Annotated in this window: 53 protein-coding genes (2 of these 53 only partly in view); 30 read left to right on the forward strand and 23 right to left on the reverse strand. The window is 38.6% G+C overall.

Going from position 1 to position 57,671, the window contains the following annotated elements; translation table 11 throughout:
- Positions 1-532: the 5' portion of an NAD(P)H-dependent oxidoreductase gene (locus ACM46_RS02465; RefSeq protein WP_048505019.1), read on the reverse strand. 101 nt of this gene lie to the left of the window's left edge; 532 of the gene's 633 nt are visible here — the first part of the coding sequence; its start codon is at positions 530-532; its stop codon lies off the left edge, out of view.
- A gap of 223 nt (positions 533-755) precedes the next feature.
- On the opposite strand from ACM46_RS02465, the gene ACM46_RS02470 reads away from it, so the two are divergent.
- The gene (locus ACM46_RS02470) at positions 756-881 is read left to right on the forward strand and encodes a hypothetical protein (protein ID WP_048505020.1); all 126 of its coding nucleotides are present in this window, start codon (positions 756-758) and stop codon (positions 879-881) included.
- 36 nt (positions 882-917) lie between these two features.
- Here ACM46_RS02470 and ACM46_RS02475 read toward each other — a convergent pair whose 3' ends face one another.
- The 5 genes from ACM46_RS02475 to ACM46_RS02495 form a co-directional block, all read right to left on the reverse strand.
- Positions 918-2,138 carry a cysteine desulfurase gene (locus tag ACM46_RS02475; RefSeq protein ID WP_048505021.1) on the reverse strand — a complete coding sequence of 407 codons (1,221 nt, stop codon included), beginning with the start codon at positions 2,136-2,138 and terminating at the stop codon, positions 918-920.
- Between the two features lie 207 nt (positions 2,139-2,345).
- Positions 2,346-2,999, reverse strand: coding sequence for a 50S ribosomal protein L25/general stress protein Ctc (locus tag ACM46_RS02480; protein WP_048505022.1), 654 nt, complete (start codon positions 2,997-2,999; stop codon positions 2,346-2,348).
- Positions 3,000-3,054: 55 nt separating this feature from the next.
- The gene (locus ACM46_RS02485) at positions 3,055-3,993 is read right to left on the reverse strand and encodes a ribose-phosphate pyrophosphokinase (protein WP_048505023.1); all 939 of its coding nucleotides are present in this window, start codon (positions 3,991-3,993) and stop codon (positions 3,055-3,057) included.
- 85 nt (positions 3,994-4,078) lie between these two features.
- Positions 4,079-5,647 carry an SGNH/GDSL hydrolase family protein gene (locus ACM46_RS02490; protein WP_048505024.1) on the reverse strand — a complete coding sequence of 523 codons (1,569 nt, stop codon included), beginning with the start codon at positions 5,645-5,647 and terminating at the stop codon, positions 4,079-4,081.
- A gap of 10 nt (positions 5,648-5,657) precedes the next feature.
- Positions 5,658-6,896 (reverse strand): OmpP1/FadL family transporter, encoded by a 1,239-nt coding sequence (locus ACM46_RS02495; protein ID WP_048505025.1) that lies wholly within the window; start codon positions 6,894-6,896, stop codon positions 5,658-5,660.
- A gap of 278 nt (positions 6,897-7,174) precedes the next feature.
- Here ACM46_RS02495 and ACM46_RS02500 point away from each other — a divergent pair, with 278 nt between their 5' ends.
- The 7 genes from ACM46_RS02500 (at position 7,175) to ACM46_RS02530 (ending at position 17,035) form a co-directional block, all read left to right on the forward strand.
- Positions 7,175-8,587 carry a PSP1 domain-containing protein gene (locus tag ACM46_RS02500; protein WP_048505026.1) on the forward strand — a complete coding sequence of 471 codons (1,413 nt, stop codon included), beginning with the start codon at positions 7,175-7,177 and terminating at the stop codon, positions 8,585-8,587.
- Positions 8,580-9,044 (forward strand): gliding motility lipoprotein GldH, encoded by a 465-nt coding sequence (locus ACM46_RS02505; RefSeq protein WP_048505027.1) that lies wholly within the window; start codon positions 8,580-8,582, stop codon positions 9,042-9,044. The genes ACM46_RS02500 and ACM46_RS02505 overlap by 8 nt, the downstream gene beginning before the upstream one ends.
- Positions 9,045-9,050: 6 nt before the next feature.
- Complete coding sequence (locus tag ACM46_RS02510) at positions 9,051-11,429, forward strand: penicillin-binding protein 1A (protein ID WP_048505028.1); 2,379 nt, start codon at positions 9,051-9,053, stop codon at positions 11,427-11,429.
- A gap of 75 nt (positions 11,430-11,504) precedes the next feature.
- Entirely contained in the window at positions 11,505-13,046 is a 1,542-nt protein-coding gene (locus ACM46_RS02515; protein ID WP_048505029.1) for a protein adenylyltransferase SelO, read from the forward strand.
- 87 nt (positions 13,047-13,133) lie between these two features.
- Positions 13,134-14,468 carry a T9SS type A sorting domain-containing protein gene (locus ACM46_RS02520; protein ID WP_157859414.1) on the forward strand — a complete coding sequence of 445 codons (1,335 nt, stop codon included), beginning with the start codon at positions 13,134-13,136 and terminating at the stop codon, positions 14,466-14,468.
- Between the two features lie 365 nt (positions 14,469-14,833).
- A complete protein-coding gene (locus tag ACM46_RS02525; protein ID WP_048505031.1) occupies positions 14,834-15,682 on the forward strand; it encodes a T9SS type A sorting domain-containing protein in 849 nt (282 codons plus the stop codon).
- 75 nt (positions 15,683-15,757) lie between these two features.
- Complete coding sequence (locus ACM46_RS02530; protein WP_241485956.1) at positions 15,758-17,035, forward strand: DUF6080 domain-containing protein; 1,278 nt, start codon at positions 15,758-15,760, stop codon at positions 17,033-17,035.
- A 45-nt stretch (positions 17,036-17,080) separates the two neighbouring features.
- On the opposite strand, the gene ACM46_RS02535 is transcribed toward ACM46_RS02530, so the two are convergent.
- Complete coding sequence (locus ACM46_RS02535) at positions 17,081-17,629, reverse strand: SPOR domain-containing protein (RefSeq protein WP_048505032.1); 549 nt, start codon at positions 17,627-17,629, stop codon at positions 17,081-17,083.
- A 182-nt stretch (positions 17,630-17,811) separates the two neighbouring features.
- Between ACM46_RS02535 and ACM46_RS02540 the strand changes: the two genes are divergently transcribed.
- From ACM46_RS02540 to ACM46_RS02595, 12 genes are all read left to right on the forward strand, one after another.
- Complete coding sequence (locus ACM46_RS02540) at positions 17,812-19,173, forward strand: c-type cytochrome (RefSeq protein WP_048505033.1); 1,362 nt, start codon at positions 17,812-17,814, stop codon at positions 19,171-19,173.
- A gap of 23 nt (positions 19,174-19,196) precedes the next feature.
- Positions 19,197-22,262 (forward strand): TAT-variant-translocated molybdopterin oxidoreductase, encoded by a 3,066-nt coding sequence (locus ACM46_RS02545; protein WP_048505034.1) that lies wholly within the window; start codon positions 19,197-19,199, stop codon positions 22,260-22,262.
- 25 nt (positions 22,263-22,287) lie between these two features.
- Positions 22,288-23,685, forward strand: coding sequence for an NrfD/PsrC family molybdoenzyme membrane anchor subunit (gene nrfD / locus ACM46_RS02550; RefSeq protein ID WP_048505035.1), 1,398 nt, complete (start codon positions 22,288-22,290; stop codon positions 23,683-23,685).
- A complete protein-coding gene (locus tag ACM46_RS02555; RefSeq protein ID WP_048505036.1) occupies positions 23,672-24,193 on the forward strand; it encodes a DUF3341 domain-containing protein in 522 nt (173 codons plus the stop codon). Before nrfD ends, ACM46_RS02555 begins: the two co-directional genes overlap by 14 nt.
- 1 nt (position 24,194) lies before the next feature.
- Positions 24,195-24,896, forward strand: a complete 702-nt coding sequence (locus ACM46_RS02560; protein ID WP_048505037.1) for a c-type cytochrome — start codon at positions 24,195-24,197, stop codon at positions 24,894-24,896.
- 8 nt (positions 24,897-24,904) lie between these two features.
- Positions 24,905-26,236, forward strand: a complete 1,332-nt coding sequence (locus tag ACM46_RS02565) for a hypothetical protein (protein ID WP_048505038.1) — start codon at positions 24,905-24,907, stop codon at positions 26,234-26,236.
- A gap of 160 nt (positions 26,237-26,396) precedes the next feature.
- Positions 26,397-27,410 (forward strand): hypothetical protein, encoded by a 1,014-nt coding sequence (locus tag ACM46_RS02570; RefSeq protein WP_048505039.1) that lies wholly within the window; start codon positions 26,397-26,399, stop codon positions 27,408-27,410.
- A 286-nt stretch (positions 27,411-27,696) separates the two neighbouring features.
- Positions 27,697-28,896, forward strand: coding sequence for an NTF2-like N-terminal transpeptidase (locus tag ACM46_RS02575; protein ID WP_048505040.1), 1,200 nt, complete (start codon positions 27,697-27,699; stop codon positions 28,894-28,896).
- Positions 28,896-29,432: an adenine phosphoribosyltransferase gene (locus ACM46_RS02580; protein WP_048505041.1), complete on the forward strand. Its 537-nt coding sequence runs from the start codon at positions 28,896-28,898 to the stop codon at positions 29,430-29,432. Before ACM46_RS02575 ends, ACM46_RS02580 begins: the two co-directional genes overlap by 1 nt.
- Positions 29,433-29,648: 216 nt before the next feature.
- On the forward strand, positions 29,649-30,356 hold the full coding sequence (locus ACM46_RS02585; RefSeq protein WP_048505042.1) for a YfgM family protein: 708 nt from the start codon (positions 29,649-29,651) through the stop codon (positions 30,354-30,356).
- Between the two features lie 3 nt (positions 30,357-30,359).
- On the forward strand, positions 30,360-30,878 hold the full coding sequence (gene ribH, locus ACM46_RS02590; RefSeq protein WP_048505043.1) for a 6,7-dimethyl-8-ribityllumazine synthase: 519 nt from the start codon (positions 30,360-30,362) through the stop codon (positions 30,876-30,878).
- Positions 30,879-31,101: 223 nt separating this feature from the next.
- Positions 31,102-33,180, forward strand: coding sequence for an LTA synthase family protein (locus ACM46_RS02595; RefSeq protein WP_048505044.1), 2,079 nt, complete (start codon positions 31,102-31,104; stop codon positions 33,178-33,180).
- On the opposite strand, the gene ACM46_RS02600 is transcribed toward ACM46_RS02595, so the two are convergent.
- From ACM46_RS02600 to ACM46_RS02610, 3 genes are read right to left on the reverse strand one after another with little or no spacing between them, the layout of a single operon-like run.
- Positions 33,170-34,297, reverse strand: coding sequence for a glutathionylspermidine synthase family protein (locus ACM46_RS02600; RefSeq protein ID WP_173426461.1), 1,128 nt, complete (start codon positions 34,295-34,297; stop codon positions 33,170-33,172). The genes ACM46_RS02595 and ACM46_RS02600 overlap by 11 nt on opposite strands.
- A 3-nt stretch (positions 34,298-34,300) precedes the next feature.
- Positions 34,301-34,627 carry a hypothetical protein gene (locus ACM46_RS02605; RefSeq protein WP_048505045.1) on the reverse strand — a complete coding sequence of 109 codons (327 nt, stop codon included), beginning with the start codon at positions 34,625-34,627 and terminating at the stop codon, positions 34,301-34,303.
- Positions 34,627-34,947 carry a hypothetical protein gene (locus tag ACM46_RS02610; RefSeq protein ID WP_131707528.1) on the reverse strand — a complete coding sequence of 107 codons (321 nt, stop codon included), beginning with the start codon at positions 34,945-34,947 and terminating at the stop codon, positions 34,627-34,629. The genes ACM46_RS02605 and ACM46_RS02610 overlap by 1 nt, the downstream gene beginning before the upstream one ends.
- A 76-nt stretch (positions 34,948-35,023) precedes the next feature.
- On the opposite strand from ACM46_RS02610, the gene ypfJ reads away from it, so the two are divergent.
- Entirely contained in the window at positions 35,024-35,881 is an 858-nt protein-coding gene (gene ypfJ, locus ACM46_RS02615) for a KPN_02809 family neutral zinc metallopeptidase (RefSeq protein ID WP_048505047.1), read from the forward strand.
- 55 nt (positions 35,882-35,936) lie between these two features.
- Here the strand turns inward: ypfJ and ACM46_RS02620 are convergent, their stop codons facing one another.
- Both ACM46_RS02620 and ACM46_RS02625 read right to left on the reverse strand, forming a co-directional pair.
- Entirely contained in the window at positions 35,937-36,779 is an 843-nt protein-coding gene (locus tag ACM46_RS02620; protein WP_048505048.1) for a GLPGLI family protein, read from the reverse strand.
- An 11-nt stretch (positions 36,780-36,790) separates the two neighbouring features.
- Positions 36,791-37,708: a GLPGLI family protein gene (locus ACM46_RS02625; protein ID WP_048505049.1), complete on the reverse strand. Its 918-nt coding sequence runs from the start codon at positions 37,706-37,708 to the stop codon at positions 36,791-36,793.
- A gap of 212 nt (positions 37,709-37,920) precedes the next feature.
- Between ACM46_RS02625 and ACM46_RS02630 the strand changes: the two genes are divergently transcribed.
- From ACM46_RS02630 to sufD, 5 genes are all read left to right on the forward strand, one after another.
- Positions 37,921-38,250, forward strand: a complete 330-nt coding sequence (locus tag ACM46_RS02630; protein ID WP_048505050.1) for a HesB/IscA family protein — start codon at positions 37,921-37,923, stop codon at positions 38,248-38,250.
- An 82-nt stretch (positions 38,251-38,332) separates the two neighbouring features.
- Entirely contained in the window at positions 38,333-39,781 is a 1,449-nt protein-coding gene (gene sufB, locus ACM46_RS02635) for a Fe-S cluster assembly protein SufB (RefSeq protein WP_048505051.1), read from the forward strand.
- Between the two features lie 151 nt (positions 39,782-39,932).
- A complete protein-coding gene (locus ACM46_RS02640) occupies positions 39,933-40,325 on the forward strand; it encodes a GxxExxY protein (protein ID WP_048505052.1) in 393 nt (130 codons plus the stop codon).
- Positions 40,326-40,439: 114 nt separating this feature from the next.
- Positions 40,440-41,183, forward strand: coding sequence for a Fe-S cluster assembly ATPase SufC (gene sufC, locus ACM46_RS02645; RefSeq protein ID WP_048505053.1), 744 nt, complete (start codon positions 40,440-40,442; stop codon positions 41,181-41,183).
- 113 nt (positions 41,184-41,296) lie between these two features.
- Entirely contained in the window at positions 41,297-42,604 is a 1,308-nt protein-coding gene (gene sufD, locus ACM46_RS02650; RefSeq protein ID WP_173426470.1) for a Fe-S cluster assembly protein SufD, read from the forward strand.
- A gap of 203 nt (positions 42,605-42,807) precedes the next feature.
- On the opposite strand, the gene ACM46_RS02655 is transcribed toward sufD, so the two are convergent.
- Both ACM46_RS02655 and ACM46_RS02660 read right to left on the reverse strand, forming a co-directional pair.
- On the reverse strand, positions 42,808-43,728 hold the full coding sequence (locus tag ACM46_RS02655; RefSeq protein ID WP_083997318.1) for a DUF3078 domain-containing protein: 921 nt from the start codon (positions 43,726-43,728) through the stop codon (positions 42,808-42,810).
- A gap of 228 nt (positions 43,729-43,956) precedes the next feature.
- Positions 43,957-44,883: a DUF3078 domain-containing protein gene (locus tag ACM46_RS02660; RefSeq protein WP_048505054.1), complete on the reverse strand. Its 927-nt coding sequence runs from the start codon at positions 44,881-44,883 to the stop codon at positions 43,957-43,959.
- Between the two features lie 257 nt (positions 44,884-45,140).
- On the opposite strand from ACM46_RS02660, the gene ACM46_RS02665 reads away from it, so the two are divergent.
- The 4 genes from ACM46_RS02665 (at position 45,141) to ACM46_RS02680 (ending at position 49,188) form a co-directional block, all read left to right on the forward strand.
- Entirely contained in the window at positions 45,141-45,908 is a 768-nt protein-coding gene (locus tag ACM46_RS02665) for a rhomboid family intramembrane serine protease (protein ID WP_048505055.1), read from the forward strand.
- 125 nt (positions 45,909-46,033) lie between these two features.
- A complete protein-coding gene (gene dprA / locus ACM46_RS02670) occupies positions 46,034-47,143 on the forward strand; it encodes a DNA-processing protein DprA (protein ID WP_048505056.1) in 1,110 nt (369 codons plus the stop codon).
- Positions 47,144-47,333: 190 nt separating this feature from the next.
- Positions 47,334-48,692, forward strand: a complete 1,359-nt coding sequence (gdhA, locus tag ACM46_RS02675; RefSeq protein ID WP_048505057.1) for an NADP-specific glutamate dehydrogenase — start codon at positions 47,334-47,336, stop codon at positions 48,690-48,692.
- Positions 48,693-48,819: 127 nt separating this feature from the next.
- Positions 48,820-49,188 carry an iron chaperone gene (locus tag ACM46_RS02680; protein WP_048505578.1) on the forward strand — a complete coding sequence of 123 codons (369 nt, stop codon included), beginning with the start codon at positions 48,820-48,822 and terminating at the stop codon, positions 49,186-49,188.
- A gap of 41 nt (positions 49,189-49,229) precedes the next feature.
- Here the strand turns inward: ACM46_RS02680 and ACM46_RS02685 are convergent, their stop codons facing one another.
- The 9 genes from ACM46_RS02685 to ACM46_RS02725 form a co-directional block, all read right to left on the reverse strand.
- Positions 49,230-49,541 (reverse strand): hypothetical protein, encoded by a 312-nt coding sequence (locus tag ACM46_RS02685; RefSeq protein ID WP_048505058.1) that lies wholly within the window; start codon positions 49,539-49,541, stop codon positions 49,230-49,232.
- Between the two features lie 115 nt (positions 49,542-49,656).
- On the reverse strand, positions 49,657-50,145 hold the full coding sequence (locus ACM46_RS02690) for a YkgJ family cysteine cluster protein (RefSeq protein ID WP_048505059.1): 489 nt from the start codon (positions 50,143-50,145) through the stop codon (positions 49,657-49,659).
- Positions 50,146-51,117 (reverse strand): ion channel, encoded by a 972-nt coding sequence (locus ACM46_RS02695; protein ID WP_048505060.1) that lies wholly within the window; start codon positions 51,115-51,117, stop codon positions 50,146-50,148.
- A gap of 116 nt (positions 51,118-51,233) precedes the next feature.
- Positions 51,234-52,034 (reverse strand): CPBP family intramembrane glutamic endopeptidase, encoded by an 801-nt coding sequence (locus ACM46_RS02700; RefSeq protein ID WP_048505061.1) that lies wholly within the window; start codon positions 52,032-52,034, stop codon positions 51,234-51,236.
- Between the two features lie 43 nt (positions 52,035-52,077).
- On the reverse strand, positions 52,078-53,388 hold the full coding sequence (locus ACM46_RS02705; RefSeq protein ID WP_157859415.1) for a S41 family peptidase: 1,311 nt from the start codon (positions 53,386-53,388) through the stop codon (positions 52,078-52,080).
- Positions 53,389-53,461: 73 nt separating this feature from the next.
- Positions 53,462-54,148: a hypothetical protein gene (locus tag ACM46_RS02710; protein ID WP_048505063.1), complete on the reverse strand. Its 687-nt coding sequence runs from the start codon at positions 54,146-54,148 to the stop codon at positions 53,462-53,464.
- Complete coding sequence (locus ACM46_RS02715; RefSeq protein ID WP_048505064.1) at positions 54,148-54,561, reverse strand: DUF2141 domain-containing protein; 414 nt, start codon at positions 54,559-54,561, stop codon at positions 54,148-54,150. Before ACM46_RS02715 ends, ACM46_RS02710 begins: the two co-directional genes overlap by 1 nt.
- Before the next feature lie 45 nt (positions 54,562-54,606).
- Positions 54,607-56,802 (reverse strand): TonB-dependent receptor, encoded by a 2,196-nt coding sequence (locus ACM46_RS02720; protein ID WP_048505065.1) that lies wholly within the window; start codon positions 56,800-56,802, stop codon positions 54,607-54,609.
- Positions 56,803-56,804: 2 nt separating this feature from the next.
- Positions 56,805-57,671: the 3' portion of an LpxL/LpxP family acyltransferase gene (locus ACM46_RS02725; protein WP_048505066.1), read on the reverse strand. 183 nt of this gene lie beyond the right edge of the window; 867 of the gene's 1,050 nt are visible here — the last part of the coding sequence; the start codon falls outside the window, past its right edge — the gene reads right to left on this strand; the stop codon is at positions 56,805-56,807.

Below are 57,671 nucleotides of genomic sequence, written 5' to 3' on the forward strand. Positions count from 1 at the left end.
AAACGCTCTTCAGCCCTTTTTCTTTAAGGTTTAAGACTTCATCTACCGCCTCAGGGGAAAACCCTTCCATTGGTGTAGAATCTACTCCTTCAAATGCCGCAGCAATAATAGCTGCACTGAAAGAAATATAAGCTTGTTTTGCAGCATGGGTAAAGTTTTCTTCTGCCGATCTCTGAGGGTAAGTCCCTAAAAGCATCTGTCTGTAATTTTCCCAGCCTTCGTTTTTAAATCCTCTGATATCATTCGTAAGATCGAACATTTTATTGATTCTTTCTTCCGTATAATTATCCCAGGCAGCAAACACAAGAAGGTGCGAACAGTCTGTGATCTGAGGCTGGTTCCATGCATGAGGTTTAATCTGTTCTTTGATTTCCGGGTTGGAGATCACAATCACCTCAAAAGGCTGAAGCCCGCTGGACGTAGGTGCCAGTCTTGCAGCTTCCAATATTTTATCCACTTTCTCCTGTGGTACTTTCTGACCGTTCATTGCTTTAGTCGCAAATCTCCAGTTCAATTTTTCAATTAATTCCATTAAATTAAATTTATACTAAGCAAAATTACACCAAGAAGAGAAATGCACAGACATGAAAATTGCTATTTGAAAGATTGGCAAAGTCTATTATTTATAATGAATTTAAACAATATTATCAATTATATAAAAAAATAAATCCTTCAAAAAACTGAAGGATTTAAGAATATTGTATTTGTATTTTAATTATCTTTATCTCTGCCATTAACATTTTAAATCATTGAATATGAAAAAATTAAGCAAAGAAAAAATGAAAGAAATCATCGCGGGCGGTGAGATCTGTCTTGAATGTGCAATAGGATACGTTCAGGTCATTGTTGAAGGAAAATGCTATTGCATCCCTGAATACTAAGTTTAACGAAAAGCAGCAGTTGCTGCTTTTTGTATTTTAGCTAAGCATTCTTTGAGCCTTTTTCACTCCTTCCACAAGCAGATCAATTTCCTCGAAGGTGTTATAAACAGCAAAACTGGCTCTCACGGTTCCTGCTATATTAAAGAAATCCATGATAGGCTGCGTACAGTGATGGCCTGTTCTTACAGCAATACCCATTTTATCGAGAATCATTCCTACATCGGAAGAAATTCCCGTTCCTTCCAAATTAAAAGAAACAACACCTGTTCTTTTGGCTTTTTCACCGTATATCTTTATATTTTCCAGCTCCAAAAGCTGTCTCTGTGCATATTCCAGTAAAGCATTTTCATGATTCTGAATATTCTGTCTGCCGGTTTTTTCAATAAAATCTACAGCTGCTCCCAATGCAATATTTCCTCCTACATTAGGAGTGCCTGCTTCATATTTAAAAGGAAGTCCTGCATAAGTAGTTCCGTCGAAAGAACAGGTTGCAATCATCTCTCCACCTCCATGAAACGGCGGCAGTTCTTCTAAAATCGACTGTTTTCCATATAAGATCCCAGTTCCCATCGGTGCATACATTTTATGTCCGGAAAAGACAAAAAAATCACAGTCCATTTTCTGTACATCAATTTCAAAGTGAGGAGCAGACTGCGCCCCATCGATCACGATATAAGCATCTGACTTTTCTCTTGTTTTCGCAATGATCTCTTCTATAGGATTAACAATTCCCAATGCGTTTGAAACCTGGTTAACGGAAACGATTTTTGTTTTTTCACTTAAAAATTCATCCAGATAGTCTAACTGAAGTATTCCGTTTTCATCAATCGGGATTACTCTGAGCTTTGCTCCGGTTCTTTCACAAAGCAGCTGCCATGGAACGATATTGGAGTGATGCTCCAGATAAGAAATAATAATTTCATCATCTTTTTTAAGCTTCTGCGTTAAAATATAAGCGATGAGGTTCAGACCTTCTGTAGTTCCTTTGGTAAAAATAACTTCAAAATCATGCTCAGCATTAATGAATTTCTGAATCTTTCTTCTTGAAAGCTCCATTTCTTCGGTAGCAAGCTGGCTTAATGTATGGATTCCTCTGTGAACATTGGCATTAAGCTGCGTATAATATTCGTTCCAGATTTTCAAAACAGAATCCGGTTTCTGAGAGGTAGCTGCATTATCTAAGTAAACCAGAGGCTTACCATTCACTTCGCGGTTTAATATCGTAAACTGACTTCTTATTTCCTGAATGTCAAACATTTATTAAATTTTTAAATTAGATGGCTCTTATTTAGAACACTTCAAATTTACGGCTTTTTTCTGAGAATAGGGTTTATTGGTGAAGAAAGCGAAGATGGCTGAAAAGCAAATTAGTTTACCACCCTTTAAGCAGTTTTGCTTTTTAACCAAAATAAAAAACCTGCCAATACATTGACAGGTTTTATATGGTTGTAGAATAAACAAATATTATTCTGCAGATTTCTCTTCTGTTGTTGGAACATCAGGAGATTGTGTTGCCACTTCTTCTGCTGCCTCTTCATCTTCATCATCCATTGCTGCTGCACCACCTTTCATTGCATTTCTAGACATCTTAACAGCCACTACAACTGCATTGTCAGGGTGTACGAAAGAATATCCTTCAGCTTTGATTCCTCCTACATAGATTTTGTTACCAATTTTCAAAGGAGTAACATCTACAACTACCTCATCAGGTAAGTTTGCAGGAATAGCTTTTACTTTTAGTTTTCTGAAAGACTGACGTAAAACACCACCAGCTACAACACCTTTAGAACGTCCTGTAATTCTTACCGGAACTTCCATAATTACCGGCTTATCATCTGATAACTGGTAGAAGTCTACGTGTAAAATTTTGTCTGTAATCGGGTGGAACTGAATATCCTGAAGAACAGCAGGAATTGTTTTCCCGTCTAGCTCAATAGATACCGTGTGTGCTTCAGGAGTGTATACTAAACCTTTGAAAGCTCTCTCTTCTGCAGAGAAGTTTAAAGGTGCTTCACCTCCATAAACAACACAAGGAACTAATTCAGCATCACGTAAAGCTTTTGTCGACTTTTTGCCCACGCTTTCTCTTTTTGTACCTTGAATTGTAATAGATTTCATTTATAAAAATTTAAAAAATTGTTTTTGTTTAATTTTGCAAACCGCTAAAAATCAATTAAATAACAAACTTGCTGCTAATTGATTGATGCTCATGAACCATCTTCATAACGTCCGCAAATAATGGGGCGCAAGATAGCACTTTTATTTTACTTGACAAATTATTTTTAACAGGAATTGAGTCAGTTACAATAACTTCCAATAATTTAGAGTTCTCAATATTGTCGTAAGCTTTTCCGGAAAGAACTCCGTGAGTAGCCATTGCTCTTACAGATTTTGCTCCTTTTTCGACAAGGATTTCAGCAGCTTTACAAAGTGTACCCGCAGTATCGATCATATCATCAATAAGGATCACATTTTTACCTACTACATCTCCAATAAGGAACATTTCTTCTACAACATTTGCCTTCTTTCTTTCTTTGTAAGCAATTACTACTTCTGCCCCTAAATGTCCTGCATAGTTTTTTGCTCTTTTTGCACCTCCCATATCCGGAGAAGCAATTGTAAGATTATCTAAATTCAGAGATTTGATGTGATCTACGAAAATAGTAGAAGCATAAAGATGATCTACCGGAATTTCGAAGAATCCTTGAATCTGATCTGCGTGAAGATCCATCGTCATCACTCTCGTTGCCCCGGCAGCGGTTAATAGATTAGCAACCAATTTTGCACCTATCGGAGCTCTTGGCTTGTCTTTTCTGTCTTGTCTGGCAAGCCCGAAATAAGGGATTACCACAGTGATACTTTTTGCGGAAGCTCTTTTTGCTGCATCAATCATTAATAGAAGTTCTAAAAGATTGTCTGCAGGCGGGAAGGTAGATCCTATTAAGAAAACTCTTCCTCCTCTTACGGATTCATCCAGAACAGGCTCGAATTCTCCGTCGCTGAACTCCTGAAAGTTGATTTTCCCTAACTCTTTCCCATAATTCTGGGCAATTTTTTCTGCCAAGTCCCTGCTGGTTCTTGTACAAAATAGATAACTTAACTGATCGGCCATTTTTACTTTTTAAAGATTTTGCAAATTTAAAAAAAAACCACAAGAATTACTCTTGTGGTTTCTAAGTTTTTATTTTACTGTAATATTACGGGAATTTTACACCTGAATATTTATTAGGATCTACCTGTGGTAAAGTGGATCTGTACTTCATATTGATAGATTTGATAAACTCATTGGCAACAATAGCATATCCTCTACCCGTTAAGTGAACTCCGTCCAGCGAGAAAGCTCCTCCGGTAACGAAAGTTGCCGTATATCTTACCCCGTCCCAAATTATTCCGGACTTGGAATCCAGTTCTTTCATTTTGGCATTGGCATCTACAAAAGCCAGGTTATATGAATCTGCCATTGCTTTGATAGAAGCATTATAGGCAGTAACCGCATTCGTGATATTGGCCACTTCATCAGCTGTTAACGAAAGCTGATCTCCAATCGGGAAGCTTGCGCCGTAAATGAACTTGGAAGTTGGAGTTGCCGGCTGATTGGTCAATGCATCAAGTCCGAGAACTTTGCTGGCTGTCAGAAGGATTAATTCTCCCTGCTTAGCCTGGCGAACCTGTCCAAATGCATTTCCAAGGAAAGCTGCTTCTGTAGGCGTAAAACCGTTAGCTGCCAAAGCTGCTGTAAGCTGGACAGAAAGGTCAGCAAGCTTATTATCTTTAATAAGAACAGGGTTGTTTCCTGCTGCTACCAGATTAAGTCTGCTTCCCTGTCCGTAAGCGGTAAGTATTGTTTTTAACGGACCATAAAGAGATGTATTTAATGCCTGAGCTTTTGCAGCATCCAAAGGAACCGCATTATAAGGCACTCTTGTAAAGAACGGAATGCTTGTAACAGACGGAATATTTGCAATGATTCCTTTTGTTGATCCTACACTTTTAAGACCGTCCAAAACATTTTTAATAGCTCCTGCTACAAGATTCGGATCCGAAATATCGTTTGATTTATACGTTAATGGATTTACGTTACCACTTTGAACCGTAGCGGCGCTATATGTTGTAACTCCTCCTACAGTCTGAGAGTTGGTTCCTCCATTGGTAGCATAAGACAATACATCATTGTTTCCGATCCAAAGAGAGAAGAATGTAGGCTTCTGAGCCATGGCATCCTGTAAAACAGAAGTGGTGGCAGAAGTTGCAAATCTCACAAAATATGGATTAGCTGCTCCTAACGCAAGGTTGGCAGCACTTCCGTAACCCGGTGCAATCAAATGGAAAGATTTTGCTCCCGGAACTCCCATGTTCTGGTAAGGTCCACCGGCGGTAACATTGTCTAGTGCTGCGGCAGCAGGGCTTTCAACAGGTCCTAAAGTTCCGTTTGCAGCTACCTGAAGGGTTAATTTTCCCGGAAAGCCAGGAAGCCCGATAAATCCTCCTACATCATTCGGCATCAAAGGCTGCTTGAATGCTCCTCCCCCGGCAAGACGCATCTGAGCTGCAATCATGCTTGGATAAGATTCATTCTGTCCGCTGCTGTAAAGAGCTCCGTCTCTATAACCAGAAGTTAAAGAATTCCCCAAAGCAACATAATTGGCAAAGTTAGCGTCTCCGCTTGTCACCTGAATATCTTTTACATCAGTATCAAAATCATTTTCACAGCTTGTTGTAAAAAGAAGCGCGGAAACGGCAAGTGTTGATATTATAATTTTTTTCATAGTCTTTCAATTAAAAAGGGTTGTACGATAAACCTAAACCAAAGTAGAATGCTTTAGCTTTTGCCTGTCCGTTGAAGCCCAGAGCAGCATTTTTCACGTCTCTGGCCTGAGGCATTGCATATCCTCCTGCTATATCCACTCCAAACTGCTTTAATTTAAAGCCAAGTCCTCCTGTGATAACATAGGTGTTAAATGAAGGAGTTTCCGGAATGAAGTTTTCGTCTGTATACGGAGATTCATCATAGTAAGCCCCTAAACGTCCAAAGATCATATTGGTGAAGGCATACTGAGTTCCTAATCTGAATGTTTTAGAATTTCTGAAGTTTTTAGGAGATACCAAAATCGTAGGATCTGCCTGATTTCCTACCGGAGCATTGGCAAAATCCAATGTCAGCTTGCTGTATCTTTCCCATCCGTGATAGTTAAAGTCAGCTGAAACCAACCATTTTGGTGTTACCTTGTAGGTTAAACCTATGGTATATTCTTCTACTAATGGAAGCGTAGCCGTAAATTTATCCTGTCCTGTGCTTGGATCAAGTCCTAACAGCGGATAAATAGCTGCAGAAGGGAACTGGAATGTAGCAGTTCCTTTTTTAGCTTTCATATCTACAGGAGAACGGTAAGCAATACTTACATCCAGTTTTGGATCTGGTCTGAAATAGAACCCGAATCCATACCCGCTTCCGCTTGCTTTTTCGTCTTTAATATTCAGTTCACCGCCAAATTGGGTTACGGCTTTGTCCCAGTTTACTTTACCTTTTGCATAAATATAGCTTGCTCCGAATGACAACCAAGGAGCTAACTTCACAGAAACCATTGGCTGAAAGTAGAAACTTTTAAGCTCCAGCTTCTGTACCATTTCTCTTCCTTCCCAGTCACTTGGCCACTGAATGGTACTTCCGAAAGGAGTGGTAAAACTGAAACCTATGGAAAGGTTTTCAATCGGCTTATAAGCTACTGCAGCATATAACGGAGTTCCTATAGGGTTATCTGTTTCTGTACTCTGTAAAGTATTTAAGTTTTGAAAAGTAACTTTATTACTTGCACCAAACCCTCCTGCTACTATACTCAATTTAGAAGGAATGAATGACATACCCGCCGGGTTAAAGAATGCCACACTTGCATCTTCGGCATGAGCACTAGTATGCGCCATTGCCAATTGTTTCACTCCCTGCAGAGATACCCTGAAGCCTCCTGCGTAAGATAAAACACCCGCCAATAAAGCAGTTGATACTAATATTTTTTTCATAGACTGTTATTATATAACCCAAATATAAAATTATTTTGAATACACCTGTTAATATTTCTTAATATTTTAAACAATATCCCAAAAGAAAATTATGTTTAAAATAATACTTTAGAAAGCCATCATGGTAAATATAACTTACATAGGAACTTATACAATTTCAGGACAATGTATATTTTTCACGTTTAATGTTAAACAATAACGATATTGAATATTTAAGTATTTTAGAATTGCATAAAGATAAATTTACATAAATTTGCAAGATTATAAAAAATAGTTATATGAGTTGTGGATGCAAAACATCCGGCGATTCTGCCCATTCATGCGGCCCAAAAAAAACCGCGAATGGCTGTGAAAATGTAAATACCTGTGGTAATAGTTATAAATTAAGTGTTTTTGACTGGCTTTCTAACATCAACAATCCCGCATCGAACAGGTGCGACCTTGTAGAAGTTAGATTTAAAAATGACAGAAAATCGTTTTATAAAAATGTAAACAATATCCCTTTACATATAGGTAGCGTAGTAACAGTAGAATCCAGCCCGGGACACGATGTAGGCGTTGTAAGCCTCACCGGAGAATTAGTAAAGATTCAGATGAAAAAGAAAAAAGTTTCTGAAGAATCTGCACTCAAAATATACAGACAGGCTAACCAAAAGGACCTGGAAGTCTGGCAGGAAGCCAGAAAAAAAGAAGACGGCGTAAAGCTTGAAGCACGAAAGATTGCTCACAGAATCGGTCTTGAAATGAAAGTGACCGATGTGGAATACCAGGGAGATTCTTCAAAGATCACCTTTTATTACACCGCTGACAACAGAGTGGATTTCAGACAGCTGATCAAAGAATATGCAGGTGCTTTCAGAACCAAAATCGATATGAAACAAATCGGTTTCAGACAGGAAGCAGCTAAAGTAGGCGGTATAGGATCATGTGGAAGAGAACTTTGCTGTTCAACATGGCTTACCGATTTCAGATCTGTAAACACCAATGTAGCCAGATATCAGCAATTAAGCATCAACCCTCAAAAGCTGGCAGGACAGTGTGGTAAACTGAAATGCTGTCTGAACTATGAGCTGGACAGTTATCTTGATGCCCTAAGTAATTTCCCTTCTTCTTCCACCACTCTGGATACGGAAAAAGGAAGAGCATTCTGCATTAAAATAGACGTTTTCAAAAAGAAAATGTGGTTTGCCTATGTAGACAGCTCTATGGCATGGTATGACTTTGATATTGACCTTGTTAAGAAATTGATTTCAAAAAATAAAAGAGGAGAAAAGATTCTTCCTTTAGAAGATCTGAAACAACCTGATATTCCTAGCCAAAGCATCGATTTGATTCAGGAAAACAATGTAGACCGTTTCGAAAAGAAGAACAGAGGAAACAACAGGAACCGAAATCAAAACCAAAACAGACCGAACAACAACGGACAGGGGCAGCAGGGACAAGGACAGGGACCAAGAAAAAACAGACCGGAAAGGACTGAAAGAACCGAGAGACCTGAGCGATCTGAAAATCCTAATGCCAATTCCGGAAATCAGCCGAGACAGCAGCAAAAGCAACAGCCTAAACCGCAGCAGCCCAAAGCACAGACGGAAAAAGCCGATGCCTCTGCCAATCCGGAGAAAAAACAGCAGAATCCGAACAAGAAGAATTTTAAAAAGAAATTTCCTCCAAAAAAAGATAACAATGCGTAAAATTTTAGGATTATTACCTCTTATCCTTTTCTTTAGCTGCCATTCTTCCTCAGAAGAGAATGTCATCATGAATTCCGTGAACAATAAATGGAATAAGAAAAGCGAACAAAAATTTAATCTTGAAGTTTCAGATCCGCAGAATCCTAAAAATATTATATTTGTCGTAAGAAATAACAATACGTATCCTTACAGTAATATAAGATTTATTGTAAACTTCACCAATCTCCAGAACAAAAAGAAGGAAACAGACACCCTGAATTATGTACTGGCAAAACCAAACGGCGAATGGCTTGGTACAGGTTTTGGTGATACGAAGGAAGCATTATTTCAGTATAGAATGAACTACAAATTTCCGGGAAAGGGAAAGTATGAAATCAGCCTGATTCAGGCGATGAGGAATGATAACCTTCCGGGAATTGAAGATGTTGGAGTAAAACTAGAAACGGCTAAACCGTAACCATCAATGGAAGACAACAGAAAAAACGCAGGAAATAAGGGAAAAACCTTCCCTCTTCCTCCCAAAAAGAACAAAAATACCTCTTGGAAAAGATGGGTTAAATTTATTTGGATTGGACTCATTGCGGTCGTTTTAGGTATTTCAGGACTTTTCTTTGCTGTTTCCCAGGGTTTTCTTGGAGAAATGCCTGATGTAAAAGAGCTTGAAAATCCGGATATCTATGTAGCTTCAGAAATCATTTCATCAGACGGGGTGTTACTCGGAAAATTTGAAAAGGAAAAAACGCAACCCATTACATACAAACAACTTCCACCTTACCTTATCTATGCTCTTCAGGCTAAAGAAGATGAGCGTTTTAAGGAGCATTCCGGGATCGATTTAAAATCTATCCTGAGAGCGGTACGATATGGAGGTGACCGTGGTGGGGGTTCTACCATTACCCAGCAGCTGGCTAAACTTTTGTTTACGAAAGAGCCTTCTAAAAATCCTATCAAAAGGATGATTCAGAAGCTGAAAGAATGGTCTGTTGCCGTAAGCTTGGAAAAGCGTTATACCAAAGAAGAGATCATCACACTTTATTTTAATAAGTTCGATTTTACATATAATGCGAACGGTATTGAAATGGCTTCGAAGATTTATTTTAACAAAACAACGTCTGAACTTACTCTTCCTGAAGCGGCGGTTTTTGTAGCCATGTTAGAAGCGCCTATCGCCAATAACCCTATGAGAAATCCTGAACGTTCCAAACGAAGAAGAGATGTGGTTTTACAGCAAATGCTTGAAACAGGATATATAGATCAGGCAACCTACGAGAAAGCATTCAACACGCCTGTAGAAGTAGATTATCATCCGATTAAAAATATCAACGATGACTACTCTGCTTACTATAAGTTTTATTTAAGAAAAGAAATCGACAAGTATCTTGAAGGTTACGAAAAAGAAACCGGAAAGAAACTTAATCTATACAAAGACGGATTAAAAATTTATGTAACCCTTGATTCAAAAATGCAGAAATATGCAGAAGAGGCCATCAAGGAACATTTAACAGATCTACAAAAGAGGTTTGATGCCGAACAAAGAGGCAGAAAAAACAGACCTTTCTACTATCTGACGGATAAGCAGGTGAACAGTGTCATGACCCAGGCCATGAAGAGAACCGGCCGTTACAAACAGCTGAAAGCAGCAGGCGTTACGGAAGATTCTATTTTACTGGAATTCCACAAACCTATTAAAACTTCCCGTTTTACATGGGCCGGAGAAGAAGAGGTGGAAATGTCTCCGTGGGACTCTATCAGATATCACAAACAGATTGCTCAGGCAGGTTTGATGTCTATGGTTCCGGGAAGTGGAGAGATCAAAGCATGGGTAGGTGGTATAGACTGGCAGCATTTCCAGTACGACCACATCAAGCAGGGTAAAAGACAGGTAGGATCTACCTTCAAACCTTTCGTATATGCCACAGCTATTATGAAGCTTGGAATGACCCCATGTTCAACAGTTTCCAACGGCACTTACGATCACAAAGGATGGCATGTTCCGGGAAGAGGAGGAATGCTGACCTTAAAAGATGCATTGGCCCACTCTCAAAACCCGGTGGCAGCACGTCTTATTGAAATGACCGGAGTAGATGCCGTTATTCAGACCGCAAGAGACTTAGGGGTTACAGAAGATATCCCTAGAAATAATACCATTGCCTTAGGTTCATCAGATATCACTATTTATGAGATGCTAGGTGCCTACAGTACTTTCGCCAACTATGGAAACTATAACAAACCGGAAATGATCTGGAGAATTGAAGATGCCAACGGAAGGGTAATTAAGGAAGTGAATGTAGAACCGAAAGAAGTAATGAACCCAATGTATGCCTACACCATGATTGAACTCATGAAAGGGGTTGCACAATACGGTACTGCTTCAGGAGAATTAGGAAGAAGAGGAATTTCAAAAGGCGTGGAAATCGCAGCCAAAACAGGTACTACACAGAACAACTCAGACGGTTGGTTTATGGGGATCACTCCAAAACTGGCAACAGGAGCCTGGGTAGGATGGGAAGACAGGGCCACCCACTTCTTCGGAACCGGTGAAGGTCAGGGTGCAAAAATGGCACTACCGATCTGGGCCATTTTCATGAAGAAAGTCTGGGCAGATAAATCCCTGGGAATTACGCCAGACGATAAATTCATCAGACCATCGGATTGGAAAGACGGATGTTCCAATCTTAAAGGTTTAGGAGAAGGATACGGAGACGACGGAGGACTTCAAACGATTGACGAGATCAAAAATCCAAAACCTGTAGATAATACTCCTAAAAACAATACAGATAAAAAAGAGGAAAACATCAATGACAATCTGCACTCCACCGATGAGGTAGATTTCAATAAATAAATTCTCTTTTAGAAATACATAAGACCTTTCAATAATTTGAAAGGTCTTTTCTTTTATAATTAATACCTTTGATCTATGAATATTGAACAGATCACACAACCTTTTACCGATATATTTCCAGGGGATATTTCCAACAATCCGATGCAGAGAAACACCCCGAAAGTTTTATTTTCAACCGTAAAGCCTGCCGGGTTTGACGGACCAAAACTGATTGCTTTTAATCAAACACTCTCTGAAGAAATCGGACTTGGATCCTATAAAGAGAAAGATCTGGATTTCCTTGTAGGAAACAATCTTCCCGACAATGTAAAAACGTATGCAACAGCTTATGCAGGACATCAGTTCGGAAACTGGGCCGGGCAGCTGGGAGACGGAAGAGCCATCCTTGCCGGAGAAATCACCAATAAAGAAGGCAAAAGAACGGAAATCCAATGGAAAGGAGCCGGAGCAACCCCTTATTCCAGACATGCAGACGGAAGAGCCGTCCTAAGATCGTCGGTACGCGAATATCTGATGAGTGAAGCCATGCATCATCTTGGTGTTCCTACAACAAGGGCTTTAAGCCTTGCCTTCACAGGGGAAGATGTGGTAAGAGATATCATGTACAATGGCAATCCCCAACTGGAAAAAGGAGCGGTAGTGATAAGAACTGCGGAGAGCTTTCTTCGTTTCGGGCATTTTGAACTGATGTCTGCTCAGCAAGAGTACACAACGCTGCAGGATCTGCTTGATTTTACGATTGAAAATTATTATCCGGAAATCACAACGGACGGTATTCAGAAATACAAAGATTTCTTTAGTACGATTTGTATCAGAACTGCTGATCTGATGACCGAATGGTTCCGTGTAGGTTTTGTACACGGTGTTATGAATACCGACAATATGTCTGTTCTGGGATTAACAATAGATTACGGTCCTTATTCTATGATGGATGAATATGATCTGAATTTCACCCCCAATACCACCGATCTTCCCGGAAGGAGATATGCCTTCGGACAACAAGGACAGATTTCACAATGGAATCTATGGCAGCTGGCGAATGCCCTTCACCCGATCATTAAAGATGAAAAATTTCTGGAAAATACATTGAATCATTACGGAACCTACTTCTGGGAAGCCCATGATAAGATGCTTTGCAGAAAATTTGGTTTTGATGAACTGAGAGATACGGATGAAGAATTTTTCACCAACTGGCAGGGATTGATGCAGGAACTTCAGCTGGATTATACTTTATTTTTCAACCAACTTGAACAATTACAGCCTGAAAGTGATATCAAAGCGCTTTTTGAAAATGTATCGTATGTGATTTTAACCGATCAGAGAATCAAAAAACTGGAAGATTTTGCTAAAACATATCAGGAAAGAGTCTCAACAAATAGGATCTCAAAAGAAGAATCGCTATCCCTGATGAAACAATCTAACCCCAAGTTTACGTTAAGAAATTATCTTCTTTATGAATGCATAGAGGAAATAAGCAACGGAAAGGCGGAAATGTTGCAAAAACTTACTCATGCTTTGGAAAATCCATACGAAGAATTGTATCCTGAATATTCCGTAAAGAGGCCTTCAGCTTATGATGACACCACCGGATGTTCTACACTTTCTTGCAGCTCATAATACATAAAATACAGTATTCGTGTTATTTAGATGGATTATTTTTATCATATTACTGTTTTTTTGTTATTTTTAACAAAAAAATATCTTATGAAAAGAATTCTATTTTCAATTACAGCATTATTAATCAGCTCTGCTGCATTTTCTCAGTATTGGAGTACTCAAAATTCAGGATTTGCAGCCGCTTCAAGAGGAATCAGCGGCATGGAAATGTATGACGCCAATACGATTTGGGCTTTTGCTTACAATGGAGTAACTACAACTGCTAACGTTCAGGAATTTACAAAAACATCTAATGGAGGAACTACCTGGACAGCAGGGACTATTAACGTTGGCAATACCGCTTTGAGAATCACCAATATCTCGGGTGTAAGTGCTACAACAGCATGGGTAGGAGCTTTTGACAATACAAACGGACTGGGAGGTATATGGAAAACTTCGGATGGAGGTACTACATGGACCAACCAGCTTATGCTAACCACGGCAGGACAATCCTGGACCAACTATGTTCATTTTTTTGATGCCAACAATGGTATTATTGGTGGAGATCCGGAGAGCGGCGAGTTTGAAATCTATACAACATCCAACGGAGGAACAACATGGACAAGGGTTCCGGGAGCCAACATTCCTAATCCTCTGACAGATGAATATGGTTATAATGGTGGATATTATGCTGTAGGGAACAATATATTCTTCTATACAGGAAAAGGAAGAATTTACAAATCAACAGATAAAGGTTTAACATGGACCGTACTGGCCACCAACTCTATCATTGGTGATTTTGGAGGAACCACTGAAAGCGGAGATATGGCGTGGAGTGATTCAAATACAGGAATCATTGTCAGAAAAACTTTCACAGGCACCACTCCGACAGGGCTTCAGTTCCACAAAACAACAGATGGAGGAGCTACATGGTCACAAATTACCTACACCGGACTTACTGCTGCCAATAACATCAGTGATATTACCTATGTCCCGGGTACTGACATTTTGCTAGCAGTGAGCTCATCGAATACCAACGGAGGGTCCTGGAAAAGTAAAAACGGTACGAAATGGACTGCCATAGACACCGGAGTACAACATCTAAGTGTAAGATGTTCTGATGTAAACACTTGTTTTTCGGGAGGATTTAATACCTCTGCTACTGTAGGAGGAATGTTCAAATCTACACAAGTACTTGCTACTTCCGAAGCAGTAAATGCAGCAAAACAGACCATAATTTATCCTAATCCGACAAAAGGGGAAATCAACATTAAAACCGATCAAAAAATTAAAATGATTTCTGTAGTGGATATGTCCGGAAAAACGGTCATTAAGACAGATTCAGGAAAAACGGATTTATCTTCTTTACCAAAAGGAACTTATATAATCAAAGCAGAGCTTAGCAACGGTACAGCGGCAACCGAAAAAGTGATCAAGCAATAACGACTATATTTTAAAGATCTATTTAAAACTCATCCTGCGGGATGAGTTTTTCATTTAAAATAGACCGCATCATCTTAAAACAGACAGCCTCACATATAACTTAACTTTATAATTATCTTATTTATTGTGCATCCATAACAAACGCCCCGAGATACTCCAATCAGTTATAAGTTCTTTACAAAATCCTTATGGAAATTGTCCCCAAAAATAGGTTGTAAATAGGTTGTATACCTAAAACGACACAACTAAACACTCTACATTCCCACATGCCAATTGACAGATAAATCACACTATTTTCTTAATTTTATTGAATCTTTTGTACCATTATGTGATTTTTTCACTATTTTTAGAAAAAAAATATTACTATGAAAAAAGCTCTCCTTTCTCTAAGCTTATTGCTTGGAATTACAGCATCGAATGTAAATGCGCAGACATTACTTTCTGAGAATTTTGAAGGTGCAACATTTCCTTCTACTGGATGGACCAGAACTCAAACAGTAACTACCAGACCTTGGCAGCTTACCAGCTCATTTCCTACAAGTACTTCAGGCTTCCTTATTTCAGGTACAAAATCTGCCGGAGTAGACTATATCGCACAAAGTAATGATGCATCGTTGGTAAGCCCTGCATTTTCACTAGCCGGCGCAACAGCACCTGTTCTTAAATTCAAGGTGAAAGTAGGCTGGGCATATATGATCAACCTAAATGCAGGAAACCTATTAGCTCAGATATCAACTGATGGTGGAACAACATGGACCACGCTCTGGAATGAAGATACGGAACCTGGCTTTACTGATGATGGTGATGGCAGTAACAACACAGATAATTATAATACAGTAGCTGTACAAAAAAGCCTTACAACATACATTGGACAGACCAACGTGAAGATCAGATTCCAGTATGTAGCCAATGATGCGGATGCCGTTTCTATAGATGACATTCAGGTTTTAGGAGCTCCTTCACTTGCTACGAACGAAGTGGGCGCCAAAGCTAAAATCAGTGCGGACATCTACCCTAACCCTACGAAGGGAGAAATTAATATCAAAACTGACAAAAAGATCAAATCGACCACCGTTTTTGATATGAGCGGAAAATCCTTATTCGAGAATGAATCGGACAAAGCAGATATTTCTCACCTTTCAAAAGGAACTTATCTGGTGAAAATTAACTTTGCTGACGGAAGCACATCTACCAGAAAAGTAATTAAGGAATAATCACATCACCATAATCTTTAAAACTCACCGGACATGGTGAGTTTTTTTATTTTATTTTTGCAAAAAAACTGAAAGGTGTCTTTTATCAAAACAAAACTCATTCATCTCTTAAAACAGATATTCCCCTCTTCATACACAGAACTGGCCGTATTTCTGTTTTTCCTGATCTGCTACGGAACATTAGGCACTTATATTGCGCTTCATTACCGGATTATTTTTGACAGCAGAATTCCCTGGGATGCTTATTTCAGTTTTGACAACAAAGCTATTGTAATGACGGGTGGAAGTTTTGAGCGACATCCGTTGGCTTACTATTTTTTCAACTGGATCAGGGAATTTTCTCTTATGATTTCAGGAGGAAAAATGGACGCTTCGTTCAGACTTACCCTTGCCTGGCTAAGCAATACAGCCATAAGTCTGTGTATGGTTCAGATCTTCAAATACCTGAAAAACATCATCCGGCTTCCGCTTGCCATCAGTCTGATATTGATTCTTTTCTTTGGCCTTTTTTCTACAAGCATCATTCTTTCTTTCACTCCGGAAAATTTCACTTATACCCTTCTGCTGCTGAGTATTTATAATTATTACGCCGCCATAAAACTGAGGAAAGAAGAAAAAATACCCGGATCTGCTCTTACGCTTGCCGGAATTACAATCGGAGGGCTTACCATCACCAATATTGTGAAGGTTTTCATTCCGATATTGTTTGAAAAAGATCTTTTCAGAAGCTGGAAGAAATTCGGGAATGCCGTTTTCCGTGTGATTCTTGCAACAGTATGTTTTGCATTTCTTTATTTACTGAGAATTGATTTCAAATACCAGAACATCTTTTCAAAAACCAATCAGCAGTACGAAAAGTTTTCCAATGTAGAATCTATTCCTGACTGGGATATGATCCTTTCCTATTTTTTCGGAGGAAGTATTCTGTTTCCAAGCTTCATGACTACGGACAAACACAATATGAAAGGGTTTGATTTCAAAGGTCTTTTAATGGAGCCTTATTCATCAGCGTTTTGCTATGCTTTTGTGATTGTATTGCTGGTATTGATTTTATGGAGTTATTTTAAAAATTTCAGAAATAAACTGGTCCAGATTCTGGTTATCTCCTTTGTAATTGACATTGTAATTCACTGCATCATGCGATTCGGATTGCACACATCTTACATCTACGGAGGACATTTTGTTTTCGTGTATCCGCTGCTTTTGGGATGGTTGTTTTATGCCTACAGATCAGAGCCGCGAACTATATCTTTTTTAACGGTTATAATGGGGATTATGCTCGCTTTTCTCCTTACCAACAATCTTTTCAGAATGTCTGATTTTTTCCAATTTTTAGAGACTTATTACCAATAAAAAAGCCGGAAAAAATCCCGGCTATATATTCTAGTTTGCTATTTTTTATTTTGCTTCGGAACAGAAAATTCTGTACTGTACGGCGATGGCCGATTTAAAGTATTCTCTTATTTTCGAAAGATCCGATGATGCACTCTGCTTCGTAAAGTAACTTCCCGCAAGAATTTTGTAGTTTGGCCTTAAAGAAGCATCCGTTTCCACTTTTAAATTAGGGAATCTTTTTCTGAAGTAAGCTTTCACCTCATTGGCTTCTTCATTGCTTTTTACCGTTGTAATCTGAATCTTAAATCCTAGAATTCTAGGGTTTTTACGGCATATTTCCGCATTGCTCAGCTCTCTGCTCGGTACGTAAATCTTTGGCGGCTTCGTAGGAGTAACAATTCCGCTGTCTGTATTATTTTCCCTTACGATATTACCTCCTGTTGTTTTGGAACATTTATCTTCAATTCCTTCCAAAGCAGCGTTTACTTTGGAATCCATCGTCATAATAAGCTCGGTACCGGACAAAGTATCTCTCTGAACAACCTGTTGGGCTTCAACACTATAAAACCCAAATAAAGATACGATTGAAAATATTTTGATTAAATTTCTCATTTAAACTTGTTTCTGCAAATCTATTAAAATTAAAAAATTATACCAAACAACGCTATTTAGAATCAATACAAATTAAACGGAAATGATATTTTCCCTTTTCCATATACCGTTAAATTCCTGTTAAAAATATTATTTTTGCGGAATTGATTGGTTCAATATTTTACTAACATAAGATAATTTAAATGATTAGTTGGAGAAAGCATTATAAACAAACGTTGATCGCAATAGGCTTATTGCTATCGACAAGTGCTTCAATTTACGGGCAAGACGGCGATCCTAAAAACGGAGAGAAACTTTTCAAAGCGAATTGTACTGCATGTCACGCGCTGGACAAACAGGTAATAGGACCACCTCTAAAGGGTGTTGTAGAACGTGTAAAGACAGAGGGCGGTGTAGACAAAGATTGGCTTCACAAGTGGATCAAAGACAACAAAGCTCTGAGAGCTTCTGGGGACAAATACGCCAATGAAATTTTTGAAAAATACAATAAGACTGAAATGCAGGTCTTTCCAAATCTTACAGATAAGGATATCGACGACATTTTAGCATTCACAACTAATCCGCCTGCTCCTGAGCCGGAACCGGCTGCTACTGCAGGTACGGCTACGGATGCAGCAGCAGCTGCACCAGCAGACAAGACTACTACAAGTGTTGTCATCATTTCACTTCTTGCCATTGCTGCTTTATTGGTTTGGATCTTAATTAAACTAAGACAATTAGTAAAATTAGGTCAATCCGAAGACTTAGCAGGACTTAATGAGACAAGAGTTAAATCTTTCAGCGAAATCTATGAAAAATACCACTATGTAGGTAAAGCAGTATTGGGTATCCTTGCTCTTCTTGCCGCTTATGGTGTTTGGAACTGGATCATGTGGATCGGGGTTTACAAAGGATATAAGCCTGAACAGCCTATCTACTTCTCTCACAAAATTCACGCTGGAGAACAGAAAATCGACTGTCAGCTATGTCACTCCAGTGCTAAATATGGTAAAGTATCTGAGATTCCTTCTATGAACGTTTGTATGAACTGTCACAGAACAATTTCTGAATACAACGCCAAGCATTACATGGAGCCAGGAAAAGATAAAGCATTCTACGATGGTGAGATCCAGAAGATCTATGCCGCTACAGGATGGGATCCTGCAAAACAGCAGTACACTGGAAAAACACAACCGGTTGAATGGACCAGAATCCACAATATGCCAGACTTCGTATACTTCAACCACTCTCAGCACGTAGTAGCAGGTGAGCAGGCTATCATCAATTCTTTCAACAAAAAGAATCCAAACAACAAAATTGATGTTGTATGTAAGGCTTGTCACGGTAAGATTGACACAATGAATGTTGTTCAAATGGCTAACGACTTTACAATGGGATGGTGTATCGAATGCCACAGAACTACTGAGGTTGATATGAACAACGGTTATAATAAAGAATACTTCAAGAATCTACACGACAAGTTGAAAAAACAATATCCTCAGGATGGCGGTAAAATCACAGTAGATGCAATTGGAGGTCTTGAGTGTGGTAAATGTCATTATTAATAACTAAAAAATTAGAAGTATAAATGGCTTCAAACAAAATACAATTTAGAAGTATTCATGAACTTAAAGATCCGGCTTTAAATAATAAGCTGGCTCAGAAAGAGTTTCAGGAAGAAATTCCGGTAGAAGATTTCCTTGGAGATGCTGAACAGAACGGATCCAGTACTTCAAGAAGAGATTTCTTAAAAATATTAGGATTCTCTACAGCAGCCGTAACATTGGCTGCCTGTGAAGCTCCGGTAATCAAAACGATTCCTTATGTGGTAAAGCCACATGATATTATTCCAGGAGTTCCAAATTATTACGCTTCAACATATTTTGATGGTTTCGACTTTGCCAGTGTTTTAGTAAAGACCCGTGAAGGTAGGCCTATCAAAATTGATCCGAACCCGGCAGCTGGTGATTTAGGAACAACCAATGCAAGAGCTCAGGCAAGTGTACTTTCTCTTTATGATAATGATAAAGTAAAGCAGCCTAAACTGGACGGTAAAGATGAGACTTTCGATAAAGTAGACAGTTTTGTTCTTAAAGGTCTGGCAGATGCAAGTGCAGCGGGTAAAAAGATTGTGCTTTTGTCACACTCTTTCCCTTCCCCTACTTTCAAAAAGCTATTTGCTGAATTCAAAGCTAAATATCCTACCGCTGAACTGGTAACTTACGATGCTTATCCTCACTCTGCAGCTTTAGATGCAGCTCAGGAAGTGTTCGGACAGAGAGCATTACCGGTTTACGACCTTAAAGGTTCAGAATTGGTAGTTTCTTTCCAGGCTGATTTCTTAGGAGATTACAACGGAGCAAGCTTAGAAACATCTTATGCAGCAGCAAGAAAGCCAGGTCCAAACATGTTGAGACACATCCAGGTGGAAGCCAATATGTCTTTAACAGGAGCTAATGCTGACTCAAGATACAGATTAAAACCAAGTGCTGTAAACAAGACTTTAGTTGAAGTTTACAATGCAATCGTAGGAGGTGGTACTTCTGATAAGACCGCCGCTGAAATTGCAAACGAACTTAAAGCGAAAGGCAGCAAAGCTGTTGTTTTAGCTGACAGTTCTAAAGGAGCTCAGGTTTTAGCACACTTAATCAACCAAAAATTAGGTTCAGTTGCTTTCACAGGTAAAGCTAACTTCCTTAAAGAATTTGATAAAGCAAGATACCAGGAATTCTTAGGATGGATAAATGCAGGTCAGGTTGGCGTATTGATCGCAAACAATGTAGACCCTATCTACTCTCATCCAAAAGGAGAAGATTTCAAAAAATCTTTAGCAAAAGTTGCTTGTGTAGTAGCGGTAGCTGATAAGAAAAATGAAATGTACAAAGCAGCGAAAGCTGTAATTCCGGTAGCCAACTGGTTGGAGTCTTGGGGAGATATTGAGCCTCAGACAGGAGTATATTCATTAATGCAGCCTACGATCCAGAAGATCTACAAATCAAGACAGATTGAAGAATCTCTATTGGTTTGGAAAAATGGTAAGAACAATGCTGCTAACAATTACTACGATTATCTAAAAGGAAGCGCGGCATCTATCTTAGGCGCTACTTCTTTCAACAAAGCTTTATATAACGGTATCACGACTTCCAATAATGCAACTGCATTATCTTACTCAGGAGGAAATGCTGCTCAGGCTATTGCTGAATTAGGAAACTTCAAGCCTTCTGAATTAGAATTAGTATTGTATACCAAGTCTTCAATGGGTGACGGTACTCAGGCCAACAACCCGTGGCTTCAGGAATTACCGGATCCTATCACAAGAATGTCTTGGGATAACTATCTGACGATTTCTCCAAAAGACGCAGAAAAATTTGCCATAGACAACGACCTTAATGCAAGAATGCAGCTGGACGGTTCTATCGTAAACCTTACTGTAAACGGAGTAACAATAAAAGACGTTCCTGTATTTATTCAACCGGGACAGGCAGAAGGATCTGTAGGTCTGGCGCTTGGATATGGTAAAAAAGACTCAGGAACTACAGCTGATACAGGGGTAAATGCTTATCCATTATTTGACGGTTCAAACCTTACTCTTTCAGGAGTTAAGATTGAAAAAACCGGAGAAGATCATGAATTCGCAGGAATCCAGCTTCAGAATACTCTAATGGGACGTTACGAAATTGCTAAGGAAGTTCCTTTAGCTGAATTCATCAACGTACCTTTCGATGACGAACATAAAGGATGGAACAAGCCTTTGGAATATCACACGATCAGTGGAGCTCTTCCAGCAAGAAAGATTGACCTTTGGGATGCTTTCGATGATACGGACGGACCACACTTCAACTTATCAATCGACTTAAACTCTTGTACTGGTTGTGGAGCATGTATCATTGCTTGCCAGGCAGAAAACAACGTTCCTGTAGTAGGTAAAGAAGAGATCAGAATGTCCAGAGATATGTATTGGTTAAGAATTGACCGTTACTACTCTTCAAGACAAAAAGTAGAAGTATACGAAGGATTGAAAGAAGGAATGGCAGTACCTGAATTGTACGGTACGGCATTCGGAGACGGAGGTGCTTTAAATCACCCTGCAGACAATCCTGATGTAATCTTCCAGCCTGTAATGTGCCAGCACTGTAACCACGCTCCTTGTGAAACTGTATGTCCGGTAGCGGCTACTTCACACGGTAAGCAAGGTCAGAACCACATGGCTTACAACAGATGTATCGGTACCAGATATTGTGCAAACAACTGTCCGTACAAAGTAAGACGTTTCAACTGGTTTACATATAACTTAAATGACAAGTTCGATTTCAACATGAATAACGATCTTGGAAGAATGGTACTAAACCCTGACGTAGTTGTAAGAACAAGAGGGGTGATGGAGAAATGTTCAATGTGTATCCAGGAAACTCAGGCTACTATTTTAGCGGCTAAGAGAGAGAACAGAAAAGTAACAGATACTGAATTCAAGAATTCTTGTGCTTGTGCTGCTGCTTGTTCTACCGGAGCAATGACGTTCGGAGACATGAATGACAAAGAATCTGAAGTGAGAGAATTGTATTCTAGCAACAGAAGATATTATTTACTGGAAGAGATCGGAACAAAACCAAACGTGTTCTATCACACTAAAGTAAGAAACAGAGTAGAAAAATAAAGTTTAAATAATAAATAGGTAAAAAATGTCAGGACATTACGAAGCTCCGATAAGGGAACCTCTAATTATTGGTCACAAAACTTATCACGATATCACAGAAGATATTGCACGACCTATCGAAGAAAGAGCAGGTAAATTATGGTGGATTTCACTATACGCAGCCTTAGTTCTATTTCTATACGGATTCGGCTGTATCGCTTATACTATCGGAACAGGTATTGGAGCATGGGGGCTTAACAGAACTATTAACTGGGGTTGGGATATTACCAACTTCGTATGGTGGGTAGGTATCGGTCACGCCGGAACACTTATCTCCGCAGTATTATTATTATTTAGACAGCGTTGGAGAATGTCTGTAAACAGATCTGCAGAGGCGATGACGATCTTTGCGGTTGTACAGGCAGCCATCTTCCCTGTAATCCACATGGGTAGAGTTTGGGTAGGATACTGGGTATTCCCATTACCTAACCAGTTCGGTTCTCTTTGGGGGAACTTCAACTCTCCTCTACTTTGGGACGTATTTGCTATCTCAACGTATTTCTCAGTATCAACAGTATTCTGGTTCATGGGACTTATCCCTGACTTTGCAATGATCAGAGATAGAGCTAAAACTCCTTGGACTAAGAAAATTTATACATTCCTAGCATTCGGATGGGGTGGTAAAGCAAAACACTGGCAGAGATTCGAAGAACTTTCTTTGGTTCTTGCAGGTTTGGCAACTCCACTTGTATTCTCGGTACACACTACGGTATCATTTGACTTCGCAACTTCAGTTATTAAAGGATGGCACTCTACAATCTACCCTCCTTACTTCGTAGCGGGTGCGATCTTCTCAGGATTCGCAATGGTACAAACACTATTGTTAATTGCTAGAAAAGTATGTCACTTAGAAGAATACATCACAATGTATCATATCGAAATTATGAACATCGTAATCGTTCTTACTGGTGGTATGGTAACTGTAGCTTATGCTACTGAATATTTCATCGGATGGTATTCCGGATCAAGATTTGAAGACTTTACATACCTTTCACCGGGTGCTGCAGTAGGACCTTACTGGTGGGCATTCTGGTCATTGATCATCTGTAACCTTGTGGTTCCTGCTTCTTTCTGGTTCAAAAAAGCGAGAACGAACATTATCTGGACATTCATCGTTGCATTGATCATCAACATCGGTATGTGGTTTGAGCGTTTTGATATCATCGTTATCAACCTTTCCAGAGACTACTTACCAGGATCTTGGACTATGTTTAAACCAACGATCATTGATGTGGGTGTATATTTAGGAACAATCGGATTCTTCTCTGTATTATTCTTATTATACGCAAGAACATTCCCTGTAATTGCACAGGCTGAATTAAAATCGATTCTGAAAATCTCAGGTGAAACTTATAAAGCAAAAGAAGGAGATGAGCACCACTAAAATTGTATACGGACTTTATGCTGACGACGACGATTTAATGAACGGCGTTAAAGCATTCAACGATAAAGGAATCGCAATCAACGAAGTATATACTCCGTTTCCGGTTCACGGACTTGACAAAGCTCTAGGTTTAAAGAAAACCAGAATTTCTGATGCCGCATTCTGCTATGCTCTTTACGGAGTTACCATTGGTGCTACTGTAACATGGTATGTAATGAATCATGACTGGCCTCAAAATATTGGTGGTAAACCAGCTTTCGACTGGGCACACAACATGCCTGCATTCGTAGTTCCAATGTTCGAATTAATGGTATTCTGTGCCGCTCATATGATGTCTTTGACTTTCTTAGTAAGAAATAAAATGTATCCTGGAGCTCCTGCTCAGAACCCGGATCCAAGAACAACCGATGATAAATTCATGATGGAATTTGTAACTGAAGACGTAGAGTCTGTAAAACAGTTGCTTATTGAAACTGGAGTTGAAGAAATAACTGTTAAAGACGCTTAAAATGAAAAAGAATGTATTAAAAATTACAGCAGTTTTAGGTTTAACAACAGTTTTACTTAACTCTTGCGGACCAAAAGAAAATACACCATTAGTATATTTCCCGGATATGTACTTCCCCGTAGCTTACGATCCATTGATGAAAGCTCAGGATGCCTATTCAGATCATGAAAATGAAATCCCTGCATTCGTTAAAAATAGTTTTGCAACAGGTCTTGCTCCAGTAGAAGGTTCAGTTGCTCAGAATAAAGACGGAGTTTTCGAAGAAAGTCTTCTTCCTAAAAATGTAGACGAATACAACGCGGGTTACGAAGCTTCTAAAAAGATCGCAGGTTCTCCTTTGAATCCTGCCAATGCAGCGAAAGATATCGAGAGAGGTAAATTCTTATTTGAGCGTACATGTTCTGCATGTCATGGTGTAGGTGGAGACGGACAAGGGCCAATCGTTCAGAGCGGTGCTTATTCCGGAGTTCCAAACTATGCAGACAGAGAAATTACTGTAGGATCTGTTCATTATGTATTAACTAACGGTAGAAACGCAATGGGATCTTATGCTGGCCAGCTTAGTGCAGGTGACAGATGGAGAGTAGCAATGTATGTGATGAGCGCTTTCAAAAAAGCAGCAGCACCTGCAGCAGCAGCTACAACGGCAGCAGCTACACCAGCCGCAGCAGCAACAGAGACTACTACCGAAACTAAAAAATAAGAAAAGAAATGTATAGTTTTTCACCAAAATTAAAATCAACTTCTATAATCCTTCTTGTTGTAGGTTTAGTTCTATTTGCTATAGGTTTCTTTATGAACAAAGGACTGACCACTGAAAAAATAGAGCACATGATGGAGGCTGTTCATGCTTCCGGTCATACTGCACCTATGCACTCAAGTGAAATGGTAGGGCCTCAGGATCATGCAGCTCACTTAGAGCACGCAGAACTTCAGGTTCACAACCAGCCATTGGCATCTCTACACTTCGTAGCGGTATTTTTCTTTGGAGTGAGTTGTGCTGTATTGTTCTTCTACTGTATTCAGCACGCTGCACACGCAGGTTGGCCTATCATTATTACAAGAGTAATGGAAGCTATTGCTTCTTATATCCCATATGGTGGTGCTATTTTGATTATTATGATGATATTGAACATCACTCACAATGGTCATTTATTCCACTGGATGGATCCTGAATTGACAGATCCTGAATCTGCGCATTTCGATGTGATCCTATTCGAAAAGAAAAGATTCTTAAATATTCCTTTCTACGCGATCAGAACGATCATTTACGTAGCAGGTGCTTCATTCTTCGCTTGGAAACTGAAAGCTCAGTCTAAGAAAGTAGATGAAACTAAATCAAAAGTAGAATATCAGTTCCTTTACAGATGGGCGGTAGGATATATCGTATTCTTTGGATTTGCTTCTGCAGCATGGGCTTGGGACTGGTTGATGTCTATTGACCCTCACTGGTACTCTACCATGTACATCTGGTATTCAATGGTAAGCTGCCTTTCAAGTGGAATCGCTGTGATTATCCTTTTAAGTGTTTACTTAAAGAAAAACGGATTCTTACCTCAGTTCAATGACAACCACTTACACGATTTAGGAGTATTCCTTTTCGCTACAAGTATGCTTTGGACGTATACATGGTTCGCTCAGTTCATGCTTTATTGGTATGCCAACGTTCCGGAAGAGGTGAACTACTTCTTCGGAAGATTCCAGCACTACTCTCCAACGTTCCTTCCAATGCTGATTGTTAACTTCCTATTACCACTATTGGTATTGGTGAGCAGCAGCATCAAGAGAAACTACAAAGTAGTAACTGTTATGGCTGTAGTGGTTATTTTAGGACACATCTTAGACTACTTCAACATGGTAATGCCGGGAACGGTAGGTCCATACTGGAAAACTCCTGAAGTATTCGTATTAGTATTAGGTTCTATCCTTTTTGTAGTTGGATTATTTATGTTTACAGTATTGACTGCATTATCTAAACTGAAACTGATCCCTACAGGTAACCCTTACCTTCACGAATCTGAAATTTATGAGTATCCTTTCTAAGGACTTGTAACAGAGATAAAATAAAAAAGACTGATTGTAATGATCAGTCTTTTTTTGTGCGCTACATCAAAAAAATAAAAATTTCGTGCAACCTTTTTCAGTTTTGGTTGTCTTAATATCAGAACCTGATTTTAGTTTAACTATTAAATCCAAAACAGCTATGAAAAGAAATATTTTTTTATTTTTCTTTGTTTTAATACTAAACATTGCCCATGCACAAAGCATTACTTTTATTTCTGAACGAACCCATAAACCGCTGTCCAAAGTATCCGTTTTTGGAAAAGATGGAAGTATCCTAGCCTTTTCCGATATTGACGGTAAAATTAGTAAGCAGTCCATATCTCCTGACCAGGAAAAGTTCCAGCTGATTTATAACAACTTTTCCGTAGCTACCCTCACCTATGCAGAGCTCAATCAGGATATCATTACAATCAACGATCAGGTAAAGGAAATAGAAACCATCGTCATTAAAAATTCAAAACCTGCGAAATATATTTTCATTAAAGGAAATTTTAATGCCTACGTTACGGTGAACGGTAAGCTGAATAGTTATGCAGACGGAATAGCTACTTACATTTTTGACAATAAAACCAAAAAACTGAAAAGTGCCAACGTTGAACAATACAGGGTATTCAGGCTGGTAAACGCCAAAGATGAAAAGAAGGAAACTTCATCTTGGGATTATGGTAATTCTTTACAGATTCCTAAGCTTAAAAATGTAGGAAATCCTGAAGAATACAAAACAAAAAGAAATACCATCAAAGAATTGAAAGGAGATCACAAAGACCAGATAGAAGTAACCGGAGCAGCCCTTCAGGAAAAAGAGTTTTCCCTGTTCGGATTCCGTTTTTTTGATATCAGAACTATTCTGAACATGTCTTTCGAAAAAGCATCAGAAAAAAGCCTCAAAGATTTCCTTGAATACAACGAAGTAGCTTTTGTAAAACTTAAACATAAAAGTGAACCCAATTACAACCAGATTATTCTTTACAATAACTTTTATCCTACAGAACTGAGCTTCAATAACGACAACGATATTGAAAAAGTAAAATTCAACAAAGATTACAGCAACTACATCACAAAATACTGGGAAGATCCTTCTTTTCCCAATATGCAGACTATTTTCAGTTCCTTCTTCAAAGGCGATCTGAAAGAGCAGGAAATTAAAAAATAAACAGAAGGAAGTTTGAAGATGGAAGAAGGAAACTATTGAAACCGAAAATAGTTCCACAGAAAAGCAGCCGTGTCAAGGTTTAAAACCTTGACACGGCTCTCCATTAGAAAACAATATTTTACAACTTCCATCTCCCTTCCACATTTACATGCAACAATCTCGTAATCAACATCATTCTCTGAGTAAACCTTTCAGAATACCCGCATTAAGAACTCAAAAACACAAAACAAAAATAAAAACTTACTATTATTAAAGGTTTTACTAAATTTGCAACAAACGAAATAAAATGAAAAAGTTTTCTTTTCTACTTGTTCTCAGCTTGTTGCTTTTTACAGCATGCAAGAAAGACCATGTAGATGCTACGAATACTAAAACGCTGCAGTCCAGTATCAATGATATGACTTCCAGCCTTTCAACAATTAAACAAATCAAGTTCAACGAAGCGCTTTATATTCTGAAGACCTTCGGAGTAGAAGCTGATGGTGATGTAGAAGAACTTAAAGCACTTGGAAAGCTTATCGATGGAAAAAAAGTCCCTGAAATTCTGACTCTGGCAGATGAAGTGGCTCAGAAAAACGGAATTGAATGGGCCAGTACTTCGCCTCCTTCTCTTGGAGAAATGAACATCTTCGGAGACGATAAAGCCAAAGAAACAGATGCCAACGATGTAAAAGCAAGCTCCCTGAGCATTGTTACAAGACCTACAGGAGATGACGGAACCGGAGCTCCTACAGCCATCCAGATCGTTCCAAGACTTGTAGATGCCGCAGGAAACCCTGTTTCATTTACAGGAGCAGGTCTTGAAGCTACGCTGGAAGTATTCAGCAACGGTGTAAAACTGGCAACCGCTAAAAACCTTATGCAGGATAATAATTTTAAAGGATTCAATTTAAAATTCTCTTCCATTCCTGCTGCAAAAGTAGTAGACAGCAAAATTGATATTACCGTTTCTGTAAAAACAACTGCCAAGACTTTCAAAATGTCTAAAATAGGACTTGATGTCAATGCAGCTGCTTTAAAAGTTCCTACCGCTCCGAAAACAGATTCAACGGCTGTAAATCAGGATCCTAATGCTGTAATTGATCCAAACAATCCTACTGCAACACCGACGACTCCTACAGATCCAAACGCGACGACAACTTCTCCGGCTACACCGAAGCAACCGACGGCAGACCCGAAAAATACAGTAAGCAAATTCCTTAGCAACGTAAGCTCTCAGAATCTGAAGGCTGCATACGATACATCAAGTAATCCAAGCTGGGGAAGCTACGAATCTTTCTCCAACCCTACTTCAGGATTTGGATCAGTGAAAAACGTAAGCGTAAAAAACATTACAACGAATGCTACCAATGTAGGTGGCGCCAGTGTAAATGCTACTTATGATGTAACGGACAAGAACGGAAAAACAACTTCTTTAAAAGTAACTTTCGGACTTAAAAATGTAAACGGAGACTGGAAAATTTCCAGCTATAAAATAAACCCGTAATGGCTTCACAACAACTGATCAAAAAACTGGAAGAAACCATTGAAAACTTCCCTGACTTTCCTATTCCGGGAATTCAGTTCAAGGATATTTCACCTATTTTCCTGGATCCGAAACTGTATGAGGAAGTCATTGCAGATCTTACGGCTTTCAGTAAAGGAAAAGTAGATGCCGTATGCGGAATAGAAAGCCGTGGTTATTTATTCGGAATCGCCATTGCAGTAGCTCTGGAAGTTCCGTTTATTCTGATTCGTAAAAAAGGAAAACTTCCGCCTCCCATCATCTCAGAACAATATGATCTGGAATACGGAAGCGCCGAAATAGAAACCCGCGAAGGGCAGATTAAAAAAGGACAGAGAATTCTTATTCATGACGATCTTCTGGCAACAGGAGGAACCACCGAAGCGGCAGCCAAACTGGTAGAAAAGCAAGGAGCCACCGTTTCCCAGTTTAGCTTCCTGATCGGACTGAAAGATCTGAAAGGAGAGGAAAGACTGAAAAAATTCGGGGCCGAGATCTATAACATTCTCGAATATTAAATTTCCCGAAATAAAAATATAAGGCTTCGGCTCCGCTCGATGTAAAACGGTTTCTAAACGGTAAAAACAACAGGATTAGAGATGTTGCACTGAGCAGAGTGGAAGCGTTTTTATGATGAAGATTCGACAATTGACAACATTTTCGCAATAATACTTCAAAGTATTTTGTAAATCATTCAGAAACAATTAAATTTGCATTTCAATTTTTAAAAATTTATGGCAAAATTGGGTAAGAATGCTCAGAATGAGCAAGAAGGTAAAGAAACGGTTGAGTTCTTTAAAGACCTTGACAGAGAGGCTTTAAACACTGAAAGATTCCTTGAAAAATATTCAAAACAGTTGGGTATTGTATTCGGAGTATTGGTTTTAGGTGTTTTAGGATTCTTTGGTTACAAACAATTTATTGAAGCTCCTAAGAATATTGAAGCTGTAAAAGGTTTCCTTGCTGCTCAGAAAAACCAGACTGAAGGTAAAGATAAAGAAGCATTAGGCGGAAAATCTGCTGCAAACCCAGGTTTTATTGGAACATCTAACGATTATTCAGGTACAAAAATTGGTGAACTTGCGGCTTATAATGCAGGTCTATTAAAATTCAAAGAAGGAAAGTTTCAGGAAGCTTATGATCTTTTGGATAAATTTTCTTCTGACAACAAAACGTTAGTAGCCATGAAATATGGAGCTATGGCTGATGCAAAATCAGGTCTTAACAAAAATGACGAAGCGTTGTCTTTACTGGATAAAGCATCTACTGCTTCTGACGATCCTTATACAACATACTATTTCACTAGAAAAGCGGGTATCGTAGCATTAGGATTAAAGAAAAATGCTGAGGCTAAGAAATACTTCTCTGCAATTGACGAGAAATATCAGGACTACGATAACGGAATGTCTGATTCTTATATTGAAATGACTAAATACTTTTAAAAAATGGCAACAGTTAATCTTTCCGATTACAAGCCACTTCATATAACCAATGCCGAAGAATTTTCTATCGGCATTGTTTTTTCTGAGTGGAATGATTTTGTAACTTACAATCTTCGTGATGCAGCTTTAGAGATTCTTGAAAAAGAAGGTGTAAAATCAGAAAACATTAAACTATTCCCGGTTCCGGGTGCATTTGAACTGAGCTATGCAAGCATGCAGCTTTGCAAAGAAAGAAAATATGATGCAGTAATCGCTATCGGATGCGTAATTCGCGGGGAAACTCCACATTTCGATTTTGTATGTTCAGCTGTAGCACAGGGAATTAAAGATTGTAATATCTTAACAGACACACCAACTATTTTCTGCGTACTTACAGACGACACCAAAGAGCAGTCTATTGCCAGAAGCGGCGGAGATCTTGGAAATAAAGGAGTGGAAGCAGCCGTAACCGCTTTGAGAATGATTGATTTCAAAAAGAGCCTTTCCAACAAAAAAGGAAATATTGGCTTCGGACACTCTTAATATTTAACCTATTTTAACAATATACAGGACTATTTTTTAATAGTCCTTTTTTATGCATAAAAGCTTTTTAAATATACAGAGTTGCATTAATGCCAATAAAGGAATAAGTTAAATATTCAATAATAATTCAAAAAAATTGATAAGAAACAGGATGTTTATATTTTTTTCATTGAAAGTTATATACAAAAACTATCTTTGCGAAATTAATCCTCACCTAAAGTATATGTTTCCAAACAAAATAAAACCATTCCTATATTTAGGCATTTTCTATCTTATCCTTTCACTGATTGTAAGAATCATATTTTTCTTCCACCCTATCACCACAGCCAGTTTCGGGGTTTTTGAAGTTCTCAGAGTCTTATCTATCGGACTGCTGAATGATATTTTTGTTTTTACTTTAGCGAGCACCATTTTGGCTCTTTACTTCCTGTTTCTATCCGATTCCAAATATAAAAAACCGTACGGCTATATTATTTTCGGTGCTTTGCTAGCATTTTTTCTATACATTCTTCTCGTTCCCAATAATATTTTTGATCAGTATGGAGGGTCTGTCACTGAAATAGTGTTAGCCTTTGTAGGGATCAAGACTTTTCTCTTCGGTCTGATGCTTTTTATCCCTTCAAAAAGAACCGGAATCCGGAATGTATTATATTTCATTACCCTTCTGTTGTATGTTCTTCTGATCATCTTTAATGCGGTAAGTGAATATTTCTTTTACAATGAATTCGGGGTACGCTACAACTTTATTGCAGTAGATTATCTGATCTATACCAACGAAGTGATCGGAAACATCATGGAAAGCTATCCCGTTGTACCTCTATTCTCCGCCATCCTTATCGTGACTTTAGCCATCACATGGTTCATTTATAAAAAAACAAAAGACGAACTTTTAGAACTTCCGAATTTCAAGCAGAAAATGGTATTGCTTGGAACTTTCATGGTTCTTGGTGCTATAAGTCTTTTAGGAATATCTTCTTTGATGGAGATCAGGTCAGACAATGTTTTTGCCGATGAGATTGAAGACAACGGGCTTCCTAAATTTTATTGGGCATTTACCCACAATGAGCTGGATTATTTCCAGTTTTATCCGCAGATTGCCCAGCAGCAGGCAGAAAAGAACTTTCTCAGCCAGTATTCCGATCCTTCATTACCAAGAAATATAATGGCAGAACAGCCGGAAATTAAGAAAAATGTAGTTCTGATCTCCATAGAAAGCTTATCTGCAGATTTTATGGAACATTATGGCGGTACCAAAAAAATTACGCCTTTCCTGGATAGTTTGGCAGACCGTTCCATGATGTTTACCAATCTTTACGCTACCGGAAACAGAACGGTGAGAGGCCTGGAAGCACTTACGCTTTGTATTCCTCCTACTGCAGGAGAAAGTATCATTAAGAGAGACGACAACAAAAATAAATTCACGACAGGAAGTGTATTCAAATCCAAAGGGTATGATGTGAAATTCCTGTACGGAGGCTACAGCTATTTCGATAATATGCAGGACTTTTTCGCAGGAAACGGTTATGATATTGTGGACAGAAATAATTTTAAGCCTGAAGAAATTACATTTGCCAATGTTTGGGGCGTTGCCGATGAAGATATGGCTAAAAAAGCAATTCAGACCATGAATGCGGAAGCGAAATCCGGAAAACCGTTTTTCAACCACTGGATGACCGTTTCCAACCACAGACCTTTTACTTATCCTGACGGAAGAATTGACATTCCCGGAACGGCAAAATCCCGGGACGGAGGTGTAAAATATACAGATTATTCACTGAGAATGTTTTTCAACATGGCTAAAAAACAGGATTGGTATAAAAATACAGTCTTTGTGATCATCGCAGATCACTGTGCTTCCAGCGCCGGAAAAACAGAACTTCCGATGGACAAATACAGAATTCCGGCCATGATCTTCTCAGAAGACTTTATTCAGCCTCAGAAATTCGATAAGCTGATGTCCCAGATCGATGTAATGCCAACGTTATTCGGATTGCTGAATTTCAGTTACCAATCTAAATTCCTGGGCCAGGACGTATTCAAAAAAGAATTCCAGCCTAAAGCCTATGTGGCCACTTATCAGGATCTTGGTTTGGTAAAAGACGGACATTTAACTATCATTTCACCTGTTAAAAAAGTAAAACAATATTCCTTACAGCTGGAATCCAGCAGTCTTGCTCCTGAATTCAAACTGTATTATGATGAAAAACTGATGAAAACCCCTGATCAGAAACTGGTCAACGATGCAATCTCAGCTTATCAGTCAACATCATTCTGGTTAAAAGAAAAGAAGCTTAACCGATAAGGTGAGGAACAAAACGGCTCTGGTTATTGGTGATCAGATGAACACTTTCTCTGATCCCAATGCCTGCAGGCTCCTGTCCTATTACCCAGCTTCCTATGAACGGATAATTTCCGTTAAAATTAGGAAGATCAAACAGCTGCTGATAAATAAAGCCTTCTTTACCGTAAACGCCATCATTTTCCTCTACAGGAACGTTATTTTTATACAGGATAACATTGGCTCCCTCTCTGGAATAGATCGGTTTTTTAGCAAAATCTTTCAGATGTTTAGGTTCAAAATAAGACTCAAGCAGGTAAGGATGATTAGGATACATCTCCCAAAGTACGGGCAGAAGAGCTTTTGAGGAAAGTAATATTTTCCAGGCAGGCTCAATCCATTGAGATCTGAAACCGTTTTTTACCAGCTTCTCTCCAAAACCGTCTGCAAGAATCCATTCGTAAGGGTAAAGTTTAAAAATATATTCCATGATGGAACGGTCACCTGCTACAAATTCCGAAATATCATCAGCCCATCCGATATCCTGAACGGGAATAAACTCCGTATCAAAACCGGCCTGAGAGGCACAGTCACGCATATATTCTACATTCGTAACGTCTTCGATATTCGTAAGCGACGCAAAATAAACATAATGCGGATTCATATAGTTTTTAAGATGCTTCCAATACCCAACCAGTTTTTCATGAATAGAATTAAACTGATCTTTATATGGAAACTGCTCCTGAAGCCAATACCATTGTATAACGGATCCTTCATACAACGAAGTAGGTGTGTCCGCATTGAACTCCAACAGTTTTAAATTCTTACCGTCAAAACCAAAATCAAATCTTCCGTAGATCGATGGATGATCTTCTTCCCAGCTTGTGACAATGTAATTCCGGAACCATTCGGGAATATTAAATTTTTCCCAGAGATTTTTTTCAATAATATAATCAACCGCTTCCAGACACATCTGCCAGAGTTCTGCCGTTGCAGTTTCTATCGTATTGATTTCTTCTGTGTTAAACTGATAATAATGACTTTCGTCCCAGTAAAGGCCATCCAGAGAGTGATACCCGAAGCCCAGGTTTTCAAGTTTATGCTGCCAGTTTTTTCTGAATTGTGACTGAATTCTTTCCATAATCTACGATGATGCACTAAAACCGCTTCTTCCCAGTTCCCCTCTCACAACATTTCCTTTGAAATTATTTCTCCCGATATTGGATTTGGAACTGATAGCATCACTATAATAACCTGCTTTTTGATAAGACCCGTAACTGTAAGCTCCGTACGGTCTGAATGCGTGATACATAAGAACTCCGGCCAGAAAGCCATGCGATCTGGTATACGATGCCGTGGTATCAGACCTCATATAGACTTTCTTTTCACCTTTATCTTTGGGCTTTTCCTGAGAACAGGCAGCCAGTACTCCTGTTACAAAAAGTAATTTTATAGAACTCGACTTTTTCATTATTGAACCGTTATAAAAAATTCGTAGTCTTTTTTCGTTTTGACGATATGATCGTTGCCATCATTATCTTCTCCTCCTACAAGAGTATCTCCAAGGCTCGGAATAGTATCTTTTGTAATAATTTCCTTAAAAAGATTCTTCTGCTTCCAGATTCTGTGTTTAGTGATAAGAACATCTGCATTTTCTAAGTGTTCCACAGAAAGTTCGGTCTCTATAGAACCTGACTTATCTACACTGTTTACTTCATCTTCTTTTTCTTTTTTACATGCCGTAAATGCCAATATTCCAAGCGATAAAAGGCAAAGTTTAATTTTTTTCACGCGGGTCGTAATTTTTCACAAAAGTAGTCATTTAGTAATGATATTATTTTAAATTTACAAGGCAAAAATTTTTATTATGAAATGGACAGACGATAGAGGCGGGAACGTAGACGACCGCCGTGGTTCTGGTGGCAGCGGAGGTATGGTTGTAGGCGGAGGGCTCGGAACTTTAATTATAGCAGCAATTATTTTCTTCCTGGGAGGTGATCCTTCGGGTATTCTGAACTCTGGAAGTGTTCAGTCTTCCGGAAGCGGACAGCAGCGTGAACTTACTGCTGAGGATAAACAAATTGGGGACATGGTTGACATGATGGGTAAATGGAACATTATTACCTGGGACCAAATCTTTAAAGAAAATGGAATGACCTATACGAAGCCGGGGATTGTTCTTTTTGAAAATACTACCCAATCCGGATGCGGTACAGCCCAGTCTGCAATGGGACCATTCTATTGCCCTGCAGATCAGAAAGTCTATATGGATATGAGCTTTTTCAATGAACTTCAGCAAAGATTCGGAGCCAAAGTAACGGAATTTACAGTTGCTTACGTTCTGGCTCATGAAGTAGGCCATCATGTGCAGACCCTTCTCGGAACTACCCAAAAAGTAGATGCATTAAGAAGAAGCGGAAGATATTCCGAAGCTGAGATGAACAAGGTTTCTGTAGCCACAGAACTCCAGGCGGATTTTTATGCCGGAGTATGGGCCAAAAGAACAAATGATACAAAAGGTATTCTGGAGCCAGGCGATATAGAATCTGCCATAGATGCTGCACAGGCTGTAGGTGATGACAATATCCAGAAAAGATCTCAGGGATATGTGAACCAGGAGAGCTTTACACACGGCTCATCTGCACAGCGTAAAGAATGGTTTATGAAAGGTTACAATACAGGAGATATTAAGCAGGGAGATACTTTCAACCAGCTTTTGAGATAACCTTCTTTATATACAGTTAAAAACCCCCGAAGAAAATTCTTCAGGGGTTTATTTTTTATTGCAGTTCTATTGGATTGCTGTTTTTCTTGATCTCTTCTTTTACCCGTTCTTCCATTCTCTTTCTCATATCGGCAGGATTCTGATTTCCTCCTCCTCTGCCTCCTACTCTCACTGTACCGGCAAAACCGCCACCGCCTCCACTCTGCATAAAGGACATTGGATCCGTTTTATATTTTTCCTGCTGTTTCAGATAGTCCGCTCTTTTTACCTTCAGGGTATTTCCGAACTGGTTTAAGGTCGCTATTTCACCAATTTTATAATTCTTCATCAAGTCAAAAGAATATTCCCCTTTATCATCTTCTACTTTAACAATAAGGCCGGGAAGACCTCCGAATTTGTATGGCCCATCCTGATAAGGCAAATCTGTTGTAAACCATGCAGTCCATTTTCTTCCGGCGAAGTCTGTTGTAGCTTTCTGAACTTTATAATCACCTATTTTGGTAGTTTCAGAAGACATTTTCCAGTTGAGAGGACGGTCTTCCTCGTACGAATAAATATCTCTTCCGATTCTGTCCTTAAATGTGGTCTTCTGGCTGGATTTATCTTTTTCAACAGAATAATTGATATTGGTTCTCACTCCTTCCATCTGTTCCCGGCTTACAGAGCCTCTTCCTCCGCCACCCTGAAAAGCTTTCTGCAGTATGGAATCTCTTTTATATCTGTTTTCAGAATAAAAAATTGATTTTTCGGCGGAGATATCTAAATATGCGTTTTCCGTTTTAATATCTGTTTTATTTTCTGCATCAGGCTTCATAGTCACCTGATAAACAAATCTGTTGTTCTGTGCAGAAATGTGCTGCATAAACAACGCTAAAGCAATGATGCCTATTTTTTTCATTTTTGGATTTTTTATTTTAATTCAATTGGATTTTGACTTTCACTATTTCTTAGAGAGCTATCTCCGGAACCTCCATTGGGGACAGAGAAAGTACTGTTATTACCTCCTGCATGAGGCATTCCTCTATCTCCTCCCATTCTGTCGCCCCGCATTCCACCGTGTCTGCTACCATCAAAACCCATCCCCTCTTTTCCAGCTCCTGTTGACAGTCTTCTGTTCTTACCTGCCTCTAATTGCAATGCAGCTTTATCTCCGTTAAACTCAATTCTTGTACTTTGCTTTGCATTAGGATCACTAGGTTTTTCGAAGGCATTCTGAACTTTTATTTTTTTTACAAGATCGAATTTATAATCGCCGTTCTCATCCTCAAGCTTTACAATCAACCCCGGAAGTCCGGAGAATTTATAAGGGCCATCGGAAATATTAATATCTTTCGTGAACCAGGCAGTCCATACCCTTCCTCCAAAATTAGTGACTGCTTTTTGTACGGAATAGCCATTCTGATTTTCTTTTGCATCTGCTATTTCCCACTTCAGAGGCCTGTCTTCCTGGTAGTAAATTTCTCTGCCGGCCACTTTATCGTAATAATAAACTTTCTGTTGAGAAATACTTTTAATAATATAATTTTCAAAAAAAGCAGGTTCCATATCTTTTTTGGTCCCCAGCTTTTTCAGATCCTTCTCTCTTTTTTTATAATCTTCTTTATCTTCAGCCCTGAAAGAGGCCTGTAAAGAATCTCTAATTAATTTATTTTCACTGATAAACGAGGAACGGTCTCCTTTAATATCCAGAAATGTTCTTTCATGTTTCATGCGAACCAGATTAATAGAATCGGGGTTTACCGCTGTGTCATAGATGTATCTCATGGTCTGCCCATAGGTAACAGTGGCCAAAATCAGTAAAAAAAAGACAATTAATTTTCTTTTCATTATAACTCCTTGTGGTTGTTTCATTAGGATAAAAAATATCTTCTAAAGTTAAATCAAAAACAGAATTCCCCCATTTATAAAAGATAATTTACATCATTTTTAACACCCGAATCACGGTCAGCATGTAAAATCATGAAAATAGACACCATCGATTTGAGATTGCGGAAATTAGTTCGTATTTTTGCATCATTAAATCATTCTAAATAAATACAATGATAAAAGTATCAGACCAAGCAAAGGCAAAAGCCATCCAGCTGATGACGGAAGAAGGCTTTAACCCTGCTGAAGATTATATAAGAGTGGGGGTAAAAAGTGGAGGATGCTCTGGTTTAGAGTATGTTTTGAAGTTCGACAACCAAAAAACAGATACTGATCAGCTTTTTGAAGACAACAGTGTAAAAATTGTTGTTGATAAAAAATCTATCCTCTATTTAGCAGGAACAGTTCTTGAATATTCAGGAGGACTGAACGGTAAAGGGTTTGTTTTTAACAATCCTAATGCATCCAGAACATGCGGATGCGGAGAAAGCTTCTCTTTATAGGGAAGACATAAGATACTAGATATCAGACTTCAGACCCATGTCTGAAATCTGAAGTCTACAATCTGAAATCTAAAAAAAAGCAATGAGTAAATACACTGAAGACGATTTAAGAGTCGATCTAGAAAATAAAAAATATGAATTCGGGTGGGAAACGAAGATTGATTATGAAGATTTTCCAACCGGATTAAATGAAGATATCGTCCGTGCGATCTCCGCAAAAAAAGAGGAGCCGGAATGGATGACGGAATGGCGTCTGGAATCTTTCAGAATCTGGCAGAAAATGACGGAGCCTACCTGGGCGAATATTAAATATGAAAAACCTGATTTTCAGGCAATTCGTTATTATGCGGCACCCAAAGCAAAACCGGAACTGGATAGTCTTGATGAAGTAGACCCTGAATTATTGAAAACCTTTGCAAAATTAGGAATCAATATCGAAGAGCAGAAAAGACTTTCAGGAGTTGCTGTAGACATCGTTATAGATTCTGTTTCTGTAAAGACTACTTTTCAGGACACTTTAATGGAAAAAGGAATTATTTTCTGCTCCATTTCTGAGGCTATTAAAAACCATCCGGACTTAGTAAGAAAATATCTTGGAAAAGTCGTTCCGAGAGGAGATAACTTCTATTCCGCACTGAATTCCGCAGTATTCTCTGACGGAAGTTTCTGTTATATTCCAAAAGGAGTAAAATGCCCTATGGAACTTTCCACTTATTTCCGTATCAATCAGGCGGGAACAGGACAGTTCGAAAGAACTCTTGTTATTGCAGATGAAGGAAGCTACGTTTCTTATCTTGAAGGGTGTACAGCTCCATCAAGAGATGAAAACCAACTGCACGCAGCTGTGGTGGAACTGATTGCAATGGACAACGCTGAAATTAAATATTCAACTGTTCAAAACTGGTATCCTGGAAATGAAGAAGGGAAAGGAGGAGTTTTCAACTTCGTAACCAAAAGAGGCTTATGCGAAAGAAATGCAAAAATCTCCTGGACACAGGTGGAAACAGGTTCTGCTGTAACCTGGAAATATCCGTCTTGTATCTTAAAAGGTGACGGATCTATCGGGGAGTTCTACTCTATTGCAGTAACCAACAATCACCAGTATGCAGATACAGGAACAAAAATGATCCACATTGGTAAGAATACCAAATCAACGATTATTTCAAAAGGTATTTCTGCAGGAAAGTCTCAAAATTCTTACAGAGGCCAGGTAAAAGTAATGCCTTCGGCCAAAGGAGCCAGAAACTTTTCCCAGTGTGATTCTTTGTTGATGGGTAATGAATGTGGTGCACATACTTTCCCATACATTGAAATCAAAGATCCTACTGCCCAGCTGGAACATGAAGCAACTACTTCAAAAATTGGAGAAGATCAGATCTTCTACTGCAACCAGAGAGGAATTGATACGGAAAGAGCGATCGCTTTGATCGTTAATGGATTCAGTAAAGAAGTTTTAAATAAACTTCCGATGGAATTTGCTATTGAAGCTCAGAAGTTACTTGAGATTTCTTTAGAGGGAAGTGTTGGATAAGTATAATTTTATCGCAAGGTTAGACTAAGATTTATTATCGCTTACTATTTATTTTTAAGATAAACAAAGGCGCTAACGCTTAGGAAGGTAATACAAGTTTTTAATTGAGTTCCTACAATTAACTTCTGTATATTTGCGAAAAATTACACAAATGACTGAAAATGAAATTTCAAAGATTGTCTTTGAAAGTGGATTAAAGATTCATAGAAAATTAGGAATTGGCTTATATGAAAGCGTTTATGAAGAATGTCTTTTCTATGAGTTTAAAAAAGCAGATGTAAAAGTTGAAAGACAAAAACCTCTGCATATCCAATACGAAGAGCTGTTGCTGGAAAATGCTTTTAAAATGGATTTATTAATTGAAAACAAAGTTGTTTTAGAGATTAAATCCGTTGAAAGTTTGACGAATTTTCATGCTGCACAATTAAAAAATTATTTAAGACTTGGAAACTACAAGCTAGGTATGCTTATCAATTTCAATTCTCAATTGTTTAAAAATGGCGTTATGAGAATAGCAAATGGTCTTGATGGTTTCTTAAATTAAAAAATAAATAGAGAAATAGTATTTCATTGATAAGCGTTAGCGCCTTTGTTTATCTTAAAAAAGCAAAGGAGATTAAAGAAAATCTTAGTCTAACCTTGCGATAAATTAGAATATATGTTAGAGATAAAAAACTTGCACGCCAAAATTGAAGACGGCGCAGAAATTTTAAAAGGTATTAATCTTGAAATAAAGCCGGGAGAAGTTCATGCCATCATGGGACCGAACGGAGCCGGAAAATCTACTCTTTCTTCTGTAATCGCAGGAAAAGAAGATTATGAAGTAACGGACGGTGAAATTCTTTTCCAGGGAGAAGACATCAGCGAAGATGCCCCTGAAGACAGAGCACATAAAGGAATTTTCCTTTCTTTTCAGTATCCGGTAGAAATTCCGGGAGTTTCTGTAACGAACTTTATTAAAGCGGCTTTAAACGAAACCAGAAAAGCAAACGGACTAGAGGAAATGCCTGCAAAAGAAATGCTTGCCCTTATCCGTGAAAAATCTGAACAATTGGGCATCAAAAAAGATTTCCTTTCAAGATCTTTGAACGAAGGGTTTTCAGGAGGTGAAAAGAAGAGAAATGAGATCTTCCAGATGATGATGCTTAATCCGAAATTAGCCATTCTTGATGAAACAGATTCAGGTCTTGACATTGATGCATTAAGAATTGTTGCAGATGGTGTAAATCATTTCAAAAACGAAGGAAATGCAGTGCTTCTGATTACCCACTATCAGAGATTGCTTAACTATATTCAGCCTGACTTTGTTCACGTTCTTGCCAACGGAAAAATCATCAAAACCGGTGATAAGTCCCTTGCTTTGGAACTTGAAGAAAAAGGCTACGACTGGCTTCTTAACTAAGAAGTTGTTTCAGCAGAGATGTTATCAATCCTTGCCGAAAATGCGGAAAAACCGCAGTAATTATTAGTATTTTTAAATATATAAAATAAGGTGTGATGGCCGAAATATCAGTAATGGCTTTATACGATCAGATTATTGACAATCACGGTGAATTTTTGGAGAGTCTTCGTCACAGATTTCTGGATGAAGAAAGAAAAGCTGCTCTTCAAAACTTCGAAAACTTAGGTTTTCCGACAAAAAAAGACGAAGAATATAAATATACCAACCTAAAAGAGATCACAGAGAAAAACTATAATTTTTTCCCTAAAGAAAGTCATAATATCACCAAAGAACAGCTGGATCAGCTGCATTTGGGTGAAGAAAATTTTGACTGGATCGTTTTCGTGAATGGTAAACTTCATAAAGAGCTTTCAAAGGTTTCTATCGAGAATGTAGAATTTCTTTCATTCAACTATGCTTTGAATGATGAGAAACACAAAGAAGTATTTGATACTTATTTCAATACCATTGCTTCTAAGGACACCGCTTTCAGCAACCTGAACCTTGCCTACTGCAAATATGGTTTCTTCCTGAAAGTTCCTAAAAATGTAGTGATCGAAAAACCGATTCACATTTTTTACATCTCTCAAAATCAGGAAGAAAACACATTTTACAACACCAGAAATCTGCTGATTGTAGAAGAAGGTGCGAAGGTAGAAGTTATAGAAAGTCACCACAATTTCGACAGCACTTATGTGCTGACGAACTCTGTAACGGAGATTTTCACTTATCCTAATGCGAAAGCAGACTGGCATAAACTTCAGAATGACAACAATACATCCTATCTTATCGACAATACTTTCGCGAGACAGGAAAAGGACAGCTTAACGACTGTCAACACATTCTCTTTCGGAGGAAAACTGGTAAGAAACAACTTAGATTTTATTCATAACGGAAGCAATATCAATTCGTTTATGAACGGAATCACCATCATTGGGAAAGATCAGCTGGTAGACCACCATACGGCAGTTCACCACAACTTCCCGAACTGTGAAAGCTACCAGAACTACAAAGGTATTTTTGACGGAAATGCTCACGGTGTTTTCAACGGAAAGGTTTTCGTAGATAAAATTGCCCAGAAGACAAATGCTTACCAGCAAAACAACAACGTTCTTTTAAGCGAAGGCGCTACCATTGATACCAAACCTCAGTTGGAGATCTTTGCTGATGATGTAAAATGTTCTCACGGCTGTACGGTAGGACAATTGAATGAAGATGCCCTGTTTTATTTAAGAGCAAGAGGTATTTCTAAAAAAGAGGCTCAGGCATTACTTTTATATGCTTTTGCCAATGATGCGATGCAAAACATCGATATTGAACCGCTTAAAGAAAAAATTTCGAAACTTTTGGCTGAAAAGCTACAGGTGGATTTAGAATTTTAAGACTAATATAAATTGATACCAAAAAAGCACTTCAAATTGAAGTGCTTTTTTATGAATGAAAGTCTGAAACCGGAACAAGGAAGCTATTGAGTCCAAATCAGGACTTTTCTTTTTTCAAGACAGCCTCTTTTACTATTATAACTTATATAGATCATCTGTCTCACAGTAACTTCCAGTCTCCCTCTTCAATCTTCCTTTCTTATCTATTTCATCCAGGACTGATTATCCTTTTTATCTGAACGTTTTTTACCGTTATCAATATTATAGGCAAAACCTACACCCAATGTCTGTTTAAGCTGGGTTTTCTGAATCTGATTATGATCATACAGTAAGTCCAGTGTGACATTCGTAGAAATAAATTTATTAATTTTCATATTTAAGATTCCGCTGTACCCAAGAACAAGGCGTTCAGGATGATCAAGATAGTTTGAAAATACGGAAGCTGTATTCGTTAGATTAATATTGTCCATAATCTTGATCTTATAGATAGCCGTTCCCAGGAAACCGAACTGGAATAAAGAAGAATCTCCATCATTTTTCAGACCGTAAGTTCCCGCCGTCTGAAGCTCTTTATCCAGAACGAAAGTCACTCTGGCGTTGGCCGGACGAAGCGTCGCCGTAAAATTATCATTAGGACGGTAAGTAACACCCACACCTACATTAAGGTATCCCGGAGCCATAAAATTGGAAATCTTTTTAGCATCAGGATTATTGCCATCCTCATAACCTCCTGCAAACTGGGTCTGAAGGCCTATACCTCCTGACAGATACCAGTTTTTCGCAAACTCACGCCCGTAATTGGTAGAAAGATTGATGACGTCCTGAGTCTTTCTGGTTCCGATCCCTTTTGTATTATTCTGTCCGTAGCCCAGAATAATGATGTTTTCCCAAAGATCTTTCCCTTTTTCATAAGTAAGGTTGTAATTAACCCCGGCAAGCCAGCCCACATTATTGGCACCACCGCCTACCCAGTTTGAGAATGCAGCCTGATTGAGCATTAATGTATTCTGCCCCTGAATAGACCAGGCTTTTACAGTGTCTGCTTTCGCAGCATCAGCTTTGGCTTCCTGAGCCATTGTGCTTATTCCAAAAGATATGGAAACGGCAAATAAAAGTTTTTTCATAAAGTAATGATTTTTTCGTTACAAAAATATACATATAATTTTTGGTAAAAACTAATCACTTTTTATTGAAAAATACAAATTGACCTGTATAACATTAAAGATCTAATCAATTTATTTAAAACAAAGTATAAAAAACTATACAATAACTATATACATTTGAAATATTCGTTATGATAAACAAAAAGACACTCCGAATTGAAGTGTCTTTTTTTATGAAAATTTCATTAATTATTTTTTAATCCACCATTGGCTGTCCTTACGTTCCGAACGTTTTACTCCATTATTCAGAGTGTAGGCAAATCCAATTCCCAGGGTCTGTTTAAGCTGGGTCTTCTGAATCTGATTATGATCATAAAGAAGATCTACCGTAACATTGGACGAGATAAACTTATTAACTTTAAAGTTCAGAACAGCTCCGTAAGCAAGAACCAGCCGCTCAGGATGATCCAGATAATTGGAAAATATGGAGGCTGTATTGGTGATATGAACGTTTTCCATCAACTTTACCTTATACAAAGCTGTTGCAAGGAAACCGAACTGTAAGAGTGACGTATCCCCATCATTTTTCAAACCATAACTTCCTGCGAGCTGAAGATCCTTATCTAAAACAAAAGTCCATCTGGCGTTGGTAGGACGAAGTGTTACCGTAAGATTGTCATCAGGTCTGTACGTGATACCCATACCGAGGTTCAGGTAACCGGGAGCCATGAAGTTGGAGATTTTTTTTGCTGCAGGATTGTTTCCGTCTTCATATCCGGCTGCAAATTGGGACTGAAGCCCTACGCCCAGTGAGAAATACCAGCTTTTGGAAAATTTCCGCCCGTAGTTCGTAGAAAGGTTGATAACGTCCTGAGTTTTCCTTACTTCCAAACCTTTGGTATCATTCTGCCCATAATCCAGAACAATAATATTTTCCCAAAGATCATTGTCTTTTTCATAGGTGATATTATAATTCACTCCGGCCAGCCATCCTACATTGTTGGCTCCCCCTCCGACCCAGTTTGAAAAGGCCGCCTGATTGATCATTAAATTGTTTTTTCCTAATACCGACCAGTATCTTACCGTATCTACGACTACTGAATCTTTTTTCAATTCTTCTTGTGCACTTGCATAAATCCCTATAGAAAAGGAAAGAATCAATAAAAACTTCTTCATTATTTTACATGATTTTCATTACAAAAATATTAATATAATTTTTTTTAAAGCAAAATTTAGGGTATAAAAAGCTTTTAATCATTTGAATACTCTTCAATTAACCAAAAACAGGCCAGTTTAATACATTCAATCTCAAATTATTAGGCATTATATCTTAAAATTGAAACCTTTTGTCTTAAAATCAATACGATGAATTGCCTTACATCGCCAATTTTTCCGAAATTTATCATTGGCTTTTGATTTGAGGTAGCAACCCTATGTTTAAAAATATAATTTCCAAAAGAGCTTTTATCCCCCCTTTGCTGATGCTTTCAGCCATGTGGTTCGGATACCTGCTGCAGACGCTCGGCTTTTTTCAAAGCTGTTTTGGGGCCATTATACCCTTATTGCCCGAAGGTTTATTGGGTATTGTAACTTCCCCGCTTTTGCATGGAAATATAGATCATATCATCAGTAATTCTATTCCGGTAGCCGTTCTGATGTTTCTTTTATATCAGTTTTATCCATTGGTGGCCAATAAAGTGTTTATCATCGGCTGGCTGGCTACAGGGCTGCTTGTGTGGCTGCTTCCTCCTATAGATATTCTTACGGGTGACTATATGTACACCTGTACCATTGGTGCCAGCGGAGTGGTGTATGTTCTTGCATTCTTCCTGTTTTTCAGTGGTGTTTTCAAGTGGAATATGAAACTTCTTACGATATCCCTGCTTGTAGTTTTGTATTATGGCAGTTTGATTTGGGGAATGTTTCCGGAAGAATTATTCTATAACCTTCCTGAACCGAGTAAAATCTCATGGCAGGCCCATCTTTCCGGAGCAGTGGTAGGCAGCATTATTGCTTTTGCTTTCAAAAATGTGGGCGACCGAAAAAAAAAGTTCATTTGGGAATTTCCCAATTACTACAACGAAAAAGACGATAAACTGTGGCAGGAATATAAAGAAAATCATCCTGATGACTTCATGGAATTGCCTTATAAAAAAAGAGACGATATCTGGGACCATCTGGAGGAATTGAGAAGGAAATAAATTTCCGGGACGCGGGTTTCCTATTTAGGACAAGCAACCCTCCAACCCTCAAACCCTCAAACCCTAAAACCATACCCCGCAACTCCAACTCAGGTTATTTTATTACATTTGGAGAAAAACACACAATGATCTCTGAAGAATATCTCTATGCCATCGCTTTGCGCGAATGCAGCCTGATAGGCGACATTAATTTCCAAAAACTTGTCCGGACCTTCGGAAGTGCTGAAGAAGCCTGGAAAAAAGCAAAAAAGGATTACAGTAAAACCGAAGGTATAGGCCGGAAAACGGTATCTGACATTGGTAATGAAGAATATCTGAAGTTTGCAGAAAAGGAAATAAAGTTCTGCGAAAAAAACAATATCCTGATCAAACTGAGGCACTTCAATGAACTCCCCCATCTTCTTAATGAATGTGATGATGCTCCTGCTGTTCTTTACCAAAAAGGAACTATTGAGAATTCTCTTCAGAAAATCAGTATAGTGGGTACCCGGAATATGACGTCTTACGGCCGGCAATTCATTGGAGAGTTCTTCGAAACCATGAAGCCTTATAAATACATATCTGTCAGCGGATTAGCTCTTGGCGTCGATAAAGAAGTTCATGAGCAGTCAATTCAGCGTAAAGTTCCCACAATAGCAGTTCTGGCCCATGGATTTCACACTCTATATCCTTCCAAAAATAAAAAGCTGTCTGAAAAAATTCTTGAAGAAGGCGGAGCATTGCTTACCGAATTCAATTCTTCCCGAAAACCGGACCGCGAAAACTTCATTCAGCGCAATAGAATTATAGCGGGAATTTCTCCTTCCACGATTGTTGTGGAAACAGGATTTGGAGGCGGATCTGTGAGTACAGCGACATTCGCCAATGAGTACAATCGTGAGGTTTATGCGTTGCCCGGAAAAATTACGGATCCTTACAGTCAGGGATGTAACCAATTGATTTTCCAGAACAAAGCATCTGCTATTTCCACGTTGAAAGATCTTGCAGATTCGCTGGGGTTCAGCCATTCAAAAGAGAAAGTGGCAGAGCTGTTTCCCAGGAGTGAAATAACTATACAACTTACTGACAATCAGGAAAGCGTATATCAAACCATCAAAGCCCATCCTCAGGTCTCTCTGGATGATCTGGCCCAGATGATTTCCATGGCTTCTTATAAAATTCTTCCGATAATTTTGGAATTGGAGCTTTTGGGGAAAATAAAATCATTTTCCGGGAGGCAATTTACGGCAATTTGAGAATTAACGATTTCTTAATATTGCATTATTTGAGACTTAACTTTTAATTTTTAACAAAATTTGATCATAAATTATCAATTTAATAATATTTCGAAACATTATTATTTAATTTTTAACAATGTTGAAATACAGTATTGTGAATCTTGAAAAAAAAATTAAATTTGTTGACAATAATATTCAACCCTAATATATGGAACAATATAATATTGACCAGAAAATCCAGGAGTTTATTGCCAAGATTGAAGCAAAAAATCCTAATGAACCAGAATTTTTACAAGCCGTAAAAGAAGTAGCTGTGACTGTAATTCCGTTTATTATGACCAAGAAGGAATATACAGGAATGAAGCTTCTTGAGAGAATGGCTGAAGCTGAAAGAATTATTATTTTCAGAGTTCCATGGGTTGATGACAAAGGAGAAATTCAGGTAAACAGAGGATTCAGAATCCAGATGAACTCTGCGATTGGACCTTACAAAGGCGGAATCCGTTTCCACCCTACCGTAAACCTTTCTGTTCTTAAATTCTTAGCTTTCGAGCAGGTATTTAAAAACTCATTGACTACTCTTCCGATGGGAGGAGGTAAAGGAGGTTCAGATTTCGATCCGCAAGGAAAATCTGATATGGAAGTAATGCGTTTCTGCCAGGCTTTCATGACTGAATTATGCAAGCATATCGGTCCTGAAACAGATGTACCTGCGGGAGACATTGGTGTAGGAGCAAGAGAAATCGGATATCTTTTCGGACAGTACAAAAAAGTAAGAAACGAATTTACAGGAGTACTTACCGGAAAAGGTCTTGCTTACGGAGGATCACTTATCCGTCCTGAAGCTACAGGATACGGTGTGGTATACTTTGCAGAGCAGATGCTTAAAACTATCGGACAGGATTTCAAAGGTAAGACTGTAACGGTTTCAGGTTTCGGAAACGTGGCTTGGGGAGTTATCAAAAAAGCAACTGAACTTGGGGCTACTGTAGTAACCATTTCAGGTCCGGACGGATACATCTACGATAAAGACGGTATCAGCGGAGAAAAGATTGATTATTTATTAGAACTTAGATCTTCCGGAAACAACAGAGCTGAAGACTATGCTAAAAAATATCCTTCTGCAGAATTCCACGCAGGAAAACGTCCTTGGAATGTAAAATGTGACGTAGCATTCCCATCTGCAACACAAAACGAACTGGATCTTGAAGATGCTAAAGTTTTGGTAGAAAACGGATGTCTGTGTGTTACTGAGGCAGCTAACATGCCTTCTACATTAGACGCAATTAACTATTTCTTAGATAATAAAGTATTATTTTCACCTGGTAAGGCTTCCAATGCTGGAGGTGTTGCCACTTCAGGTCTTGAGATGACGCAGAACTCTATCCGTCTTAACTGGACTTCTGAAGAGGTTGATGCAAGACTGAAGGAGATCATGATTGGTATCCACAAAGCTTGTAGAGACTACGGAAAGGATGAAGATGGCTATGTAAACTATGTGAAAGGAGCTAATATTGCAGGCTTCGTGAAGGTTGCAGAAGCAATGCTGGCACAAGGAGTGGTGTAAAAATATAAAGGTTGGGAAAATTCCCAGCCTTTTTTGATATAGCCTGTTCCCGGGATAATGGGAAAAAAGTAAAAAGTGAAAGGAGAAAGCGTTGTACATGTACAGCGCTTTTTTTTATTTTTATGATATGAAAAACACCTTCAAAAATAGTAATGAATACATTCTTCTGTTCCCTGAAGAGGTTCAGGAGAAACTTATTGAGTTGAGAGAGATTATTCGCAAAGCGATTCCTGATCCGGAGGAATATATTGGGTATCAGATGCCTGCTTTTAAATACAAAGGGAAACCATTGGTGTATTTTGCCGGGTATAAAAACCATATAGGATTCTATCCCGGTCCCGAAGGGATCAGCGCTTTCGAAAAAGATTTTAAGGAAAAAAAGTACAAATTTTCAAAAGGAGCGGTTCAGTTTCCAATAGATGAAGATATTCCTGTGGAGCTGGTGAAGAGAATGGTACAGTTCGGAATCGGGGAAATAGATCAAAAAAAATCCTGAAACCAAATGTTCCAGGATTTCCGTTCTACTCTTTTCAATATTTACTTAGACGACTTTGCTTTTTTCTTTTTCTTATCTTCTTTTTTAGCGTCAGAAGGTTTTACAGCATCTGTGGCCGCTTCTGCATTTACCGTTGCCGTAGCTACCGGAGTAGCAGCATCTACCGTAGCAGTTACTGTGGTATTTTGTTTCTGGGCATCTGTAGAACTGCCCGTCTGTGTATTCTGTTGTTGATTTTGAGTGGTCTGGTTATTAGGAGTATCTGCTGGCTTCTGAGGTTGTGTCTGGGCCTGGGCCGATACTGCGATTACGCCGACTAATGTAAACGCTGCTGTTAAAATTAACTTTTTCATAATGTAATATTTTAAATGGTTGTTTAAATTAAACGCCTCATCTTTTATTAAATTATGTGTAAGAGTCTTATTTAACGGACTTTATAATTATTTAAGAGATTTTACAAACTCAGGTTTACTTTGAAATATTCTTCATCATTTTCTCTACAAATTCAAATGCAGCCGGACAGATCACGGTATTTTTCAGCATCAGATTGTTGATCTGGTAGATCTTCTTGCGGTCTGTGTGAGGGTATTCTCTACAGGCTTTTGGCCTTACTTCATAAATAGAACAGGTATTGTCTTGATTAAGAAAAAAACAGGGAAGATGCTGAAGCACTTTATCATTATCTTCATCTACTCTTAAAAACTTCGATTCAAAATCAGCCTGCTTCATGCGGAGGTGTTTGGAGATCCGCTCAATATCTTTTTCTGTATATAAAGGTCCCGTTGTTTTGCAGCAATTGGCACACTGAAGGCAGTCTATTTCATCAAAAACTTCATCGTGGGTCTCCTGAACTATATAATCGAGGTTCTTGGGCGGCTTCTTTTTCAAACCGTCCAGGAACTTTTTATGTTCTTTCTGCTTCTGTACCGCCTGCTTTTTATAGAGGTCTAAATCCATTTATTCATTATTTCCGGTTGTGGCCGGAAGATCTGTTTTTTGATATTCGTTAATTTTATCCAGATCCAGTATCGTGGTAAGATCCTTTTGATCCGGATAGTACATCGGGGTAAATTTGGCTCCGTACACAATCTCTGCCGAAATATAGGAAGATCTCTGCACCACCGTATTGGAGAAAACCTCATCAAATGCCCGGACCTGAACAATAATTTCAATCCGTGTATTCTTAAAATCATCTTCCGTAAAACCGTAAAACGGTGAATCTTCTTTTATCTCATGAACAACCGTCCAGTTCAGTGCCAGCGTATTGATCTTGCTTAAATGAACCTTTAAAGAATAAAAATTACTCTTCGGAACCCCATTTTCCAACACTTCAATAGCAGTAGAAAGAATGACATCTGCGTCCGTGAGAGCATTATTCTTATAAGGAGCCAATCTGAACATTAAAGCATGGGAATCCTTGAAAGGCGCAATGACTGCAATATCTGAAAACCTGAGATACGCTCTCGGCCTGGAAAATCGTCCATAAAAAAGTCCGGTTGCAATGGCAAAGGTAAGCAATCCCAGAAAAGCTTCAAAAGTAGCGACAAGACTTGCCGTAAAACCTACGGGAGCAATTCTTCCGTAACCTACGGTGGTAAAGGTTTGTGAACTGAAGAAAAATACATCAATGAATTCATTCAGCGGATCACTTTTATCAATTCCGGTAAGATGTTCTACCCCAATCAGGTAATAGATCAATGCGAAGCACAGGTTAATGACAATGTAGGCGACCACAAGATAAGACAGGAACCTGATTGTAGACAGATTCAGCATGGTATGGTACCAGCTCAGCCTGTTGAACACATTCACGCCTTTTCTTTTCACATTCGGAAGCCCGTCTCTATTGATGAACCTTCCGGATGCATTGCTCCCAAAACCGCTGTTTTCAGTATTTTTCTGACGGATCTTTTGTCTGAAGCCTCTTGCCATTATCTTATTATTTTATTGATATCAGTTCCCAAACGCCAATAAATCAATCTTTCATCCCGATGCAAAGATAAAATATTGTTTTCATGAAACTTATCAAAAGCTTCCGATAAAGTATGTTATTTGATTTGATCTGAATTTTTCTCTGAATTGAATTTCCAGAGCGTTCTCCGGTTTACGGACAGAGGTATTTCATTTTTCAGTTTGAAACGGATGGTATACATCACAGAGAAACCAACGGTTAAGAATCTGCAAATATTAGCACCCCATGATCCTATTACCGTATCATCGAAATTAAAGACCATCCAGATCAGGTTCATGAAAGAATGAAGAATAATAGGTACCCAAAGATTGAAGCTCCATTCCGTATAAAGCCAGGCATACAGGATAGACGCAAGGAAAGTGAGGATGAAAATTTCTACAAGATCAATAATCTGCGTTCCCTGATACAGGTGTCCCAATGCAAAAATAAATGAAGCCACCGCCACCGAGGGCACAAACCCCAGTCTGACAAATCTAAACAGGATCCCAAAGATAAAAGCCCTGTAGATGATCTCTTCAAACAGTCCGGCCAGAAAGCTTTTGGCAAAAAGATTGGCAGGGTCTATCTGAGTATTCAGCTTACTGAAAAATATTCCGTACAAAGCCATAGGAAGGATAAACAATAAGGAAAGTCCAATTCCTTTTCCCAAGCCGCGCGGATGCAGCCCGATGGTCTCAAACATATTTTTTCCGGCTATGATGCGCAGTGAAATCAACAACGGGATTACAGACAAAACATACACCAGAAAATAGGACAACAGCTGAAAGTGAATATACCCATCGAAAAACTTCATAACGGCTTCGAAATGATAGGACACCACAGAATAAAGGGCGTACGAAAATACCGGAATAAGAAATAATGTAATGCTGTTTTTCATAGGTCACATTTGAACAAGAAAGATAAAAAGATTATCACAATCATCAACGCATATCAAGAGCCTTTCTCAGGATATCATCATTATTATTTAAGAAACTTTCGATATCGGTTTCCATTTCAAGATCCGGGGTGATCCCCTGTCTTTGTGTGGAGTTTCTGTCTAAGACAATTCTGTACAGCGGAATTTTCACCTCAACTTTGGTTTTTGGCAGTGTTACTGTAGGAAATGCTCCGCCATTGTTACCGTTGTATCCTCCGGAAGGTCTGCTTCCTATGATCTTTACATTCTCCAGTTTTCTTTTTAAAATAGTCACGCACATGGTGGATGATGAAGCGGTACCTTCGTCTGTAAGGATCTTCACCGATTTTATGTTATTGTCTTTTAATGGTCTGTACCGGTACATATACGCTCTTGTATCTGCATCTATTTTTTTTGATGTAAAGATGTTTTCAAAAGTATATTTTACTTTAGACAGGCCGAAATACAGCTTCCCTTTTGTATTTAAATATCTGAACAGACCACTTTTTCTATAGTCAATATCATACCAGATAGGCTCTGATACAAGATTCTGACACAGAAACATGGCAGATCTCATGCTGCCTCCTAAGTTTCCCCTCAAATCGATGATCAGATCTTCTGTATTATTTTCTTTAAAAAATTTAAATACTTTTCTGAAAAATCTTTTTGACGGGCCATCGAAGCCTGAAATTTTAAGTATCCCGGTTTTCCCTGCCATCTGCAGACTGTTAGTCCCCAACGATACCGTCGAAGTAGTTTTCGCTTTTGCGGGTGAGGCGGTATCAGTTCTTTCCGGCAGCGGAACTTTTTGAAGATCAAAAGTTCCCGCCCCGGTCAGAACGGTAATGGTCTCATTTTTCGCAAAGTATTCTTCCAAGAGAACAGAAAAATTTCTTATAAAAAAATAGTCTCCAAAACCATCTCCTCCTCCATCAGTTCCCATCATTTGATTGAGATTACTAAAAATATGGTCGATGGGAATATTGTTAATGCTAATGATTTTGCTGCCTATCCATTTTTTGTCATCTGCCGCCGTAATGAAAAAGCCATTATTTTTCATCACTTCCAAACCCAATTTATTGGCAGGGGCCAGCCGTGGTTTTGTAACTCCGGTATGGATGCAGCCCAGCTTATAAAATATTTTCCCGAGAATAATTCTATACCGGAAAAATGATATCGAATCGGTCTGAATATCCTTTTGCGCAGCAGAAATAATCTCAGAAATTTCTGTGCCATCCAGATGATCACTGTATAAAGGATGAGACTTGATAACAGTTTCAAAATAGTTCAGATCACTAAGGACATCTTTTTTTGAATAGGTTTGCGCTGGAATCATTTGCATAAAAAAAATTAAAAAGCAAAATAAAACGGTATTCCGTACAGAGAAATTCAGCTTTTTTGCAGCCGTGTTACTCATTTTTACAGCTGCAGCTTTGAATGATCTTATTGGCCACTACAGAACCACCCCATGTAGGGTAGATATTCGTCAGTCTTTTTACTTCTCCCAAATCTTCTGCAAAGTATTTATTGGCCAGGAAAAGCTCTTTACACAAATCCGGATATTTGGATTTAAGAAATTGGGCCATTCCTTCTTTGAATAAGGTATTCAGGAATAGTGCTCTGGGATTGTTGTTTATTTTTATAGCCGTTTCAAATGCACTGTTCACTTCTCCGGAATACTGCGGTCCGTTTTTCATAGGATCCATGCTTACAGCCGATAAAAACAGGAACCCTTTTAATGCGTAAGCCTCGCTTTTCTCTTTGTTATTCTTGCTCATATCAATCAGCTGACCGATATTCTGGGAACAGAAACTGAAAATATTATTTTTTTCTTCTTCACTTTTGCTGTCTCTCAGGATCAGCAGTTTAAAATAAATAAGATAATATTTAGCAGCCCAGTCGTTCTTATATTTGCTGCTGAGTCTCTCCATCATCTGCGATTCTTTACGAAGAGATTCCACAGAATATTCTTTTTCCAGATTTTCAAGAGACTTCAGGACTACCTCCTGGGTTTCTTTTTCGATGGATGAATTTTGTGCCTGCACGGCTGTGCCCGCCAAAATTAAAAACAGGATAAGATAAATTCGTGCTTTCATTATTTTAGATTTATTGTTAGTGAGTTGTTGGCTTTCACGGTAAATGAGGCTTCTTCAAATTTCGGAGGGCCGAATGATCCTCTTGCGTTCTGAGAAAATCCGTAAGGTTCAAGAGGTATTCCGAGGAAATTTTTATCCAGTTTTCCATCCGCATTTTCATCAAGGTAGGCAGACACGGAAATAGATTTTCCCTCTTCCAGATCTTTGATCACAAAGCGTTTTTTGCTTCCGTTGTAGTTCGTTTTGAATCTGGCAACCGCAGTCTGAAGAAACTTTTCCGAATTATCATACACAGCAATATACAGGGTCCCTTTTTTAGCTTCAGAAGTGGTAAAAGAAATAGATACATGTTTCTTCTGCTGGGAATGACTGAAATTAAAAATTAAAATACATAAAAAAATGAGCTGTTTCATGTTCTTGTTTTTTTTGATATTATGCGATCGGCGATCGGGTTATTTTTATAAATCTTTCACTTTATCTTTGGTAGATCTGGAACCTCCGATCGTGTAAAACACACCCAGGAAGTAGAATCTGTCGGATACCGGAAGAATCATCTGCTCCTGGCGCATTCCGTTGCTCTGTAAATCTCCGTAGTTATATCCCGCTATATTTTTGAAATTAAATATATTGGAAACCGATCCGTGGATATAAAATTTATTTGAAAACAGATAGGTAAGATTCAGGTTTACAGAATTATAGGGTTTGATTCTGGAGTTCTGAAATCCATCATTGCTGTTCGGATTGGTATAAGGTTCACCGCTGGAAAATAAATAGGATAATCCTACCATACTATTGATGGCATTCAGCCAGAACTGTGTATTGACAGTAAGGTTATGCCTGGAATAAAAAGGCGGCGTAGCCAGGGTTGGATAATTCTGATAGTCTCTTTTGGAGTTCAGATAGGTGTAAGATATTCTGTAATCAAAATTATTGAACGTCTTTTTATCGTAGAAGAACACATCCACTCCTTCTGCATATCCGTACCCGTCATTGTTAAAATTAATAGGCTGTCTTGAATTCGGTGCGTAGACGAATTTCGTCAGATCACTGTATTTTTTCTTAAACGCATCTATAAAAATGGTCCTGTTGTTTTTTTCATAATAAACGTTCACCCCATACTGCTCTGCTCTTTCGCTTTTAAGATTGCTCTTGAAATCGAAGACAAGATCTCCGTTGCGTGGGCTTTGATAGTAATGTCCGTAATAAAGGGAATACTTAATTCCGTTCGGGCTTTTGTATTCACCCCTGATTCTCGGAGAGATTTTCACATCTTTCGTATAGGAATAATAATCCTGTCTGATGCCTGCATTTAAAGAAAATCCTTTTTTGAATTTATAGGAATTTTCAGAAAAGAAGGCTATAACATTGTTGTCGATGGATCTGTCCAGCCTGTTTCTGGTATTATTCCCGTCTGCATAGTCTATAAAATAATGTACGTTAATAAATTCCACTCCAAATGTACTGTTCAGGTTCTTTACAGGCGTGAAAGAAAGCTGGGATTTGATGTGGAGCATATTGTTATCCACCTTCGATTTGTCGTTCTCGGAGAATATTCCCGCAATATTCCTTTTATTGAAATTGTAGGCTATCCCTGAAAAAAACTTCACTTTATCCAGATTCAGGTTAATGGTCTGGTTGGAATAGACGTTTCCTTCGTACAATACGGTATTCACCATATTATTTGAAATGGCAATATCATCTCTCTGATAATCAAAGGTTGTGTAATCAAAACGGTTATATGATTTTATATATCCGTTTTTAATCTTGTAGGTGGCTGCCAGTTCACCGCCAGTCATATTATAGTCTTTATTCCAGTGATATCTTGAAGGAAAGACGGCTCTGTATGGCTTCAGGTTCAGGTATTCCACCTTAGTCATCAGTGTAAGATTGTCATTAATTTTATTGGTCATAGACACATCTGCCCCAACGCTTTTTACAGACAGTTCAAGCTCCTTATCTACGTCATTAGATTTGGTGTTGAGTGATAAAATACTCGACAGTGCCTGTCCATATTCTGAGGAAAATCCGGATGTTGCAAAAGAAACACCGCTGAAAATCATCGGAGAAAAACGGCTTCTCGCAGGAATACTTGGCCCGGCGGTTCCAAACGGGCTGCTCATGAGCATATTGTTGATCATCACCGCAGATTCATTCTGGTCACCTCCTCTTACGAATAACCTTCCGTCATTAGGGTTAAGCTGTACTCCCGGATAGGATTTGATCACGGCAGCCATTACGTCTCCCAGGGAATTCGGGGTCAGGATAAGGTCCAGAGGACTCAGTGCAGACAGCTGCCCGTCGCCGTTTTTTTTACCTTTGATGATGCTTATCCCTTCTATTCCTGTGGTACGGCCTTTATACAAAGTGGTCTTACCCAGATTCATTTCACCCGGTTTCCCTTTGTATTCTTCTTCTCCATGATCGTAACCGTCTTTCTGAAAAATGATTTTGAACTGACCCAGTTTATCTGATTCTGCTTCAAAAGCAAAAACACCTTTCTGATCAGAAGAAGTTCCGAAGAGGGTTCCGTCTATAAAAATATTTACGTTTTCAAGAGGTTTATTGTATTCATCTACAACAACGCCTGAAATATGGGTTTGCGCGTAATAACAGTTTTGTATAAAAACCATTATGATCAATAATTTCTTCAACATATCTACTGATTTTTCAGAAGGGTAAACTGTTCCTGGCTTACAGGATATACATTGTAACGCAGCCTGTCGAACAGGTAAGCATTATCATCAATTTTAAAAACCGCAAAATGGCCGCTTTCAATATCTTTTTTTCCAAGCTGAAGGATATCTATGGTCTGATCCTTATTCAGAAGAACATCGTTTGAAAGGTATTTGTGAAGGTAGAACCAGGCTTCCCACTGATTCGGGTATTTTTTGATATACTTTTCAAAATGAGAATAGATCTGCCGGATTGTTCTGTCTGCAAAATCATCAATATTTGCCGTACTTTCCACAGGAATTTCATCAAAGAAATGAACATGCGGATGAAGCTTATCTTCCGAATAATAAGTGATGAACGGCACTATCGGCGTTTTTGTAAAGTAGGCGATTTTGGCCAGCCCGGTCCGTGAAAACAGATGATCAGCCAGGAAATCTACTTTAATGGTTTTTTCTTTATTGTATACCCCTTTATAACCTGAGTTTCCATCCAGATAGGCATATAATGAATATCCTTTTTTGATCAGCTGGGATATTTCTATCACCGTATTGGCTTTTTCTACATTGATGACTTTAAGGCTGTTGGTAATCTGGAACATTTTACAGAAACGTTCGTTGATTTCCAGGATGGTTTTCGCCTGTTTATTGTAGGTATTTTCATCAACAATCAGGGCAATTTTATCAATTCCGTTCAGAATGAGAACACTGATGGCAGCTTTGCAGAATCCCAGATGGCAGGTAATGTAGATTTTAGGCTCCGGATCCATTTCAGAATCCAGGTTTTTTCCCACCTGATCAGAAAACTGCTGTATTTCTGTAAGATCAAATTCTCTCAGCCTCATGGTCGTTAT

The organism is Chryseobacterium angstadtii (genome assembly GCF_001045465.1).
GTDB lineage: Bacteria > Bacteroidota > Bacteroidia > Flavobacteriales > Weeksellaceae > Chryseobacterium > Chryseobacterium angstadtii.

Excerpts from the sequence above, each read along its gene's own strand:
- ACM46_RS02470 (WP_048505020.1), top strand. The coding sequence starts at position 756 with ATGAAAAAATTAAGCAAAGAAAAAATGAAAGAAATCATCGCGGGCGGT.
- ACM46_RS02475 (WP_048505021.1), bottom strand. The coding sequence starts at position 2,138 with ATGTTTGACATTCAGGAAATAAGAAGTCAGTTTACGATATTAAACCGC.
- ACM46_RS02480 (WP_048505022.1), bottom strand. The coding sequence starts at position 2,999 with ATGAAATCTATTACAATTCAAGGTACAAAAAGAGAAAGCGTGGGCAAA.
- ACM46_RS02485 (WP_048505023.1), bottom strand. The coding sequence starts at position 3,993 with ATGGCCGATCAGTTAAGTTATCTATTTTGTACAAGAACCAGCAGGGAC.
- ACM46_RS02490 (WP_048505024.1), bottom strand. The coding sequence starts at position 5,647 with ATGAAAAAAATTATAATATCAACACTTGCCGTTTCCGCGCTTCTTTTT.
- ACM46_RS02495 (WP_048505025.1), bottom strand. The coding sequence starts at position 6,896 with ATGAAAAAAATATTAGTATCAACTGCTTTATTGGCGGGTGTTTTATCT.
- ACM46_RS02500 (WP_048505026.1), top strand. The coding sequence starts at position 7,175 with ATGAGTTGTGGATGCAAAACATCCGGCGATTCTGCCCATTCATGCGGC.
- ACM46_RS02505 (WP_048505027.1), top strand. The coding sequence starts at position 8,580 with ATGCGTAAAATTTTAGGATTATTACCTCTTATCCTTTTCTTTAGCTGC.
- ACM46_RS02510 (WP_048505028.1), top strand. The coding sequence starts at position 9,051 with ATGGAAGACAACAGAAAAAACGCAGGAAATAAGGGAAAAACCTTCCCT.
- ACM46_RS02515 (WP_048505029.1), top strand. The coding sequence starts at position 11,505 with ATGAATATTGAACAGATCACACAACCTTTTACCGATATATTTCCAGGG.
- ACM46_RS02520 (WP_157859414.1), top strand. The coding sequence starts at position 13,134 with ATGAAAAGAATTCTATTTTCAATTACAGCATTATTAATCAGCTCTGCT.
- ACM46_RS02525 (WP_048505031.1), top strand. The coding sequence starts at position 14,834 with ATGAAAAAAGCTCTCCTTTCTCTAAGCTTATTGCTTGGAATTACAGCA.
- ACM46_RS02535 (WP_048505032.1), bottom strand. The coding sequence starts at position 17,629 with ATGAGAAATTTAATCAAAATATTTTCAATCGTATCTTTATTTGGGTTT.
- ACM46_RS02540 (WP_048505033.1), top strand. The coding sequence starts at position 17,812 with ATGATTAGTTGGAGAAAGCATTATAAACAAACGTTGATCGCAATAGGC.
- ACM46_RS02545 (WP_048505034.1), top strand. The coding sequence starts at position 19,197 with ATGGCTTCAAACAAAATACAATTTAGAAGTATTCATGAACTTAAAGAT.
- nrfD (WP_048505035.1), top strand. The coding sequence starts at position 22,288 with ATGTCAGGACATTACGAAGCTCCGATAAGGGAACCTCTAATTATTGGT.
- ACM46_RS02555 (WP_048505036.1), top strand. The coding sequence starts at position 23,672 with ATGAGCACCACTAAAATTGTATACGGACTTTATGCTGACGACGACGAT.
- ACM46_RS02560 (WP_048505037.1), top strand. The coding sequence starts at position 24,195 with ATGAAAAAGAATGTATTAAAAATTACAGCAGTTTTAGGTTTAACAACA.
- ACM46_RS02565 (WP_048505038.1), top strand. The coding sequence starts at position 24,905 with ATGTATAGTTTTTCACCAAAATTAAAATCAACTTCTATAATCCTTCTT.
- ACM46_RS02570 (WP_048505039.1), top strand. The coding sequence starts at position 26,397 with ATGAAAAGAAATATTTTTTTATTTTTCTTTGTTTTAATACTAAACATT.
- ACM46_RS02575 (WP_048505040.1), top strand. The coding sequence starts at position 27,697 with ATGAAAAAGTTTTCTTTTCTACTTGTTCTCAGCTTGTTGCTTTTTACA.
- ACM46_RS02580 (WP_048505041.1), top strand. The coding sequence starts at position 28,896 with ATGGCTTCACAACAACTGATCAAAAAACTGGAAGAAACCATTGAAAAC.
- ACM46_RS02585 (WP_048505042.1), top strand. The coding sequence starts at position 29,649 with ATGGCAAAATTGGGTAAGAATGCTCAGAATGAGCAAGAAGGTAAAGAA.
- ribH (WP_048505043.1), top strand. The coding sequence starts at position 30,360 with ATGGCAACAGTTAATCTTTCCGATTACAAGCCACTTCATATAACCAAT.
- ACM46_RS02595 (WP_048505044.1), top strand. The coding sequence starts at position 31,102 with ATGTTTCCAAACAAAATAAAACCATTCCTATATTTAGGCATTTTCTAT.
- ACM46_RS02600 (WP_173426461.1), bottom strand. The coding sequence starts at position 34,297 with ATGGAAAGAATTCAGTCACAATTCAGAAAAAACTGGCAGCATAAACTT.
- ACM46_RS02605 (WP_048505045.1), bottom strand. The coding sequence starts at position 34,627 with ATGAAAAAGTCGAGTTCTATAAAATTACTTTTTGTAACAGGAGTACTG.
- ypfJ (WP_048505047.1), top strand. The coding sequence starts at position 35,024 with ATGAAATGGACAGACGATAGAGGCGGGAACGTAGACGACCGCCGTGGT.
- ACM46_RS02620 (WP_048505048.1), bottom strand. The coding sequence starts at position 36,779 with ATGAAAAAAATAGGCATCATTGCTTTAGCGTTGTTTATGCAGCACATT.
- ACM46_RS02625 (WP_048505049.1), bottom strand. The coding sequence starts at position 37,708 with ATGAAAAGAAAATTAATTGTCTTTTTTTTACTGATTTTGGCCACTGTT.
- ACM46_RS02630 (WP_048505050.1), top strand. The coding sequence starts at position 37,921 with ATGATAAAAGTATCAGACCAAGCAAAGGCAAAAGCCATCCAGCTGATG.
- sufB (WP_048505051.1), top strand. The coding sequence starts at position 38,333 with ATGAGTAAATACACTGAAGACGATTTAAGAGTCGATCTAGAAAATAAA.
- ACM46_RS02640 (WP_048505052.1), top strand. The coding sequence starts at position 39,933 with ATGACTGAAAATGAAATTTCAAAGATTGTCTTTGAAAGTGGATTAAAG.
- sufC (WP_048505053.1), top strand. The coding sequence starts at position 40,440 with ATGTTAGAGATAAAAAACTTGCACGCCAAAATTGAAGACGGCGCAGAA.
- sufD (WP_173426470.1), top strand. The coding sequence starts at position 41,297 with ATGGCTTTATACGATCAGATTATTGACAATCACGGTGAATTTTTGGAG.
- ACM46_RS02655 (WP_083997318.1), bottom strand. The coding sequence starts at position 43,728 with ATGAAAAAACTTTTATTTGCCGTTTCCATATCTTTTGGAATAAGCACA.
- ACM46_RS02660 (WP_048505054.1), bottom strand. The coding sequence starts at position 44,883 with ATGAAGAAGTTTTTATTGATTCTTTCCTTTTCTATAGGGATTTATGCA.
- ACM46_RS02665 (WP_048505055.1), top strand. The coding sequence starts at position 45,141 with ATGTTTAAAAATATAATTTCCAAAAGAGCTTTTATCCCCCCTTTGCTG.
- dprA (WP_048505056.1), top strand. The coding sequence starts at position 46,034 with ATGATCTCTGAAGAATATCTCTATGCCATCGCTTTGCGCGAATGCAGC.
- gdhA (WP_048505057.1), top strand. The coding sequence starts at position 47,334 with ATGGAACAATATAATATTGACCAGAAAATCCAGGAGTTTATTGCCAAG.
- ACM46_RS02680 (WP_048505578.1), top strand. The coding sequence starts at position 48,820 with ATGAAAAACACCTTCAAAAATAGTAATGAATACATTCTTCTGTTCCCT.
- ACM46_RS02685 (WP_048505058.1), bottom strand. The coding sequence starts at position 49,541 with ATGAAAAAGTTAATTTTAACAGCAGCGTTTACATTAGTCGGCGTAATC.
- ACM46_RS02690 (WP_048505059.1), bottom strand. The coding sequence starts at position 50,145 with ATGGATTTAGACCTCTATAAAAAGCAGGCGGTACAGAAGCAGAAAGAA.
- ACM46_RS02695 (WP_048505060.1), bottom strand. The coding sequence starts at position 51,117 with ATGGCAAGAGGCTTCAGACAAAAGATCCGTCAGAAAAATACTGAAAAC.
- ACM46_RS02700 (WP_048505061.1), bottom strand. The coding sequence starts at position 52,034 with ATGAAAAACAGCATTACATTATTTCTTATTCCGGTATTTTCGTACGCC.
- ACM46_RS02705 (WP_157859415.1), bottom strand. The coding sequence starts at position 53,388 with ATGATTCCAGCGCAAACCTATTCAAAAAAAGATGTCCTTAGTGATCTG.
- ACM46_RS02710 (WP_048505063.1), bottom strand. The coding sequence starts at position 54,148 with ATGAAAGCACGAATTTATCTTATCCTGTTTTTAATTTTGGCGGGCACA.
- ACM46_RS02715 (WP_048505064.1), bottom strand. The coding sequence starts at position 54,561 with ATGAAACAGCTCATTTTTTTATGTATTTTAATTTTTAATTTCAGTCAT.
- ACM46_RS02720 (WP_048505065.1), bottom strand. The coding sequence starts at position 56,802 with ATGTTGAAGAAATTATTGATCATAATGGTTTTTATACAAAACTGTTAT.